Annotated in this window: 37 protein-coding genes, 3 pseudogenes and 1 riboswitch; of the genes and pseudogenes, 10 read left to right on the forward strand and 30 right to left on the reverse strand. The window is 30.2% G+C overall.

All coding sequences use genetic code 11. From position 1 onward, the window contains the following. Positions 1-7: 7 nt before the first annotated feature. A riboswitch (glycine riboswitch) is annotated at positions 8-100 on the reverse strand. Positions 101-308: 208 nt separating this feature from the next. The 6 genes from lon to Q0649_RS17945 form a co-directional block, all read right to left on the reverse strand. Continuing rightward, positions 309-2,696 (reverse strand): endopeptidase La, encoded by a 2,388-nt coding sequence (gene lon, locus Q0649_RS17920; protein ID WP_298845243.1) that lies wholly within the window; start codon positions 2,694-2,696, stop codon positions 309-311. Positions 2,697-2,784: 88 nt separating this feature from the next. After that, a complete protein-coding gene (locus tag Q0649_RS17925; RefSeq protein WP_298845246.1) occupies positions 2,785-3,348 on the reverse strand; it encodes a TetR/AcrR family transcriptional regulator in 564 nt (187 codons plus the stop codon). 92 nt (positions 3,349-3,440) lie between these two features. Next, positions 3,441-4,535: a diguanylate cyclase domain-containing protein gene (locus Q0649_RS17930; protein ID WP_367179410.1), complete on the reverse strand. Its 1,095-nt coding sequence runs from the start codon at positions 4,533-4,535 to the stop codon at positions 3,441-3,443. Further along, a complete protein-coding gene (locus Q0649_RS17935) occupies positions 4,529-5,662 on the reverse strand; it encodes a tetratricopeptide repeat protein (RefSeq protein ID WP_298845249.1) in 1,134 nt (377 codons plus the stop codon). The genes Q0649_RS17930 and Q0649_RS17935 overlap by 7 nt, the downstream gene beginning before the upstream one ends. A gap of 158 nt (positions 5,663-5,820) precedes the next feature. After that, on the reverse strand, positions 5,821-6,639 hold the full coding sequence (locus Q0649_RS17940) for a PPK2 family polyphosphate kinase (RefSeq protein WP_298845252.1): 819 nt from the start codon (positions 6,637-6,639) through the stop codon (positions 5,821-5,823). 61 nt (positions 6,640-6,700) lie between these two features. Next, entirely contained in the window at positions 6,701-8,056 is a 1,356-nt protein-coding gene (locus Q0649_RS17945; RefSeq protein ID WP_298845255.1) for an MATE family efflux transporter, read from the reverse strand. 212 nt (positions 8,057-8,268) lie between these two features. Here Q0649_RS17945 and Q0649_RS17950 point away from each other — a divergent pair, with 212 nt between their 5' ends. Further along, a complete protein-coding gene (locus Q0649_RS17950; protein ID WP_298845258.1) occupies positions 8,269-9,393 on the forward strand; it encodes an NADH-dependent flavin oxidoreductase in 1,125 nt (374 codons plus the stop codon). A gap of 268 nt (positions 9,394-9,661) precedes the next feature. Here Q0649_RS17950 and Q0649_RS17955 read toward each other — a convergent pair. Together Q0649_RS17955 and Q0649_RS17960 are read right to left on the reverse strand one after the other, a co-directional pair. Continuing rightward, a pseudogene (locus Q0649_RS17955) lies at positions 9,662-10,204 on the reverse strand (glutathione peroxidase); the annotation flags it as partial. 101 nt (positions 10,205-10,305) lie between these two features. After that, positions 10,306-10,578 (reverse strand): DUF5661 family protein, encoded by a 273-nt coding sequence (locus Q0649_RS17960; RefSeq protein WP_298845262.1) that lies wholly within the window; start codon positions 10,576-10,578, stop codon positions 10,306-10,308. Positions 10,579-11,019: 441 nt separating this feature from the next. Between Q0649_RS17960 and greA the strand changes: the two genes are divergently transcribed. Next, positions 11,020-11,487: a transcription elongation factor GreA gene (gene greA, locus Q0649_RS17965; protein ID WP_298845265.1), complete on the forward strand. Its 468-nt coding sequence runs from the start codon at positions 11,020-11,022 to the stop codon at positions 11,485-11,487. Positions 11,488-11,586: 99 nt separating this feature from the next. Here greA and Q0649_RS17970 read toward each other — a convergent pair whose 3' ends face one another. Beyond that, complete coding sequence (locus Q0649_RS17970) at positions 11,587-12,282, reverse strand: hypothetical protein (protein ID WP_298845268.1); 696 nt, start codon at positions 12,280-12,282, stop codon at positions 11,587-11,589. Between the two features lie 205 nt (positions 12,283-12,487). After that, positions 12,488-12,958 (reverse strand): methylated-DNA--[protein]-cysteine S-methyltransferase, encoded by a 471-nt coding sequence (locus tag Q0649_RS17975; RefSeq protein ID WP_298845340.1) that lies wholly within the window; start codon positions 12,956-12,958, stop codon positions 12,488-12,490. A gap of 459 nt (positions 12,959-13,417) precedes the next feature. Between Q0649_RS17975 and Q0649_RS17980 the strand changes: the two are divergent. After that, positions 13,418-15,755 (forward strand): annotated as a pseudogene (locus Q0649_RS17980) (GxGYxYP domain-containing protein); the annotation flags it as partial. Between the two features lie 128 nt (positions 15,756-15,883). Further along, on the forward strand, positions 15,884-16,984 hold the full coding sequence (locus Q0649_RS17985) for a DNA alkylation repair protein (protein ID WP_298845270.1): 1,101 nt from the start codon (positions 15,884-15,886) through the stop codon (positions 16,982-16,984). Between the two features lie 100 nt (positions 16,985-17,084). Here Q0649_RS17985 and Q0649_RS17990 read toward each other — a convergent pair whose 3' ends face one another. Beyond that, complete coding sequence (locus Q0649_RS17990; protein WP_298845273.1) at positions 17,085-17,471, reverse strand: thioesterase family protein; 387 nt, start codon at positions 17,469-17,471, stop codon at positions 17,085-17,087. 134 nt (positions 17,472-17,605) lie between these two features. Then, on the reverse strand, positions 17,606-18,070 hold the full coding sequence (locus Q0649_RS17995; protein WP_298845275.1) for an Lrp/AsnC ligand binding domain-containing protein: 465 nt from the start codon (positions 18,068-18,070) through the stop codon (positions 17,606-17,608). A gap of 264 nt (positions 18,071-18,334) precedes the next feature. On the opposite strand from Q0649_RS17995, the gene Q0649_RS18000 reads away from it, so the two are divergent. Continuing rightward, positions 18,335-19,291, forward strand: coding sequence for an asparagine synthetase A (locus Q0649_RS18000; RefSeq protein ID WP_298845278.1), 957 nt, complete (start codon positions 18,335-18,337; stop codon positions 19,289-19,291). 46 nt (positions 19,292-19,337) lie between these two features. Here the strand turns inward: Q0649_RS18000 and Q0649_RS18005 are convergent, their stop codons facing one another. The 16 genes from Q0649_RS18005 to Q0649_RS18080 all read right to left on the reverse strand — a co-directional run bounded on the left by Q0649_RS18005 (position 19,338) and on the right by Q0649_RS18080 (position 35,395). After that, positions 19,338-19,562 carry an alpha/beta-type small acid-soluble spore protein gene (locus tag Q0649_RS18005; RefSeq protein ID WP_298845280.1) on the reverse strand — a complete coding sequence of 75 codons (225 nt, stop codon included), beginning with the start codon at positions 19,560-19,562 and terminating at the stop codon, positions 19,338-19,340. 133 nt (positions 19,563-19,695) lie between these two features. Continuing rightward, positions 19,696-21,315: an FMN-binding protein gene (locus tag Q0649_RS18010; protein WP_298845285.1), complete on the reverse strand. Its 1,620-nt coding sequence runs from the start codon at positions 21,313-21,315 to the stop codon at positions 19,696-19,698. A 13-nt stretch (positions 21,316-21,328) separates the two neighbouring features. Further along, the gene (locus tag Q0649_RS18015; RefSeq protein WP_298845287.1) at positions 21,329-22,378 is read right to left on the reverse strand and encodes an FAD:protein FMN transferase; all 1,050 of its coding nucleotides are present in this window, start codon (positions 22,376-22,378) and stop codon (positions 21,329-21,331) included. A gap of 321 nt (positions 22,379-22,699) precedes the next feature. Then, on the reverse strand, positions 22,700-23,251 hold the full coding sequence (locus tag Q0649_RS18020) for a carbohydrate ABC transporter permease (protein WP_298845343.1): 552 nt from the start codon (positions 23,249-23,251) through the stop codon (positions 22,700-22,702). Between the two features lie 38 nt (positions 23,252-23,289). Then, positions 23,290-24,327, reverse strand: coding sequence for a LacI family DNA-binding transcriptional regulator (locus tag Q0649_RS18025; protein ID WP_298845289.1), 1,038 nt, complete (start codon positions 24,325-24,327; stop codon positions 23,290-23,292). A 377-nt stretch (positions 24,328-24,704) separates the two neighbouring features. Further along, entirely contained in the window at positions 24,705-25,478 is a 774-nt protein-coding gene (locus tag Q0649_RS18030; RefSeq protein WP_298845292.1) for a methyl-accepting chemotaxis protein, read from the reverse strand. A gap of 63 nt (positions 25,479-25,541) precedes the next feature. Next, positions 25,542-26,090, reverse strand: a complete 549-nt coding sequence (locus Q0649_RS18035; RefSeq protein ID WP_298845295.1) for a hypothetical protein — start codon at positions 26,088-26,090, stop codon at positions 25,542-25,544. Further along, the gene (locus Q0649_RS18040) at positions 26,068-26,679 is read right to left on the reverse strand and encodes a hypothetical protein (RefSeq protein WP_298845298.1); all 612 of its coding nucleotides are present in this window, start codon (positions 26,677-26,679) and stop codon (positions 26,068-26,070) included. Before Q0649_RS18040 ends, Q0649_RS18035 begins: the two co-directional genes overlap by 23 nt. Positions 26,680-26,819: 140 nt before the next feature. Beyond that, a complete protein-coding gene (locus Q0649_RS18045; RefSeq protein ID WP_298845301.1) occupies positions 26,820-29,258 on the reverse strand; it encodes a GH36-type glycosyl hydrolase domain-containing protein in 2,439 nt (812 codons plus the stop codon). Between the two features lie 229 nt (positions 29,259-29,487). Continuing rightward, positions 29,488-29,811, reverse strand: coding sequence for a hypothetical protein (locus Q0649_RS18050; protein WP_298845304.1), 324 nt, complete (start codon positions 29,809-29,811; stop codon positions 29,488-29,490). 3 nt (positions 29,812-29,814) lie between these two features. Beyond that, positions 29,815-30,003, reverse strand: a complete 189-nt coding sequence (locus tag Q0649_RS18055; RefSeq protein ID WP_298845307.1) for a hypothetical protein — start codon at positions 30,001-30,003, stop codon at positions 29,815-29,817. A 266-nt stretch (positions 30,004-30,269) separates the two neighbouring features. Further along, positions 30,270-31,190 carry a ribokinase gene (gene rbsK / locus Q0649_RS18060; protein ID WP_298845310.1) on the reverse strand — a complete coding sequence of 307 codons (921 nt, stop codon included), beginning with the start codon at positions 31,188-31,190 and terminating at the stop codon, positions 30,270-30,272. Positions 31,191-31,246: 56 nt separating this feature from the next. After that, positions 31,247-32,260, reverse strand: coding sequence for an aldose 1-epimerase family protein (locus tag Q0649_RS18065; protein WP_298845314.1), 1,014 nt, complete (start codon positions 32,258-32,260; stop codon positions 31,247-31,249). A gap of 17 nt (positions 32,261-32,277) precedes the next feature. Beyond that, positions 32,278-33,600 carry an L-fucose:H+ symporter permease gene (gene fucP / locus Q0649_RS18070; RefSeq protein ID WP_298845317.1) on the reverse strand — a complete coding sequence of 441 codons (1,323 nt, stop codon included), beginning with the start codon at positions 33,598-33,600 and terminating at the stop codon, positions 32,278-32,280. Further along, complete coding sequence (gene deoC / locus Q0649_RS18075; RefSeq protein ID WP_298845320.1) at positions 33,581-34,261, reverse strand: deoxyribose-phosphate aldolase; 681 nt, start codon at positions 34,259-34,261, stop codon at positions 33,581-33,583. The genes fucP and deoC (Q0649_RS18075) overlap by 20 nt, the downstream gene beginning before the upstream one ends. A gap of 192 nt (positions 34,262-34,453) precedes the next feature. Continuing rightward, on the reverse strand, positions 34,454-35,395 hold the full coding sequence (locus Q0649_RS18080; RefSeq protein WP_298845322.1) for a sugar-binding transcriptional regulator: 942 nt from the start codon (positions 35,393-35,395) through the stop codon (positions 34,454-34,456). Positions 35,396-35,586: 191 nt separating this feature from the next. Between Q0649_RS18080 and Q0649_RS18085 the strand changes: the two genes are divergently transcribed. The 5 genes and pseudogenes from Q0649_RS18085 to Q0649_RS18105 all read left to right on the forward strand — a co-directional run. Continuing rightward, on the forward strand, positions 35,587-35,985 hold the full coding sequence (locus Q0649_RS18085; protein WP_298845325.1) for a cytidine deaminase: 399 nt from the start codon (positions 35,587-35,589) through the stop codon (positions 35,983-35,985). A gap of 27 nt (positions 35,986-36,012) precedes the next feature. Then, on the forward strand, positions 36,013-36,654 hold the full coding sequence (gene deoC / locus Q0649_RS18090) for a deoxyribose-phosphate aldolase (protein WP_298845327.1): 642 nt from the start codon (positions 36,013-36,015) through the stop codon (positions 36,652-36,654). Between the two features lie 217 nt (positions 36,655-36,871). After that, complete coding sequence (locus Q0649_RS18095; RefSeq protein WP_298845330.1) at positions 36,872-38,053, forward strand: NupC/NupG family nucleoside CNT transporter; 1,182 nt, start codon at positions 36,872-36,874, stop codon at positions 38,051-38,053. Between the two features lie 49 nt (positions 38,054-38,102). Further along, a complete protein-coding gene (locus Q0649_RS18100; RefSeq protein ID WP_298845332.1) occupies positions 38,103-39,404 on the forward strand; it encodes a pyrimidine-nucleoside phosphorylase in 1,302 nt (433 codons plus the stop codon). Between the two features lie 640 nt (positions 39,405-40,044). Next, a pseudogene (locus Q0649_RS18105) lies at positions 40,045-40,615 on the forward strand (cation:dicarboxylase symporter family transporter); the annotation flags it as partial. A gap of 108 nt (positions 40,616-40,723) precedes the next feature. Here Q0649_RS18105 and nifJ read toward each other — a convergent pair. Together nifJ and Q0649_RS18115 are read right to left on the reverse strand one after the other, a co-directional pair. Beyond that, on the reverse strand, positions 40,724-44,248 hold the full coding sequence (nifJ, locus tag Q0649_RS18110) for a pyruvate:ferredoxin (flavodoxin) oxidoreductase (RefSeq protein WP_298845334.1): 3,525 nt from the start codon (positions 44,246-44,248) through the stop codon (positions 40,724-40,726). A 323-nt stretch (positions 44,249-44,571) separates the two neighbouring features. Further along, the gene (locus tag Q0649_RS18115) at positions 44,572-46,287 is read right to left on the reverse strand and encodes a methyl-accepting chemotaxis protein (RefSeq protein WP_298845335.1); all 1,716 of its coding nucleotides are present in this window, start codon (positions 46,285-46,287) and stop codon (positions 44,572-44,574) included. Positions 46,288-46,364: the final 77 nt, after the last annotated feature.

The following is a 46,364-nucleotide window of genomic DNA, read 5'->3' on the forward strand; positions in this document are numbered from 1 at the left end:
GAAATCAATATTATCCCCTGTCCTTTTACCTGAGAGTTTCACTAGTTTTCACAAGTTTTCTCCTTCGGTGCTCAATTTGAGTCTCTCCAAGGGCTCGTCCTATAACAGTCATATCCATGTGGTACCTAAAAATTTACTTTTTTGGTGTATAGATATACTATACACTTCTGCTATAATCATCCGAACTATTTAGTTGTAAGTTATTATTGTTATTCTAACAGTTTTACTAACTAATTTCAACATATTATATTAATTTTTCTAGTTAGTACAATAAAAAAATGCCCCTAAAGGCACTTTTTAAACATATCTTATATTTGATTTTCTTTAATCTTTATTTCTGAAGAAATATTAGGATTAAACACATGTTCTATTCTAGGTAGTGATATTCCTAATGTTTCACGAAGAACATCCTCTACTGTTTCTACAGTTTTAATGGTTAATAAACTCTTAACTTCTTCAGGCACATCCTTTAAGTCAACTAAATTTTCCTTAGGAATTAATATATTCGTTATACCAGCTCTTTGAGCTCCAATTAGTTTTTCCTTAAGTCCACCTATTGGAAGTACTGCCCCTCTTAAGGTAATTTCTCCTGTCATGGCAAGTTTTGAATCCACTTTTATACCCGTAACAAGGGATGCAAGTGCAGTGAACAATGTAATTCCAGCTGAAGGACCATCTTTAGGAACAGATCCTGATGGAACATGAATATGAAGATCTCTTTCTTTAAAGTTTATAGAATTCATTGGTAACCTTGATTTAAGTAAACTTAAAGATATCCTTGCAGATTCCTTCATAACATCTCCTAGTTGTCCTGTTAATATGACTTGTCCACTTCCTAGCATGTCTGTAGCTTCAATGAAGAGTATTTCTCCACCTACTGATGTCCATGCAAGGCCCGTTACTACTCCTGGTGGATTATCCTTTTGTGCTTTATCATGACTGGAAACTTTTCTGCCAAGTAAATCATCTAAATCACTTTCAGTAACAATAAATGGTAATTCACCTTTATGAGATACAATTTTTTCTGAAGTAATTCTTGCAAGCGTAGCAAGTTGTTTTTTAAGGCCACGAACACCAGCTTCCATTGTATATTCGCTGATTATCTTCTGTAAAGCTCCATCTTCAATCACTAACTGTTCATTATTTAATCCATGTTCTTCAAGTATTTCGGGTATTAAATGATTCTTTGCAATATGAAATTTTTCATTCATAGTATAACTAGATATTTGAATTATCTCCATTCTATCAAGTAGAGGCCTTGGAATGTTATCCAAAGAGTTAGCTGTTGCTATAAAGAATACTTCTGACAAATCATAAGGTACATCCAAATAATGATCAGTAAAACTATTGTTTTGCTCTGGATCTAGTACTTCAAGTAAAGCACTAGCTGGATCTCCATTATAGCCAGTCATTAGTTTATCTACTTCATCTAAAACCATAACTGGATTTATTTCTCCAGCTTTTTTTATGCTTTCAATAATTCTTCCTGGCATTGCCCCAATATAAGTTCTTCTATGTCCTCTTATTTCTGACTCATCACGTATACCACCTAAACTTAATCTTATATATTCTCTGCCCATTGCCTGTGCAATACTTTTACCTAAACTTGTCTTACCAGTACCTGGAGGTCCAACTAATAATAAAATAGAACCTTTTTTATCTTTTTTAAGTTGCATAACCGCTAAATGTTGTATTATTCTATCCTTAACTTTATCTAGTCCATAATGCTGCTGGTCAAGTATTCGCCTTGCTTCGCCTAAATTAATAATTTTTTGTTCAGACTTTTTCCAAGGAAGTTTAACTAATAAATCTAAATAATTACGTACAACATTATATTCAGCACTGTTTTCACTTTGTCTTTCTAACTTTTCAAGTTCATCTAAAGCAACAGTTTTTATTTCATCTGGCATTTGAGCTTCTTCAATTTTATCTATATAAGTTTTGTCTTTCTTCGCACCCTCACTTTTACCTTCATCCAATTCTGTTTGAATTGCCTTTAACTGATCTCTTAATACTGCTTCTCTATACCCCTTATTAGCTTTCTGAGTAAATTTTTCTGCCATCTCAAGTTGCAATTTAAGAGCTTCCTTTTGTTTTAGGATGTAATCCATAAACTTAAGACTTCTCTCTTTCAATGATTTAATCTTAATTAAATCATACTTTTCTTCGTTTGTTAGCGGCATAAATTGAGTAAGATGAGCCATTAGTGAATTTAGGTCTTTTTGATCTTCTATCATCTTCATAAACTGATCTGATCCCTTAAATCTTTCACTAACCTCACGAGTAACCTTCTTAATGCACTCAATCATTTCTTCTTGACCTTTTTCATTAAGATCAATTATATCTGGTGTAACCTCAAATTCTACACGTATAAAGCCACTTTCAATAGTAAGTTCATTAATCTCAACCCTATCTAAAGTTTTAATCTTCACTTGATATCCTTTTTCTGTTTTCTCAACATCATTTACATGAAATGTAACTCCTACTCTATGAAAATCTTCTTCTTTTAACTGATTTTGATTAAAGTTTTGTTTTAAAGGTAAAGCGATACTAAATTGCTGCTTATCCTCTAAATTTTGAAGTTCTTCTTCACTAATTTTATTTAGTTTTAAAGTATAAGCCATTCCTGGTAATAAAACTATATCTGCCACAGGAATTACCATTCCCTCTTTATTTTTTTTATCTAAACTCATCATTTAAATCATCCTTTCTTTCGATATCATTCATAAGTGAATGTTCGTTTAATAAATTATCCGCTTCTATTTAATAAAATAATTTGTATAGTTAGGCTAATAAAGCATCCTGTATTATTGTAATCAACTCTTTTAGTAAATCATCTTTTTCAACTTCTCCAATGCATTGGTTACTAGCAATAGATTTTATTGGGAAAAAAAGTATTGCTACCAAGTTATCATTTTGAATATTTTTCAGGACTCTTTTTTCTTTCATTTCCTCAAACAAATCATTCAAATTTTTTATGCCTTTTCTATCTAAACAATGACAAGCTAAGGCTGGACAACTGGAGAATTGATCCACAAAATGAAATATTTCTCCATTCTCTTTAATGTAAGTATAATATCCTCTGACAAGTATTTCAATAAGTTCATGCCCATTCATATTTTTATAAACCCTTCCAAGCAAATAATCAAATATTTTTTCAGAATACTCATAATATATATCTTGAAACATAATTTCTTTATTCTCATAATAAATATAAACAGTTGCTGGGGAAACCCCTGCCTCTTTTGCAATCTTTGAAATAGAAGTACCATGAAAACCTAGTTCAAGTATTAGTTTAACAACTGCTTCCTTTATACTTTTTTCTTTTTCATCATCTTTTCTTCTCATCTAAACACCTCTATTAACTTCTATAATAAACGATCGTTCATTTATTGTCAAGCGATAGTTTACATTTTAAAATTATATTTATTTTTTACTACTTAGTAATTAAAACCAATAATCTGATTTTTACCCATATTTTTTGCATTATATAAAGCATTATCAGCACTCCTTATGAATTCAATAATTGTATTCTCATTATTAGGAATAATCGCTGAAACACCTAATGTTACAGTTACACAATCTTTTACTATTGAAAATTTATGTGGTATTGATAATTTCTCCACAATACGTCTAAAATCTTCCCCGTATATAATTGCCTCCTCTATAGTTGTATCAGGAAGTACAATTACAAACTCATCTCCACCATATCTTGCTGCAAAATATTTCTTCATCAATGTTTGTCTAAGCACATTACTTATTTTTATTATGCAATCATCTCCGTCTGTATGACCATAATTATCATTATATTGTTTAAAACAATCAATATCAAAAATTATTATTGATATAATACTTTTTTTCTCCTTTGCTCTATCCCATTCATTTGAAATAATAGAATCAAATTTTCTTCTGTTAGGAATACCTGTTAATCCGTCATTTTCTGATAAATAAATTAATTTATTATTAGTCTCTTCTAGTTGTAATTGAACTTTTCGCCTTTGCTCCACCTCAATAAGAAGATCCATTGATTTTATTGCATTATTTATTGCTATGGAAGCATATGATGAAAGTGCTTTTATCATTTCCACTGTAAGCATCTTAAAAGAATTTTTCTTGAAAGCTTGTACCGTAATTACTCCAATTAAATTATTATCAATGGTTAGAGGACAGTATATTGCGGACTTAAGTTCATAATTTTCTTTATTAGTTGTACTATAATTTAATGAATCCACATAATTTAAATATTCATTATGCATATCATTAATGACTATGATTTTATTCTCTTTTAAACATTTTACAGCGAGACTTGCTTTGTTATCGAAATTAACCTCATGCATATTATTTTTCACATTGTTCTCTATTAGATATTTATATTCAATTGTTCTATTCTTCTCATTATAAATAGCAATTCCAAATTCATTTGCTTCCATAAAGATTTGCACTGTATCATGTAGCATTTCATAAATTTCATTAAGATCTAAGGTAGTTGTTATTTTGGCTCCTAACTCACTAATTATTGATATATTTTTTATGATTTCATAAGATCCTCTGTTTTTACTCTAAGTGCTTCACTATTTTCTAATATTCTCCTATTTTCTTCTTCTAATTTTTCAATCTGTACCTTCGATTTTAAGCTTCTAACTCTATTATTAAGTTCCAAGCTTTCTAACTTTTCTTCATTTTCAAAATATAATTTATAATACCTATTAGCATTATATGTATCTTTTTCACTTTCATAAAATTTTATAGTTCTTTTACATATTTCCATAGTTTTAGCATGCATTTTATTTTCTATAGAAATTCTGTACGCATCGTCCAGTTTATCAATTGCTTCACTCTTCCTTCCAGCATTTTCAAGAAAATTACTAAAATCTAAAAGAAGGTCAATTTTGAAATAAATGTAATCCGTTTCTATTGAAATTTCGAAGGCCTTTAAAAAATATTTTTCACACTCCACATACTTTAATTTTTTCTCATAAATTAAAGCAAGTATCCCATAAGCTTCTTGTATACCAATTTTATAATTGTAATTCAATAAAATAACAACTGCTTCATTTAAATATCGCAAAGCACTTTCATAATCACCTAATTTATATTGGTTGTTACCTAAATTAGTAAGTACCATACCAAATGTAGCTTGGTAATTTAGTTTACTTTCTATATTTATAGCAAGATTATAATATACAATTGCCTCTTCATAACATTTAAGCATTCTATATATCTCGCCAATATTATTATAAATTGTTGCAATATAACTTTCAACACAACGATTCTTATAGTGATTTTCACCTTTATTAAAGGTTTTCGCTATTTTTTCAGCAAAATTATAGTAATCTAAACTCTTTTCGTATTTTTCAATATCAAAATAAATATTACCTAAATTTATATATGCTAGTATTTGCAAATCACATATATTATTTTTTTGAGATAACTTTATGGAATCAAATAAATACATTGTTGCTTTTTCATATTTACTTATATTTAAAAAAGCTCTCCCTATGCACAAAAGTGTAAATGCCATTCCTTTTTCATTAACCTTATCAACGCAAAACGAATGTACTTTAAGACCATACTCAATAGTCTTCTCTGAATTTATATATGTAATTTGTTCAAGATTCTCTAACATTTCATTAATTTCACTGTTAGTATATTTTTCTTTCATAATCATCCCCTCCCAAAGAAATCCAATACACATAGTGTTTTTATATAATCTCTTTAGATATACATACAAATATTTATTTTGATATGTAAATATTTAAATTATACAATATATTACTTTACTTTGCCATATTTTTAGTTTAAGTTACAATAAATCCTTGATTACTTGCTTTTTTTCACTTCCTGCATCAATTCCTTAATATTTCCTTCGATGCATGGATACTCTAGTTTCAAATTTTCCATAGCTTTTACTATTATCTTTAATATGATATAATCTCTAAACCATCTATGATTTGCAGGAATTACATACCAGGGAGCTTCACTGGTGCTACAATTAGATATCACATCGCTGTAGCATTCTTGGTACTTATCCCAAAATTTTCTCTCCTTTAAATCTGCCTCTGAAAACTTCCAATTCTTTTCTGGCAATTCTAATCTACTTTCTAATTTTTCCAATTGAAAATCCTTTGATATATTTAAAAAGAATTTTAATACAATTGTATTATTATTCACTAGATATTTCTCAAATTCATTTATTTCCTTAAACCTGCTAAAGGCAGTATCTTCATCTATCATATTATGAACACGTGTAACAAGAACATCTTCATAATATGATCTATTAAACACCGCAATATCACCTTTCATCGGTGTTTTCTTATGCACTCTCCAGAGATAACCATGTCCTAATTCTTCTGGGGTTGGAACCTTAAAATTTTCAACATTAAATCCACTTGTGTTCACCCCTGCTAGTACTTTTTTAACAGTGCTATCTTTACCACTACAATCCATACCTTGTAGTATTATTAAAAGCCCATATTTTTTAGAAGCATATAACACATCTTGAAGTTCAATAAACTTCTCCTGTAATTTTACATATTCTTCTTCTATATCTTTTTTAGATAAATCAGCTGTATCAGCCGGTTTAAAATCTTTCATGTCAAATTTTTTATTATTAGAACTAATTGTAATTTTATTTATCATTTTATATTCCTCCTATTTCAAAGTATTTTACTTTACTCTACCTGTTCTGTCAAGAATATTCTTACAATACAGAACTGTACCTTATTTTTTTAATACTCCTTATAAGAAAAAATATTGTAAGCGCTGTTGCAATCAAATCGGCACAAGGCTGTGAAAACCATAATCCATCCAATTTTAAAAACAATGGGAGTATAAGAATAATCGGTATTAACACTATAACTTGTCTTAAAATACTTAAAGTCATCGATGTTTTTGCTTCATTTATAGCTTGAAAATAACTTGCGCCTAAAATTTGAAATCCTAAAATAGGTAAAAACATTAAATCAATCCTGAGTCCACGTGCCCCTAACTTTATTAGTTCAGGATTATTACCTACAAATATTGTGATAAGTTGATTTGCAAATAATTGTACAACAATAAATCCAATTACAGCAATACAAGTTCCAAAGGTTATGGCAAGCTTTAAAACTTTAAAAACTCTATCGTATAATTTAGCCCCATAATTATATCCTATTATAGGCTGTATCCCTTGACTAATACCAACTATGGGCATAAAAATAAGCATTGATATACTATTGAGTACCCCCATTGCAGCAATAGCAATATCCCCGCCATAAGTATAAAGACCTTTATTATATAAAATAGCTACTAGGCTTGAGGCTATTTGCATTGAGAACGGTGCCACCCCAATTTCAAAAATATCCTTTACAATATGTTTATTGAGATTTAAATTAGTTTTGTTTAATTTAAGTATACTTCCACTTTTTTTACATATAAAATATCTAAGTACTACTAAAGTATTAAAAGCTTGAGAAATTACAGTTGCTATTGCAGCACCTTGTATTCCCATTTTAAATACGAATATAAATATTGGATCTAATATAATATTTATAATTGCGCCAAACATCATTGTAAACATTGCCATTTTAGGATTACCCTCGGCTCTAATTATATTATTAATACCAAATCCTATATTTTGAAAAACAGCCCCAATAAGTATAATTTGTATATATGCTTTTGCATAGAATATATTATTTTGACTTGCACCAAATAATATTAAAAGTTTATTCAAAAATAAAACTCCGAAAATTCCAAGTACTACTGATATTATTGTTAAAAGTATTACTGCATTCCCCAAAATATTATCTGCTGCCTCAACATTTTTTTCTCCAAGTCTTATTGATATTACAGAGCAAGCTCCTATACCAATAAGCATCCCAAATGCCATTATAATAACTGATATTGGGAATGTTATAGCAAGACCTGATAATGCATATGATCCTACCCCTTTAATATGCCCTATATATATTCGATCAACAATGTTATATAAAGCATTAACTACCATTCCTGTTATTGCTGGCACAGAAAACTTAAATAATAATTTCACTATACTTTCTGTTCCTAATTTTTCATTCATAAAGTCTTCCTCCGTTTCGATATTAAATATCTAATAATAATTATTATCATTTACATTGTCGTGAAACTATACTAATATAATATACAAGAAACAAATATAAAATTTAAAGTTTAAACATAGTATTAAAAATAACTAACTTTTAAAAACGTAATATAACTAATATATCGTTTGTCTAAATCATAATTATAATATATTGAAAAGGAGAGATCAAATTGAAATTAGAAATTGAAAGATTACTTAAATCAAAAACATTAGATTCATCTATAACTGTAAAAAACTCTTTAGTTATGGCACCAATGACTACATTTTCTGGAAACCCTGATGGAACAATATCTGAGGAAGAATTAAGTTACTATAAATTAAGGTCAAAGGGTGTAGGAATAGTAATTACTGCAACAACATATGTAAGAGAATCGGGCAAAGGATTTCCTGGACAATTCGCTGCCTACAACAATAGCTTTTTACCTGGGTTAAAAAAATTAGCCCAAACCATAAAAGGAGAAGGAGCCTTAGCAATTCTTCAAATATTTCATGGCGGTAGAATGGCAATTCCAGGCGAAATACCTGGTGGACAAACTATTAGCGCAAGCGCCGTAGCACCCGTTAGATCTGGTTCAATAACCCCTCGTGCTATGACAGAAGCAGAAATTCAAGATATTATTAAAGCTTTTGGTGAAACAACTAAACTTGCAATACTCGCTGGCTTTGATGGTGTTGAAATTCATGGGGCAAACACATATTTATTACAACAATTTTTTTCTCCTCACTCGAACCGCAGAGAAGATGAATGGGGTGGAACTATAGAAAAAAGGATGAATTTTCCACTAGCAGTTATTGGCGAAGTTAAAAAAATTATTAAAGAAGATGGCATAAGTAATTTTATAGTAGGCTATCGCTTTTCACCAGAAGAAATAGAAAATCCTGGAATAACGTTGGAAGATACCCTTTTATTTATAGATGTACTTGCAAATCAAGGACTAAGTTACTTGCATAGTTCCATATCTGATTTTTGGCAAAGTTCAATACGTGATACATCTGATACTACGCCTATTATTTGCAAGATACTAGACAAAATACATGGCAGAGTACCCTTTATTGGGGTTGGTTCTATTCATACACCTGAAGATGCTCTAAGGGCACTAAATAGCGGCACAACATTTATATCTCTTGGCAGAGAGCTAATTATGGAGCCCGACTGGGTAAGCAAAGTCCAAAGTGATAATTTTTCAGAAATAAGGACTACCTTATGCAAAACTCAAGATAGATCTTTAAATATTCCACAACCACTTTGGAATATAATTATAAATACACCCGGTTGGTTTCCAATATCAAAATAATTATCTTGTAACTAAAAATTATTTATCACCTCTTATATAAAAAACAAAAAATCAAAGAAATGTTTAGAGATGTAATTTACACTTTACTTCTCCATTCATTTCTTTAAAATTATTTTTATATTTATTATACTTTGCCTATTATATATTATTTTTTATTTTTATCATCATATACGAAGTTACAAGGTCCACCTTCACAATTTGGAACTTCCTCATCATCTTCACCAGTATACATTTTTTTACTGCTTATATCGTTTCCCGTTGATGTTCCAAGCAATTTTACAATGTCAGTTGCCATATCTTCTGGTGTAGTTGTTGGTTCATATCTATTTTTCACACTACCATCTCTACCAATAAGAAATTTTGTAAAATTCCATTTTATTGAATCTCCCACTAATAATTCAGGGAATTTTTCCTTGAGCATATCATTAAATTTTTTTTCATTATCTTTATTGATATCAAATCCTTTGAATTTTGCTTGCTCTGTAAGATATTTAAAAATTGGATGAATATCTTTCCCTCTTACATCAGTTTTTTCAAACAATGGGAAACTGACTCCATAATTAATTTCACAGAAATTTTTTATTTCACTACTTTCACCAGGTTCCTGAGCTGCAAATTGATTACTTGGGAAGCCCAATATTTCAAAGTCCTTATCTTTGTACTGCTCATAAAGCTTCTCTAAGCCTTTGTACTGTGGTGTAAAGCCACACTTGCTTGCCGTATTAACTATAATAAGCACCTTTCCCTTGTACTGTTTTAAAGAAACCTCTTCCCCATCTATTGTAATTGCATTAAAATCATAAATTGACATTTATTATCCCTCCATTTTTATATGTTTTCTAAAATAATGTAAAATCTTTTTCTTCAACCAAAATAGTCTTCTTATATAAGTTAATTGTCATTGTAATTATATTATTTATTTTTCCAATATTTTTCTGCTGTATTCTCCATTTCTTCAAGTCTTGTATAATAATCTGGATATTCTTTCAAATGTGCAAGTGCAATTTTACCTGTAATTAATGAATCATCATCCGTAACATTTGTACTTAGATCTATTCCACCATGTTCTAGTTCAACAACCATTCCTTTTCTAAACTGTTCTACATTAAATTTAATCCATTTTATGCCAAGTTCATTACCTATTTCCTTAGCTTGTTCATTTGTAAATACTTTTTTATGTAACATAAAATCCCACCTTTTTTTATAAAATGTTTTCATATATAAATAAAAAAGACTTATTTATATTTTGATTAAATATTTAGAATATTCTACTATTATAATACCATTCACGTAGATACATTTCAACACCTTAGACAAATAAGATTCCTTTTTTATTAGGAAGTATTCTTTTTCGTTCGACAACTAATGTTTAATAATAAATATTATTATTTTCAGATAAATATAACAAAAAATATAAATTACAAGATTTTACTTTTTATTTATGGTATCGTATATATATAAATATTTAAATAATTATTAACTTAGATGTAGATTTTATTATATTAGCTAAAAATGTGCTATAATAATTCTTTAATGTCTTTACATACATAAATAATTTATATATCTAATTTCTTTATGTATATCGAATACCATTATAAATGGAAAATTTGTTAGGAGTGAAAAAACATGAAAAGTACAATATTAACACCTAGTGGGGTAATAAAATTAGAAGAGGAATTAACCCTACGAACTGGAGAAAAAAGAAGAGAAATTACGGCAGCAATTAAAGAAGCAAAAGGACATGGTGATTTAAGTGAAAATGCAGAATATGATGCAGCTAAAGATGAGGAAGCAACTAATAATGATAGAATAATTACTGTGCAAGAGTTACTTCGTAACTCTACAGTAGTAGATGACGATAGCAGCGATGAACAATTAGGACTTGGTGGTCAAGCTGATATTAAATTTCTTGATACTGACGATATTGTAAAAGTACGCTTGGTATCCACAGTAGAGACCAATCCAGAGCTTATGAATATAAGTATTGAATCACCACTTGGGATAGCAATCTATAAAAAGGCACTTGGAGAAAAGTGCACAGTTTTAGCACCTGAAGGTAATTATGAAGTACTTATAGAGAAAATTTACGAATAGTAAAATATTGGTACTAATTGTGTTTTTTTTATAAATTATTTTTATAAAAGTAAGAATTTAAGCAGAAAATGATTACTGCTTAAATTCTTACTTTTATTATTAATGAGCTTTGTCAGTGGCTGAAGCAATAAAACTTTTTTTAATTGTTTCTACAACTCTACTATATTTATTCTTTTGATTAGTTGGAAATTTAAAAATAAAGGTATCAATTGAACCTTTTCCAACTACTTTCTTTTGATATACTATTTTGTCGCCTTCAGTATAAGATATTACAAACCAATTACCATCTTTAACTTTATAATTCATATTATTATTTTTTATAGCTTTGTTATATATCAAATCTATTGTATCTTGTAATGCATTATTAGTTCCATAAATCTGAAGTGATACACTTTCATCATCTGATTTAAACATATTTCCATTAGCAGTTTCTTCAACTACTTTAAGATTACTAGGATACTTAATAGAACATAAAAATTTTGCATTAATGTAACTTTTATATTCAACGTCTTTAGGTAAATCCTTTTGAGACGTTTCATTCAATGTTTTTTTAATTTCAATCGCCTTTGCATCTGACAATTTTTTATCTGCTAATATCTTTGCATCCACTATTTTCTTGTCTGCTACTATTTTAGCATCTACAATTCTCTTGTCAGCTACCTGTTCTGGTGTCCCCGTTGTAGCTTTTGCACTTTCTGCTGACATGGATGGTAACATCCTTTTATATAAAATAACTGTTACAACAACCATAACTATAACTGATAAACTTATAATTACTTTTATTGACCTTTTCATTAGTTTTTCCTCCTAATATATTCTTTAGTTAGAATCCTATGCATAGATTTTTTTACTTTATAAATGCATATCCAAGTTAAGTATACATTATTATGTGATCTTTCCAAAGTCAATAAGTTACATATCATTAAAATGCTATCTTTGTCTTAATTAGTAAGGTTTACAAATATTAATTTTTCTCTTGTAAATCCAATAGGTCACAAAATTAATTATTTTCATTTTGCTTCTCTAGTTTTAAGAGTTTTGCTTTAACATCCAAACCACCTGCATAACCAACTAATTTACCATTTGCACCAATGACGCGATGACAAGGAATTAATATAAGAATTGGGTTTTTATTATTTGCCATGCCTACAGCACGGGTTGCTTTTATATTACCAATACTTTCTGCAATCTCTTTGTAACTGTTAGTTTTTCCATAGGGAATTTCTCTTAGTGCCCTCCACACCTTCTGCTGAAAATCTGTACCAATAGGAGCTAATGGTAAATCAAATATTTCCCTAATCCCTGAAAAATATTCTTGGAGTTGCTTATTTGCTTGCTTTAGCAAAACGGTTTCACTAATATTTATACCTTTAGGCATTTTTTCAGCAAAGTTCATTTGAGTAATAGCCATACCATTTTCAATAATTCCTATCTTTCCAATTATAGTCTCATAATAAAACATGTTATTAATATTACCACCACCAATTTTAGTGTCTCTATAATATATATTACTCTATTCTTTTATTTTTGTCTTTATGTATGTTCCTTGAGCACTCATGCTGATACTCCAACTACTGTAGCTAAAACAGCTAATATGTTTATATCATTTTTGTTTGATTTTTTACTCATAGAACATTCCTCCATTTTTATTTTATTAATCTTAAATCTCTTATTTACTATAAGAGTTCAATTATAACAAATTGTATTTATACACTTTTAAGTATTGGTAAGAAAATACTTTTAGTAGCAAAGTACTTCAACTTACATAATATATGGTGAAAACTATTTTTTATGGAGGATATATATGTCCCAATGCCCTTATTATTATAATATGATGTTATTAAACAAATATATACAAATAAATAACAATATGATATTTACAAACATGATGTTATCTTACAATAAAAAATTATGCCGAGATGAAATAAAGCAAACCACTGAAACATCCTTAGAAAACAATAGCGTAAATCTTGTTTTAGATTCTCAGAATAATGATAATATCCCAAAAAATTTCCGTAAGTCGTCTACTATATTAAATACGCAAAATAATAAAGATTTAAACCTTATTGGACTCATCACATTAAACATTTCCGGTAGCCAACAATTTTCAGGAAATAATCTACCTATTTTAATAAAAAGTATAAACACTTCATCGCCAATTACTATCATTGACTTAAGACAAGAATCACACGGATTTATTAATGAATTACCTGTTAGTTGGGCTAATGCGAAAAATGATGCCAACATAGGACTAACTAAAAATCAAGTAATGCTTGATGAATACACTAAACTAAGCAATATAAAATTAAATGTACCTCTTACATTTTATAATCATAAAAATATAACTATTATTCCAACAAAAGTTGAAGATGAAGATCATCTTGTTAATTCTAAATCATTATCGTATAACCGTATAACCGTTACTGATGGCAAAATACCTAAAGATGATATGGTTGATTACTTTGTAAATCTTGTAATATCACAGCCTAAAAATAGTTGGTTTCATTTTCACTGTAAACAAGGTATTGGAAGAACCACTACCTTCATGATTATGTATGATATGATTAAAAATTCAGACAAAGTTACAGCTGGTGATATTATAGAGAGACAATTATTATTAGCAAATTTTGATGAGAGTCATATTAAATCTTTTAATAATAATGAAAGAATTAACTTTTTAAATGAGTTTTATAAATACTGCAAGGAAAATAGCAATGAGTTTTATTAAATGGAGTGAATTTAGAAGTTCTATAACTACTAATAATTATATGAAAAGTCCCATAACCGCAACTTACTTGTATGTTATATCTCAAAATACAATGACGACAGCTGAGAGAGCAATGATAGCTACCCTTCAAGGCCTTGTTAATAAACAATCTTCTATTCAAATATATACACTTAATTCCTCTCAACCGGATTACAAAATATGGCTCGATAATTTAAAAGAAAATTATATGGTTTCCTACGAAAATGTGTCAAATCCATGGCACTTATTAGATGTATTTAAAGATTATATTGAAGGGTATGTACTCTACAATAATAAATTGCTAAACGACCCTTCAATAAATAATGCTTGCACGCTTGCCTCATTAAATAATTGTATTGCAGTTGATGAAACTATTCAAGAAAAAGCTAGGATTTATGGTATAACAAAGATTATAGGAGACTGCAGAAATACTGATGAAAACTGGGCCTTTGATAATTTATGGAATTCTGGACTCAATCATTCTATAGTAATTCAATTATCACCTGGTAACTCTACAGCTTTAAGAGACTATGCAATAATGACCAAGTCTCTAATATTTTATGAAGATAAAATTAATGTTACAGTTCTTCGCGATAAAGTATTTTCAGCCATGGATAAAGACTCCCTATGCCTCGGTTGGGGACCAGATGAATTTATTAATGTAAGTACGGCTTCAAAATATGGTATTAGTATAATAGCCGCAGATTGGTCTTATAATTTAACTGTGTTAAGTTCATTTCCTTCATCACCCATAAAACAAAAGAATTTAGTACCCATGTTAATTAAAGACAATGTTCATACTGTAACCTTTATTATGTCTGATGGAGATAATCAGCAGTGGGACCTTGGAACTAATTATGGTTCTCACAAATGGTTTGGTTCTCCTTATAAAGGTAATTTCAATTTGGGTTGGTCATTAAGCCCTTCCTTATATTATCTTGCACCTACCGTATTTAAACTATATTATGAAAGTGCAGCTCATGGATCTACAAACGACTATTTTTTAGTACCTCCCTCTGGAAATGGCTACATGTACCCAAGTAAATTTGATAAAAAATCATTTGACATAAATATTAATAGATTAAATGATTATATGGAAAATGTAGATGAGAACTATGTATCAATTATTGATGACTCTTCTTTTTATAATAAAGATCTTTGGGATAAGTTTACTATAAAACCAAATATACATGGATTATTTTATCTTGATTATCATAAACACGACAACTACCACGGAGAGATTATTTGGTCAAATAATAAACCCATAGTTTCATGTAGAGATTTACTTTGGGATGATATTGAAAGTGAAGATGAACTCATAAAAAATATAAACCTTCGAATTGATTCTAATCAAGTAGATATTAAAGATCATAATAGTTACACTTTTGTTTATGTTCATGCTTGGAGCAAAAACCTTAACAACATTGAATATGTTGTTAATAAATTAAAAGAAAATCCTAAAGTGGCAATAGTAACCCCTGATACATTTATGAAATTAATAGAGAAAAATGTAAAACATTAATTTATAAAATATTTTACCTAATATCTTAAAATTTAATCCATTAATATTAAAAAATATTAATATAACTCACAGTTGTAAAGTTATTATTGCTATAATAATGATATATGCTTACAAAGGAGGGTTAAGTTATGGCAGAAGCTTTAAAAAACATGTATAACAAGGAATTTTTACAGCAATTTGGTGAGAAAGTATATAATGTCTATCATTCTTTTGATATTGATGGATTTATAGCTACCATAATAGATGATACCTGGGTTGAACTAAAGTTAATGGAGAGGATGAATCGAATTACTAAAACACTTGGAGCATTTCTACCCGAAAAATACGATGAAGCTCTAGAAATACTATTTGAAATAGATGAATATTGTGATGGTTTTCCATATTTATTTTTTCCGAATTTTGTTTCAATATATGGTAAGTCAGATTATAATTGGGAACTTTCAATGGTAGCTCTTAAGCGTTTTACTACTAGATCCTCCTCTGAATTTGCAGTAAGACCATTTATTATGCATGATCCTGAGCGAATGATAAATAAGATGCTCGAATGGTCAAAAGATAGCAATGAACATATAAGACGACTTGCAAGTGAAGGTTGTCGTCCACGTCTACCCTGGGGAATCTCCCTTACTATGTTTAAGTGTGATCCAACAATGGTGCTATCTGTACTTGAGCAACTAAAAGAAGACCCTTCTATTTATGTACGTAAGAGCGTCGCTAACAATTTAAATGACATTTCAAAAGATAATCCTTCGGTCATTGTGGAAACAGTGAGACGTTTAAAGGGAATAAATAAGTATACTGACTGGATACTAAGACATGGCTCACGAACATTAATTCGCAAAGCAAATCCAGAAATAATGAAATTATTTGGATATGGAGAATCTATAGACAGGCCTATTACTAACTGTGCTTCTTTATCTATAGATCCACCTTTTCTAAAAATTGGCGAGAGTTGTAAACTTAACTATGAGCTTTATATTCGTGAAGGCAACCCTATACATATACGAATAGAATATGGTATTTACTTTGCACACGCAAGAGGAAAGACCTCTCGTAAATTATTTTTACTCTTTGATAAAATAGTAGATGGGGGGCAATGTCTTGCTGGAACTAAAATTCATAAATGGGCTGATCTTACTACAAGAAAACATTACCCAGGAGAACATAGGATAGTTATACTTATTAACGGCTCGGAAGTAGCTACTTCAATTATGAATTTATTTTTATAATTATATAATCAAAAAAATTATATAAGCACTCTTCTAAATCTTAAGTTAGAAGAATGCTTATATAAATTGACCTATTTAGTCGTTACACAATAATAAAATATTAACGAACTATTTTTTTAATAAAATCTTCTGATTTTACTATATATCTTATATGTGTTCCTTCCCCTATTTTACCCATGTCATCAAATGCTTCTACCTTAAAAGTTAATTTTTTACCTTCGGCCTTTTCAAGTATTGCCTCAGCTCTAACCTTAACTCCAACAGGTGTTGGCTTTATATGCTTAACACTAATCTCTATACCAACTGTGGTATATCCAGTAGGTAATTCTTTCTTAACGCCATTTTTTGCTGCATTCTCCATAAGTGCTGTCATCGCTGGAGTAGCATAAACATCTAAATCTCCAGATCCATAAGAATTTGCTGTATCATTTTTCCCTACTAACTGCTCCATAACAGATTTAAGTCCTTCATTAAAATTAAATTCCATTTTCATCACTCCTTTAAATATATCATGTAAGATATGCTACATGGTTTTATATTAGTACAAGTACCTTATTGTACTAATATAACATCATTATGGAAGTGTATCAAGTGATTTTCATACTTATTGTTAAAAATTTATCAAAAAGATATGTTTCTATCTATAGGTTGGGATAAGGTTATAAATGTATCTGTACTTCGAACTCCTGAAATTACTTGAAGTCTATTCATAAGTAAATCCTGGAGATTTGAAATGCTCTTGCACATTACTTTAATAAAAATAGAATAGGCACCTGTTGTGTAATGTAGCTCTACTATTTCTTTTATTTCTTTCAATTGCTCTAATACATCAGGATATGAAGATGCTTTATTAAGATAAATTCCAATAAAGCAACATACATCATACCCGAGTTTACTTGTATCTAATATAAGTCTAGCCCCTTTAATCAATCCCATTTCTTGCATTTTATTCATTCTAACATGAATTGTGCCTCCACTTACATGACAATGCCTTGCAATTTCAAGATAAGGTATTCTAGAGTCTTTAATTAAGATTTCTAATATTTGATAGTCTAATTCATCTAAACCGGGAACATTTAAATCCATACCATCAGCTCCTAATAAATTTATATTTAACTAAAATTAATAATATTGTACGCTTTATATCATTATAGCAAATCAATTAGCAGATTAGCAAAAAAACAGCAAATTAATTTATTTTTTTAATAATTTAATAACAAAATAGCTTTTAAATTACCATGATTATAAATTTAATAAATATTCATTGGATATATTGCAATAAGTAGATATATGTATTATTATATTATCAATGGATCAAACAAAAATAAAAATATATCAGGGGGAATTACAATGACAGAATTAAAGGCAGAAGAAAAGAAATTATTAGAAATAGCTGTGGCTAAGATTAAAAACAATAAAATTAAGGATATATTATTTGTTCAACAGTCAGTTTTAAAAGCTGTAGATGAATTTATGTACAATAGAAGAATAACTAGAATATTACCACTTATGATGTCACCAATTACAGATACTTTAAACCATAGTGTTGAAGAATGTGAGATAAACTATAACAAACAAACCTTCAATGTTATGAAATCAATGATATTTCACAAACAAATGACCATGTTAAACAAAGATATTGATAGCCTTTATATAGTCTCTCCTAACATAAGACTTGAAATGGCAACTAGGGGTGATTCAAGACATTTATTCGAATTTACTCAAGTAGATTTTGAATTTAAAGAAAAAACTATGGAATATGTGCTTAAATTCATAGAAGAAATCATAACTGCTATATTTAAATTTGTAAAAGAAAACTGTATTCCAGAGTTAACAAGACTTGGAGTAGGTACTGATCATTTAAACATAACTGGACCATTTAAAAAATATACAACTGATGAGATGCAAGCAAAATATGGTGATGATTTTGAATCAGAAGCATCAAAAGCTGCAACGCAGCCTTTCTTTTTAACAAACCATAAGAGAGAATTCTATGATGCTGAAGATCTAGATAACTTAGGAACTTATAGAAACTATGATCTTATTTGGCCATTAGGATTTGGAGAAGGATTAAGTGGAGGCGAAAGAGAATTCACACTAGACAGAATACTTTTAAGAATGAGAGAACTCGGAACTGATGAAAATGCATTTAGATATTATATTGAACTTGCAAAACAAGGAGAAATATTTAAGACTGCTGGAGCTGGTTTCGGTGTTGAAAGAATAACCAGATTTATTACTAAGCAACCTGAGATTAGTGATGTTACATTATTCTGTAGAAAACCTGGTCAGCAATATATATTCTAATTTAATATAAAAAGATGGTGACTATTTTAAAATAGTCACCATCTTTTTATATTTTGTCTACCATATTTTTTTCTGCTGCTTCTACCATTCGCCTTACCATTTCTCCACCAACATTACCTGAATTTTTTATTCTATTTACTTCATTACTAGGAACATCACCCATATAAGCATTTCTGCTATGAACATTATCCATAGCCATGTCATTTGCTACTTCCATCTTAAACTTTTGGAGTTTTCCCATTGCCTCTGGTACTAACGTTCTTCTACTCATTTTACTACCTCCTATGATTTTATAAAATAAACATTCAAAAAATATCATAAAAATTTTGTTATCTACCTTATATCGTTACAGTTAGTATTTTAAAAAATAAGTTTTTTATTCATTTTAATAATTGATTTTTTTTCTATGCTTTAGCCTTACTTAGAGCCTCCTGTGTTGCGCTAATAATACCATCGCTACTATAAGTAGCACCAGAAACTGTGTCAACTGTTGTTAATTGAGTCGATATTATTTCAGAAATTACCGTGCTTTCTGCTCTGGCATAAAAATCTGGAGTATCTTCATTTGATACTGTTTCAACTTTATTTATTTTATTGCCTTTTATTGTAACTGACATCTGTGTTGTACCGCCATGGAACCCAATACCCGTTCCAGTATAAGTACCATCTTTATAGGTACTTGCAGCAGTTGCTGTATTTGCTGTTGTTGTACTTGTATCAGCAGTGCTACTATCAGTTGTAGTTGTATCCTCAGCACTAGTTGTTGTATCATCAGTACTATTAGTTGTTGTTGAACTTGAATCAGTAGTTGGTGTCGTTGTTGTAGTTGCAGTCGAACTTACTTCTGCTTTCTTTAATGAATCCTCAGTGGCACTAATAATACCATTACTACTATATGTAGCACCAGAAACTGTGTCAACCGATGTTGATTGATTTGACACTATTTCAGAGGTTATAGTACTTTCTGCTCTTGCATAAAAATCAGGGGTATCTCCATTTGATACCGTTTCAACTTTAGTTATTTTATTGTCTTTAATTGTAACTGACATTTCAGTAGTACCACCTTGGAATCCAGTACCTGTTCCTGTATATGTTCCATCTTTATATTTTTGAGAAGTACTACTCGCACTTGTACTTATACTTGTACTAGTGGTACTTGCTATAGCCAATCCACTATTGGTTAATGCCTGCGCTCCTAAATTATTAACAGCATAAAGTCCTACCATTGCAGCTATTGCTACACTGCTTGCAAGTTCTGGTTTTACATTTTCACCAAGAACATTTATCTTAGTATTGCCTCTAGGACACGCTTCGATGCATTTGAAACAATTAATGCAATCCCCACCACATACACTCTCTACTTTATAAAGTTGTAATCCCATTGAACAATTATTGCTGCATATTCTGCATTTTCCACATTTATCAGTAGGTTTTTTAATTTTGAGTATTCCTATTCTTGAGAAAATGTTAAAAATAGCTCCTAAAGGACATAAATATCTACAGAAAAATCTTTCTACAAAAAGAGCACCTATTGTTATTAAAAGTAGTAGTATAACTCCAATAGTGTAATCAGATAATACCTGAGGAAAACTCGTTATTTGCGCAAAAGCATCCCAAGGGCTTGTCGTATCAAGAACTTTACTTCCCATGGTCCAAACAACAACTACAAGTAATAATAGAACCACATATTTTACGTATTTTAAAACTTTATCTACTTGCTGGTTTACTTTAAAATTAATCTTAAATACTTTTTTTGATAATAAATAAACGAAATCATTGTAAGTTCCAAATGCACAAACCCATCCACAAAAGAATCTCCCAAGTAAAATTGTTATTATTATAGCTGTTGTGAACTCAATTAAACTAGGAAAAGCTGTTATAAAATTCAAATTGCCTTTAATTATCATACTATAAATACTTTTTAGTTCTAAAAAAGCTAATATAAATAAACCAGGTGACAAAATAAACATAATCAGTTGTACTATATGTCTAAATATTTGTATTTTCTTTATCTTTTTTACCATTTTATATCCCCTTTTAAATCATATTTTTATATACAAACTCATGACTTGTAATTTCAAATTTACCTTTCATTCCTGATGTTACATAGATCTCCTTACTTTTAGTTATTAATATGGCATCTATGCCCTCTATTTCTTCTATTAATTTAATAGCCTTTTGCACACCCATAATATACACTCCTGTAGATAGTCCATCTCCATCAATTGAGTTATCAGAGATTATTGTAGCACCTACAATATCACTTTCTGATGGATAACCCGTACTTGGGTTTATTATGTGGTGAAATCTTTTGCCTTCTACTTCAAAATATCTTTCATAATTTCCTGAAGTAACTACAGATTTATTAATAACACTAATTGTTAAAACGAATTCGCCACGAGTTTTAAATGGATCTTGAATACCAACACTCCATGGTGTTCCATCGATTTTTGTACCAAGAGCTAGTATGTTTCCTCCAAGATTTATAAGCGCACTCTTAATACCATTTTTAACCATTACATTTTTAACTTCATCTGCGGCATATCCTTTCGCAATACCTCCAACATCAATTTCTTGCTCTTTATTCTTTAAAAAAATAGATTTATCATTTTTATCTATTACTACATCCTTATAGTTTATGATCTTAAGTTTTTCCTTAATTTCATTACTGCTCGGAATCTGTTGCCCTTCTTTTCCAATACCCCATAATGTTACTATAGGTTTTATTGTAATATCGAAAGCCCCTTTAGATAACTTACAATACTTTATTGCCTTTTGAATAACATAATAAGTATCGTTACTAACTATTTGAGGTTTATTTCCAGCATTTATACTTATTTTTAATATTTCGCTATCCTCTTTAAAAACCGACATCTTGTTATCTATCTCATAAACCTTTATAATAGACTCTTCAATAGCTTTTATTGCTTTTTTTCCATATACTTTTAACTGATTAGAGGTACCAAGCGAATAAAATTCTCTAAGTATATATGATTTTTTATTATTGCCAGTTATAAATATTAAAATTAAAATAATGAATATTAGCGCTATCATTATAATCAATGAGTTGTCTATAATCATAAGCATTCCTAGTAGACCTCCTTATAATATCTTAATTTTAAATTTAATTAGCTTTGCAATGTCTATAATATAATATCAATATTAAAATAGAATTAAAATTTCCTGTGAATCTTCTAAGAGAAATGTGTACAATTGCTTAACATGTTTCTCCTCGGTTATTTAATTACTATGTATTTATACTAACAAATAATTATCTAATAATTATCAAATGATTATGTTATTTTTATGTTATTATTGAATTTGCATAAAACTTTTTACGAAAAAAAACTACTGAAATATAAATATATTTCAGTAGTCCACTTTTAAATTTGTATTTCAATAAAAACATTATCCTTTAACTCCACCTACTGTTAATCCTCCAACTATCTTCTTAGATAAGAAGATAAATGCTATCATTATAGGTACTATTGAAATGGCGACACCTGTGAAAACTGCGCCATACTCTGTCTTATATGTTCCTCTAGCAAGCATTACCATTATAGGTAGTGTAAACTTATTAGGATCAAATAACAATATAAGAGGTATTAAAAAGTTATTCCAAGTTTGAATGAATGTGAATATAGACATTGTAGCAACACTTGGAAATATAAGAGGTAATACTATTCTGTTAAATATTTTAAGTTCGCTGCATCTATCAATTCTAGCAGCTTCTATTAGCGACCTACTTATTGCACCATCTGTATATCCTTTAATAAAAAATACCGATGCAGGCGTTGCTATAGCTGGTATTATTAAAGGCCAATATGAATCAAGTAATCCAAGCTTTTTTACCAATTGAAACAATCCTATCATACCTAATTGTGTAGGTATCATCATGGTAGCAAGTAGTACCCAAAAGAGAATCTTATTCGCCTTAAATCCGAATTTTGAAAAACCAATTGGTTAATCATCACCTGAGTCGCTACATGTAATGTGATTTATTTTAGAGGCTTACACGAATTTCTTTTAATTAAATCAATAGGTATTGTATAATTCGCTGAAAAATTTGAATTACTCTCGATTGATGTTATCAAAGTATTCGTTGCAATCGATGCCATTTCAAGTAGTTTCATTCTTACAGTTGTTAACGCTGGATTTATATATCTTGCAACCTCTATATCATCAAACCCTACTATAGAAATATCTTCTGGTACATTTAAATTAGCTTCTTCGATAGCCTGTATAGCTCCTATTGCCATCATATCATTTCCACAAAATATTGCAGTAGGTATTTCCTTTTGGAGAAGTTTTTTGGTTGCATTATACCCTCCACTGATTGTAAAATCTCCTTTAACAATCAAATTACTTTTTACAGTAATTCCTGCATCTGTTAATGCATTTTTATAAGCATTAAACCTTTCTATCCCGGATAAATTTTCTGATATTCCTACTATATGTGCAATACTCGAATGTCCAAGTCCAATTAAATAATTAGTAGCTTTGTATGCTCCATAATAATTGTCCGCATTTACTATTATACATTTATTATAAACTTCTTCATCTGATTTCACTGCTTGATCTAATAGTGCGACTCTGCAACCAGAATTTATAATTTCTTTTATTTCTGGTTCTCCATTTTTTTCTCCTATAAAAATACCACCAGATACAGTCTTATTATAAAAAATTTCTTTTACTTTTTTATAATCCTTTTGTTTACTTACTATGGAAACAAGTACGTTATACCCCATTTTACTTGCATTTTCTATAACTGATCCTGTAAATGGAGTAAAGTAAGAACTACTAGTAACCTGTTTACCATTAGGATCTTTCTTCATATCAATTATAAAAAGTCCAATTATCCTGTTTTTAACTCCGGCAAGCATTCTAGCAGATGCATGTGGTACATAATTATTTTCCTTTATAATCTGCTGAATTTTTTTTCTAGTTTCATCTGGAACATTATCATAATTATTAATTACTCTTGAAACAGTGCTTCTTGAAACTCCGGCTATCTTTGCAATGTCTATACTGTTCATTCCACACCTCTTTTTTAAATTTTAAACGCGTGTTTATAATGTAATAGTACTATAATCTTTCATTCTTTTCAACTTATAATATGCTGAGATTTGCTCACATAACCATGTTTTAACATAATTTACTCCATTTATATCCCAATTGCTCCTTTTCTTGCAGAACCGTTTACACTTTTTTTATTTGGGCTATATTTAATCATAATGTTGAAAACACGACGATTTTTAAGGGAAGACTAATGTCTTCACCTAATTAAATTATCTCCTTGATCGTGCAATATTACCGACTTCAGAAGTAGCTATATACTTCCACTGAAGTTTATATTTTTTAGGATATGTACCTCCATCTTATAAAAATGGAAGAATTACCTTCTGAAATGTCATTAAAATTTAAAACTATCTAATATGTCTTTGAGGCTTGTCGCCTTATCATTTAAGCCCATAGCTAAGCTATGCATGTTTTCATTTGAATTATTTTGATCTTCAACTGAAGCAGATACCTCCTGCGTTGCAGCCGCACTCCTCTCTGCTACCATAGAAATATTAATAATATTATCTGACAAACTAATCTTCCCTTTTTCAATTAAATTTATGCTATTAACAGAATTATGCATAGCACTAACCACAGTTTCTATGGCTAATTTTATTGAATCAAAAGACTTACTAGTTTTTGTTACTTGTATTATTTCATCTGAAAAAGCTAGTTTAGCACTATTTGATATATTCATTGCGCTACCAATTGATTCATTTACCTGCTTTATTATTTTACTTATTTGGATTGAAGCACTTTGAGATTGTCCAGACAATTTTCTAACTTCTTCTGCTACTACAGTGAAACCCTTCCCAGCTTCTCCTGCTCTTGCCGCTTCAATTGATGCATTTAATGATAATAAATTAGTTTGATCAGTTATTTCATTAATTTTATTTAATATTAATAAAATGTCTTTTGTATTATCCTTTAACTTTGAAACAGTAGCAGAAACTTTGGCAATAGCCTTAGAATTACTATCAGATGATTGATTTAAATCATGGATAATAATTCTACTATCTTCTAGTACCAAGAAACAATCTTTTGCTGCGCCTGAAACTTTATCTAGTCCCTCGACTGCTTTATTAATATCTAAATCTAAGTCACTCGAGGTTTCAACGCATTGCATTGTATTTTCAACCTGTTCACCAGATCCCGCTGTAATTTCTTGAATTGCAGCAGTAACTTGTTTTTAAGTCAAAGCGTTCCCCAGCGTAAGATTAAGTAGCCTGTTTGAAATTTCATCAGTCTCACTAGCAAGCTTGCTTGTTGTCTTTAGCATATGCCGTAATTTTTTAGTCATATTATTAAAGTTTTCACTCAGTTTATTCAGCTCCATTATTTTACTAGTTTTACTTTCTACCATTAAATTACCTTCAGCTAACTCTTTTGTTAATCCAATAATTTCATTAATAGGCTTCGATATCTGCATAGACATCAATAGAGAAATAATAACACAAGCAATTAAACATAAGATTATAATTACTGAAATATATTTTTGTATATTTGTGGCCGTTGCTGACAATTCAGCTTCAGGTACTACAGCAACATATTTCCAACCATTTAAGGTTGATTTAGAATACACACCAAACATCTTAGTATTCCCATCTTTAAATGTAAAATCTCCATCTTTACTATTTTTTATAGAACTATAAACATTATCCTTTAATTGTGTTCCCGCTAATTTAGAGTCCTTATGTGCTACTATTTTACCATTTTCATCTATAATATATATATCCATTTTTACCTATTTTGGAATCAGTTAAAGCACTATTTAAAACATCTACACTTATATCTATTTCTAAAATTCCTAAAACTTTTGTTCCAGTAATATTTTTAATTACACTAATACTACTTAGATAACTAGCGTTTCTACCTTCTACAATCTTTGAATCATGTGGTGGTAACCAATATGGCTTTCCATTATTCTTAACTACCACATTATACCAGGACTCTTTTTTAGCGCCTTCCATAACACTATTAGACTCCTCCAAGGTTCTTACATTTGTTGGAAAACTAGATGTCAAACCATTTTCACTATAAAAAGTCATTCCACTAATAACATTTAAACTATTTGTTAATGTTGCATTTGTCAGTTCATTTGAAATTAATACTCTATTATTATCCTTAATATCATTATTTACTTTATCATTATTAATTAGGGATATAAATTTTTTATTAGAATATAGCTGTGCTGGCATATTATCTACTGAGCTATTTATCATCTCTACATAATTTTTGTTCTGTCTTAAGGTCTCGGTTGAAGAATTTTTAAAATCTTTAGTAACATTTGCCTTTGTTATTAAATATGTAGATACCCCTGTTACCATTAATTAAATCATTACTAATAAAGAAAAAGTTATAGTCAATTTACCTAGAATACTTTTAGAATTTATTCTCCGGATTTTTTTTCCCATTTTATAGCCCCCCAAATATAATTGCTTTGTTTAATCTTTTACAAATTATTCTTTTAATTTCCCATTTCTACTTCTATTTTATGTCCGCATCCATCAGCAAATACAGGTAATATATTTCCTTGTATAACTTTTCCATCCACAGTTATTACTTTAACACCTTTACAAATGTGCAAAGGATTAGTTACTTTAATATTATATATGTCTCCCCTAAATGATCTCTTAATCTCAAAACTATTCCATTCTTTTGGAATGCAAGGATTTACACTAAGCCCATCATACTCAGGTTTTACACCTAAAATAAATTGAGTAATTGCAAAATAGTTCCATGCAGCAGTTCCTGTAAGCCAAGAATTCTTAGCTTCACCTTGCCTTGCTGCATCTTTTCCTGCTACCATTTGTGAATAAACATAAGGCTCAGTTCTATGAATCTCACTTATGTCTTCAATAAAGGCAGGAGCTATTTTTTTGTATACATCATATGCCCTATCCCCTCTGCCTAAAACTGTCTCAGCAATCATTATCCATGGATTGTTGTGACAGAATATTCCAGCATTTTCTTTGTAACCTGGTGGATAAGATGTAATTTCACCAATGTTTAAATCATACTTTGTATAAGCTGGTGTCAAAATCATTGTTCCATATTTGGTATCTAATTTTTCCTTTACAGAATCTAGTGCTTTTAACGCTAAACCTTCTTCTACCCCAATGCCTGCCATTACGCAGAACCCTTGTGATTCTATATATATCTGTCCCTCATCATTATCTTTGCTACCAACCTTATTGCCAAAAGCATCATATGCTCTTAAAAACCAATCTCCGTCAAATCCCTTTTCTATAACGGTCTTTCTCATATTATCAATATGAGTTTGTGCTATTTTAGCATCTTTATTCAATCCAAATCTTTTACATAATTCTACATACTCTGGTCCTATAAACACGAACATGCCAGCAATAAGAACAGATTCCGCAACTCTTCCATCTGGATCTCCAAATGTTTGAAAAGACTCATCTGGTTCTGTAGAAAAACAGTTTAAATTCAAACAATCATTCCAATCAGCTCTTCCAATTAAAGGAAGTCCATTAGGTCCAAGATTATTTACAACATGATAGAAAGAACGTTTTAAATGTTCCATAAGTGTATCTTTTATACTATCATCACAATTGAAAGCTACAAGTTCCTTTAATATACTAAAATCTCCTGTTTCTTTTATGTAGGCCGCAGTGCCTAATATTAACCATAATGGATCATCATTAAATCCACCTCCAACTTCAAAGTTACCCTTTTTAGTTAACGGTTGATATTGATGATAAGCTCCACCATCCTCAAATTGTGTTGCTGCTATATCTAGTATTCTTTCTCTCGCTCTACCCGGAATCTGATGTACAAACCCAAGTAAATCTTGATTAGAGTCTCTAAAACCCATTCCTCTTCCAATCCCAGATTCAAAATATGATGCACTTCTAGACATATTAAACGTTACCATGCATTGATAAGGATTCCATATATTAACCATACGGTTTAGCTTATCATCATCACTTTTTATACTATATTTTGATAATAGATTAAGCCAATATTTACTTAAATCTTCTAATCCCTCTTCTACTTGAATATCTGTACTAAACCTTGCTATCATATCTTTAGCAATAGTTTTATTAATAACTCCAGGACTTTCCCACTTATCATCTTCCTTATTTTCTACGTATCCAATTATGAAGATTAAACTTGCTTCTTCACCAGGTTTAAGTGTTAATGTTTTACTATGTGATCCTACAGGAGACCATCCACTAGCTACAGAATCATTTGATTTACCACTCATAACTGTTTGTGGCGAATCAAACCCATTGTATAATCCTAGAAATGACTCTCTGTCACTATCGAATCCATCTATATCCGTATTAACTGAGTAAAATGAATAATGATTACGTCTTTCTCTATACTCCGTTTTATGATAAATCACAGAATTATCTATTTCCACTTCACCAGTACTAAAATTTCTTTGAAAATTAGTCATATCATCATAAGCATTCCATAAACAAAATTCAATGAATGAAAATATTTTAATTTCCTTAGTATGATTTGATGTGTTTTTTATTTTAAGTTGATTGATTTCTCCGTGATACTTTAAAGGGACAAACATTAATTGTTCTACTTGAATACCATTTCTTGCGCTTTTAATTTTAGTATATCCAAGTCCATGTCTACATTCATAGGAATCCAATTCAGTTTTAACTGGCATATATCCTGGTGTCCACACGTCACCACCATCGTTTATATAATAATATCTTCCCCCACTATCTACAGGTGCACTATTATATCTATATCTAGTTAACCTTCGAAGCCGTGCATCCTTGTAAAAACAATAACCACCGCTAGTATTTGAAATTAGCGAGAAAAAATCATCTGTTCCAAGATAATTAATCCATGGATACGGAGTCTTAGGTGTAGTAATAACATACTCTTTGTTTATATCATCAAAATAACCAAATTTCATTGTTCATCCCCCCTATATTTGTACAATTCTATTTTATATAAAAAGTTTAAATATATCAATTATCATATAAGCGTCTATTCGCTCTAATTATTACATTATATTCTATTAACGCGTGTTTATGAGTTTTTTTGCACTTTTTTAAATTTATATAAAAAATATGCAATACACATTAATTTATTACCCTCAAATCACCTTTTTATTTGAGTAATTTTCATATAAGGACTATATATTACTTTAATTTAATATTATGTTGAATATCATTTAATAAAATTATAATTTCACCAAACCCAATAATCAAAAATCCACTTATAAAAGAAGATCCCATAATTGCAATTGCGTATACCCATCTTAATGGATTTGGATTTGATGTTACACCACTCGCTGGAGTAGTTAATAATAATCCAAGAATTAGACCACAGAAAATTCCGAGTCCCATTGCAATTTTACCTATTAATTTTATCATAACACCAATTTTATTTTTTTTGCTTATTATTAATGTATTACTATCTATTGTTTTTTTTCGAATTTCTAAAATTTCATTTAAACTCGCCATATCTTATTTCTCCTTTTGATTGGAATATAATCTTATAAAAAATATAAATAAAGATATCATCCCGAATAAATAAAAAAGCCCAAATACTTTGCCTACTGCATTTCCTGCATCTATAAAAGTATAATAAATCTCAGATAATATCATTAAAAATGTTCCAATCACTGCAATTAGTGTTGCTGTTTTTAATTTCAAATTCAGCCATCTCCCATAATTTGTATAAGTATATATATATATGTATAATTCTATATATATACTTATAATCCTCTAATTTATTTTTTGAATTTTATATTGTATCATATATATCTTTTTTTATCATTTTTAAAACAAATTTAAAATAATTATAAGTTTTAAATATTTACGCAAAAAAATATTCCATTAATTTTAATTTAGGAATACCCTTTTGCGTAAAATTTTATAAATGTCAATTCTTTAATAATCCATAGATGCAATTGATAGATTTATTTGTTTTGTTTAATAAATTTATCAAATTCAGCCACGGTTGGATAAGAAGACTGTGTACCATATTTTGTAACACTTAGTGCTGCAAACGCTGTTGCTTTTTTTAAAGATAACAAAATATCTTTTGTTGTTACATAAAAATGTGCAAAACATCCAATAAATGAATCACCGGCACCCGTTGTATCAATTGCATTAACTTTATATGCTTTCACATAATGCTCCTCATTATTGTTTACCCAAAGAACTCCTCTACTTCCCATTGTAACAATAACATTTTTAACACCTTTATTTGCAATGTAATGTGCCGCCTCTTTTATCTCATCTATTGTATTTACATTTCTATTTGTTACGATACCCAATTCACTTTCATTTGGTGCAAAAAAATCACATTTACAAACATAACTTAAATCTATATCCGGTATACAAGGAGCAGGATTTAGTAAAACTGGAATATGATTTTCATTTGCAAAATCTATTGCATAATAAACAGTCTCTAAACTGATTTCTAACTGCAAAACAATCAAAGAACATTCTTTCAATTGTTTACTTGCATCATCTATATCCTTTGTTGATAAATCTTTATTTGCGCCTTTAATAATCAAAATACTATTTTTAGAGTTTTTCTCAACAAAAATAGGTGCAACACCACTTGCCTTATTTTTTTGAATTGTAACAAAGTCAGTGTTAATACCATTTTCTTTTAAGTTTTTAATAGTATTTTCACCAAAAAGATCATCTCCAACTTTACTTACCATCATAACATCAGATTCAAATTTTGAGGCTGCAATAGCTTGATTTGCTCCTTTACCACCGAACCCCATTTTAAAATCCGGTGCTTCTAAAGTTTCACCCTCTTTTGGCATACGATCAATATAAGTTATTAAATCTATCATATTTGAACCAATAACTGCTATCTTCATTTATAAACCCTCCCTATATACTGTAATACAACTTTTATCTTTGATTTAATTATATCTTATCTTTTTCCAGTTATAACTTTAAATGTTCTTTTTTCTTGTGGTTTCAAATAAATTAAGCTACCGTTTTCTTTTGCTGCATTAAACCCTTCTGGCCTGCACGTTCCTGGTAATACAAAGGCTGCAACTTTTTGATCTTCATTATATAATAGCCATCTTGTAGCATAATTAAAATCTTTTGTTGAAAATTTAGTGAAAAATATAAATTCTTCCGGGGAAGCCATTTCAAATGTTAATTCTTCTCCATACTTTTCTAAATTATCTGCGAAAAAAACAATTTCAGGATCATACATCTCTGATCCATTTAATACATTTAATGAACCTGGGTGCTCTTTAAGCTCTTTGTTATAAGCAAGCCACCCCTTCGTAGGATGAACATGAGCTGGAATTGATTCTCTAAGCATAAACGCCTCATTTGGTAACGATTGAGTTAATTTAGCATTATTAACATATGCATAATTCATATGACACATATATTGTAGGGGCATATCTTGACACTCTGACAAATTTGTCACAGACATCTCAATACAAATATTTGATTCTCCTTTACTTAATGTAACACTTGGACTTGCTAAATAATGATCTCCAAAACCTTTAGCATATTCTGTATCTCCTGCAATTTTCACAAAATCATTATCAATCTCAAGCCATGAGTTATCCATTTTTGAACAAGCCATTTCACCATGTAAAAGATGAGTATCTGTAGGAGATGGGCAACCATTAGCTAGAAGTCCTGAATGAAAAGCAAAGCAACCATAGGTCTCTACAATTTCATTAGCCTCCCTAGGAATTTTAAACATATTCTTCATTCTAAGATCATGTCCATCAAATTCTAATCCCCATATGATTTGTCCCATAAATGGAAGAATAGTTACCTTTCCTTTACTATTAGTTAATTCTATTGCCTCAATATCTGATGGATACTTAAATAATGTTACTTCAAATTCCTCTGATTTATAAATAACATAGCGTTTTTGACTAAACATATCCCTTTGTAAAAATATTTTATTCACTGCAATCCACTCCTCTATTAATTTTTTTGTGAAATGTTTTTAAACCTTTTCATTTCCGAGTAAAAATATATACCTACTAAAGCAAAACAAATGGTTGGCACTATGAATGATAGCTGCATTGAACCAATAGCATCCGATACAAGGCCTTGTATTGCCGGAATAAATGCCCCTCCAACTATTGCCATAACAATAATTGCACCAGCTGTTTCTGTATATTTCTTATCTTTTACGGAATCCAAAGTTTCAGCATAAATTGTAGCCCAACATGGTCCAAACAAGAAACTTGCTACAATTGCTGCATATACAGAAGTAAAGTTTGGAGATAATGTTACATATAGTAGTGATAAACATCCAACTATTGAATATATAAATAATACTTTTGATGCATTAAACTTATTCATCAAGAAATTAGCTACAAATTTACCAAGGAAAAAGGCTATAAATGTATATATCATATACGTTGAAGCACTTCTTTCACTTATATTTTTATCTAATGTTAATGCTAATCTTATAGTAAATGACCAAACCGTTGTTTGCATACCTACATATATGAATTGAGCAATAATACCTTTTTTAAAATTATTATTTTTAGATAAATATTTTAGTGTTTCTAAGATACTTACTTTAGTTTCTTCTTTACCTTTAATATTTTGAGATTTACATTTAGGAAACTTAGTGATTACAAACAAAATAAATACTACAATTAAAATTAAAATAAGATATTTATAAGGTTGTAATGTATGCTGCAGAGCAGATGCTCCAAAATCTTTAGCCGCTTGTGGTGTCATTTTTGACATCTGTGACTTTAAAGATGCACCATTTTGGAAAATAAGATATTTTCCGAGTAAAACTCCTATAATGGATCCTATTGGATAAACTGTTTGACTAATATTTAAACGAAGAGTTGCTTTATCTCTCGGTCCCATAAGCGAACTATACGTATTAGCTGATGTTTCTAAAAAACTAAGTCCTATAGCAAGAACAAAAATTGCTACTAAAAACATTGAATACGTTGCCATATTTGATGCAGGATAAAATAAAGTACAACCAATAATATAAAAACCAAGTCCTGATAATATAGCTATTTTATAACTTGTTTTTTTAATTAATAATGCTGCTGGAATAGCAATTAAAAAATATCCTCCATAAAATGCACTTTGTACTAACGCACTAGCAAAATCACTTAAATAAAATACACTTTTAAACTGTGTAATCAATATGTCATTTAAACTAGCAGCCGCTGCCCATAAAGGAAATAATAATGATAGCAAACTAAATTGAAAACCTGGCATTTCACTTAAATAACCATCTGGATATTGCTTAATATCTTTCATACGCATATAAATTTCTCCTTTGTTTATATGATTTTTTAAGTTCTATTCCACAACTTGCACCAATTCTAGAAGCACCATTGTTTATCATCTCTAACATTTCTTCTTTTGTATGTATACCACCTGAAGCCTTAACTCCCATATCATCACCAACAGTTTCACGCATTAACTTAACATCATGTGCATTAGCACCACCTTTTGAAAATCCAGTTGATGTTTTAACAAAATCTGCTCCAGCTTCTTTTGCTAAAATGCATGCTCTGACTTTCTCTTTATCTGTTAATAAGCATGTCTCTATAATTACTTTAACTAGTTTATCGCCTGAAGCTTCCACAATCTTCTTAATTTCTTCTCTTACATAATCCTCATTACCTGATTTGAGTTGCCCTATGGCAATAACCATATCCACTTCATCGGCACCATCTTCAACTGCAATTTTAGTTTCATATACTTTAGACTCCGCAGATGCTGCTCCAAGTGGAAACCCAACCACCACGCAAACGTTAACATTCGAATCCTTCAATTGATTATTGGCAAGCTTAGCCCAACTCGTATTTATGCAAACTGATGCAAAATCATAAGTCTTCGCTTCCTCAATAAGCTTCAATATTTCTTTCTCCGTTGCATCTGGTTTTAACAATGTATGATCAATATATTTAGATATTTTCATATGTTTACAACTCCTTAAATTTTATCTATATATGCATAATAACATCCTTTTGCACAAATGTAAACTATTAATTTTACATTTGTGCAAAATAGTATTTTTTTGTGTCCAATGATTGAAAAATGCAATAATTTTATTTTACAACAAGTTTCAAAAAATAAAAAAGCTACTGTATAATATCCAGTAGTATCTCCCTTATTTTTTTAAAAGTAATAATTTAGCAGTGAATTGATCTATCACTAACGTATTAGCTATTTTAGATGTTAGTGCAACATTCAAAGCATCAATTTTTCTTTCTCCACCTGCAACCAAAATAGTTTGTTCCTTTTTTTTCAATTCATCTAACTCTATTCCAACTATTCGACTATTAATTTTTTCGTCACATATTTCACCTTTATTATTAAAAAAACGTGAACATACATCACCAACTGCATGATCCTGAATAGATTTTATCTCTTCTTTATTAAAATAACCTAACCTAAATAATAAAGCGTCATCTTTAACTGTACCTACAGAAAATATAGCAATATTCGCTTGTTTACCCATTTGTATTATTTGATTAATATGACTATCTTTTTCTGTAATTTTTTTAAGTTCAGGCGTATCAAATATAAGTGGTAATGGTAAAGATCTTCCATTTGCATGAAATGCATTTGTAAACAATTTATTTACCTCAGATGCATATGTACTAATATGTGTATGACTTAACCCACCTTTAAGCTGAACAACCTGAACACCCTTTAATTTCTTATCAACCAACTGCGAAGCTATAGAATACATAGTTGTACCCCAACTTATTCCAATAATATCGTCATCTTTAACAATATTATTAAGATACTCAGCTGCCGCGCGACCTATATGTTTTTTTATCTCTTCATTATTATTTAATGGCGCATAAGCAATAATAACAGTACCTAAATTATATTTTTCTTTTAATGCTATTGATAAATCATCCGATATATTGGCCGGATCATTTATTTGAATAGTAACATAGCCGTGTTCCCTTGCGTAATTTAAAAGTTTAGATACTGTCGGCCTAGAAATCTTTAGTGATTCTGCAATTTGATTTTGACTATATTGAGATTCATAATACAATCTTGCAACATTTATACTCTGCCTATCCTTATTTTTCTCCATAATTTTAGTCTCCTGTTATAATTTATGATATAGTGAAATTTAGGATAACATATTAAAATCCCATGATAATAGTATATTGTTCTTAAATTTAAATGTCAATATATCATACATAATTTCACCTGCAACTTTACAATTGTGCCAATAAGCTTTATTATAAAATCATACTCATGTCTAAAAGGGGGTTTATTATTGTGGAATACCAGGATTTAGTTTCTAAAGCAATTGACGCAAGAAAAAATTCTTACTCTCCATATTCTAATTTCAAAGTTGGAGCCGCTGTATTAACTTACGACGGGAAGATATATACAGGATGTAACATAGAAAACGCATCCTATGGTGCAACAAATTGTGCGGAAAGAACTGCGATATTTAAGGCAGTATCTGAAGGGTATACAACTATTAAGGCAATTGCAATAGTCGGAGTAGAAAATGATTATACTTATCCTTGTGGTATTTGTAGACAAGTGATAGCAGAATTTGCATCAGTTGATACTAAGATAATTCTTGGAAAAGGTAAAACTGAGTATTTAGTTAAAACATTAGATGAGATATTACCAGGCGCTTTCACTAAAAAAGATCTAATAAAATAATAATAAAGATAAAAAGGGAGATTTACAATGAATATTGCTAAACTTATTGATCATACTGAATTAAAACCAGATGCAACAAAAACACAAATTCTACAATTAATACAGGAGGCTAAGAAAAATAATTTTGCTTCAGTTTGTGTAAATCCAATATGGACTAAAGTTGCTAGCCTAGGATTAAAAGATAGCGAAGTCAATGTTTGTGTTGTTATAGGATTTCCACTAGGTGCAAACACAACTGAAACAAAAGCCTTTGAAGCAAAAGATGCCATTAAAAATGGTGCAACTGAAGTGGATATGGTTATTAGCATTGGTGAACTAAAGAATAAAAATTATGCTTATGTAGAGCAAGATATTAAAGCAGTAGTTGAAGTTGCAAAAGGAAAATCATTAGTAAAAGTTATTATTGAAACTTGCTTATTATCACAAGATGAAAAAATAAAAGCTTGCCAAATTGCTAAAAAAGCAGGTGCCGATTTTGTAAAAACCTCGACTGGCTTTTCAAAAGGTGGAGCAACTGCTCCAGATGTTAAACTAATGCGTGAAACTGTAGGTAAAGAGATGGGTGTCAAAGCTTCCGGTGGTATCCATACCAAAGAAGAAGCTATGCAAATGGTTGAAGCTGGTGCAACTCGTATTGGGACAAGCTCAGGTATTTCAATTATTTCTTAGATATAAAATTGTATTTTAAAAAAATACATATTATCAATATATATTTAAATAAACATGTAGTTTTGTATTTATGATTTTAATAACTGTAAATATAAGGCTACATATACAAATCTTTTTTAAGATCATAAAAATATTTTATATTTAGATAGTATATAATGTAATCGTTATATGGTTTTACTATATTAAACTAATGATAATCAAGGGGTGTAGCATCAAAATGAAATATATTATTGGGATTTTCGGGTTACTTGTTGTGTTAGGACTTGCATGGAGTACTAGTACTGGTAAAAAAAAGATAAAATACCGTCCTATTGTTATAATGATTATTCTTCAATTCATACTCGGTTTTATCTTACTAAATACTGAAGTTGGTAATTTTCTAGTCGGTGGAATAGCAAATGGTTTCCAATTATTACTTAAATGTGCTGGTGAAGGCGTAAATTTTGTATTTGGTGGATTAGTTAATGCAAATCAATTTACATTTTTTATAGGTGTGCTTTTACCAATAGTATTTATTTCTGCTTTGATTGGAATTCTTCAACACTTTAAAATACTTCCTTTCATAATAAAATATATTGGCCTTGGCTTAAGTAAAATTAACGGTATGGGTAAACTAGAATCTTACAATGGTGTAGCCGCTGCTATCCTTGGTCAATCAGAAGTATTTATTTCAGTAAAAAAAGAACTTGGTCTATTACCAGAACATAGGCTTTATACCCTTTGTGCATCAGCTATGTCAACGGTGTCTATGTCTATAGTTGGTTCATATATGGTTCTTATAAAACCTAGATATGTTGTAACTGCACTTGTTTTAAATTTATTTGGTGGATTTATTATAACTTCTATTATAAATCCATATACAGTAACACCAGAGGAAGATATATTAGTAGTTAAAGAAGAAAAAAAGCAATCATTCTTCGAAATGCTTGGTGAATATATTATGGATGGATTCAAAGTAGCTATCATAGTTGGAGCAATGCTTATTGGATTTGTAGCCATAATCGCTATGATTAATATGATTTTCAAAGGTATTTTTGGTATTTCTTTTCAAAATTTACTTGGATACGTATTCTCACCATTTGCGGTTTTAATGGGTGTACCTTTTAGTGAATCTATACCTGCAGCAAGTATAATGGCAACCAAATTAGTATCTAATGAATTTGTTGCCATGACAACTTTGGCAAGTGGTACTGTACACTTAACTGTTCGAACAACAGCTATTGTTTCTGTATTTTTAGTTTCTTTCGCTAATTTTTCATCAATTGGAATTATTTCTGGAGCGGTAAAAGGGCTCAATGAAAAACAAGGAAATGTTGTAGCTAGGTTTGGTCTAAAACTGCTATTTGGAGCAACACTCGTAAGCATATTAACATCAACTGTTGTTGGTCTAATAGTGTAATATAAAAATTTCATAAAATTAAAATCAAAATAAAAAGGATGGAAATAAAATGAGAATGGTAGATATAATTTCAAAAAAGCGTGATGGTAAAGAATTAACAACTGAAGAAATTAATTTTTTCATAGAAGGTTATACTAAAGGAACTATTCCTGATTATCAAGCAAGTTCCCTTGCAATGGCTATTTATTTTCAAGATATGAATGATCGAGAGAGAGCAGATTTAACAATGGCTATGGTTAATTCCGGTGAAACTATTGATTTATCAAAAATCGAAGGTATAAAAGTAGATAAACATTCAACTGGAGGTGTAGGTGATACAACAACATTAGTACTCGCACCCCTCGTTGCTGCTTTAGGTATACCTGTTGCTAAAATGTCAGGACGAGGCCTTGGACATACTGGCGGTACAATTGATAAATTAGAATCTATTAGTGGCTTTCATGTAGAAATTACAATAAATCAATTTATTGATTTAGTTAATAAAGATAAAGTTGCAGTTGTTGGACAAAGTGGAAACTTAACGCCTGCAGACAAAAAATTATATGCACTTCGTGATGTTACTGGAACTGTAAACTCAATCCCACTCATAGCTAGTTCTATCATGAGTAAAAAGATTGCAGCCGGTGCTAATGCGATAGTACTTGATGTTAAAACAGGTGCAGGAGCTTTTATGAAAACAGATAAAGATGCAGAAAATTTAGCACATGCTATGGTTCAAATTGGAAATAACGTAGGAAGAAAAACAATGGCAATAATTTCTGACATGTCACAACCTTTAGGCTTTGCAATTGGTAATGCACTTGAAGTAAAAGAAGCTATTGATACATTAAAAGGCGAAGGTCCTGAGGATTTAACAGAACTCGTTTTAACACTTGGAAGTCAAATGGTAGTACTTGCTAAAAAAGCAAATACATTAGAAGAAGCAAGAAAAATGCTTCTTGAAGTAATAAAAAATGGAAAAGCTTTAGATAAATTCAAAGTATTCATTAAAAACCAAGGTGGAGATTCATCAATTGTAGATAATCCAGAAAAATTACCACAAGCAAAATATAAAATTGATGTCCCTGCACTAACTAGCGGTGTTGTATCAAATATGGTAGCTGATGAAATAGGAATTGCTGCAATGCTTCTAGGTGCAGGCAGAGCAACAAAAGAAGATAAAATTGATTTAGCAGTAGGACTAATGCTTCGTAGAAAAGTCGGAGATAAAATTAACAAGGGTGATACCCTTGTAACTATATATTCAAATCGTGAAAATGTTGAGGATGTAAAATCAAAAATATACGAAAATATTTCTATTAGCAATCATGCAACTAAACCAATATTAATTCATGAAGTTATTACGCAGTAACTCCATAAAGGCAGTTAAGAATATATCTTAACTGCCTTTAATTTATACTATAATTTTCGGATAAATGTCTAAAAACTCTACTCGATTTCATTTCCATTTTTCGTTGTATTAGCACACCCGATATTTTCATTAGGTACCTTGCTTGCCGGAAGTCTTATTGTAAATGTGCTACCTTTCCAAATTTACTCTGTACCTTGCTAGCAATATTTAATTCAGCTAACTGTTTACTTTCCTCTTTATTGTGGATTACAAAATACCATAATTTATGGTTAATGAGGTTTAAGAGATCTTGCGCAAAATATCTTTTCCCTGAGTTTCCAACACATACATTTTCCTAACTTTGGTATCAATTGTTACTGCATATTATAATCAAAAGCATTATAATATATACCATAGTAATTAAATAGAGAAATTGTAAGGGGTGGTATATCATAGACTCTAATATACTTTTTGATAAACACGGACTAAATGAAATAAAAAATATGTTTAAATGGATGAAAAAATCGAAAAAAGTTGTAAACTTACCTAATCAAATTAAAAATGGGCACTGTAATAATTTTGCCTCTCATTGTTGCCTAAATTGTGACAAATGCTGGGGAGCAAAACCTAAAACACCAAAATAAATATTAATTGTATAGACATAGATATGCATTCACTTGTAAAGACAAGTATTTCAAGTTATGTAGATACTGCATCGACTTTTCAACATCATAGTTTCGCTGATACCTTTGTAAATATTGTACCAACAAATATTTTTACGTCCTTAGGTAATGGAGACATGTTATCAATTATTTTCTTTTCAATTATGTTTGGTTTAGGCATAGGCGCAATTGGAGAAAAGGGAAAACCAGTCCTTCGCTTTTTCGAAGGGGTTGCTCAAGCAATGTTCTGGGTAACTAATCAAATAATGAAGACAGCACCATTTGGTGTGTTTGCACTAATTGGGATAACTGTTTCAAAATTTGGTCTTGCTGCTCTAATTCCGCTTGGTAAATTAGCTATAACAACTTATGGTGCAAATGATATTCTTTTTAATTGTTATATTAGGACTCGTAGCTAAAGCAGTTAAAATAAATTTTTTTTCCTTCATTAAGCTTTTAAAAGATGAATTAGTCCTTGCATATAGCACTGCAAGTTCTGAAGCAGTTTTACCAAAGCTTATGGAAAAAATGGAGAAATTCGGTTGCCCTAAAGCAATAGTATCTTGGATATGGCAAGAACTGCAGTAAATGAATAACAAAAATAAACCTTGCTCATAAAAAATGAGTGAGGTTTATTTTCATTATTCATATATTATTCTAACTGAAGATTTTAATACCTTAATTACTGGCAAGTCTTCTATAATTCTGGTATCTTTTATTTGCCGCTTTTTCTGCAGCTTCAAATAACTCCTCAGCATTTTCTGGGAAAGTTCTTAGTAATGATGAATACCTTACTTCACCAAGTAAAAAGTCGCGAAAACTACCTGTCGGCTCCTTTGAATCTAAAATAAATGGATTCTTTCCTTGCTTCTCAAGAGCTGGATTACACCTATAAAGGTGCCAATATCCTACTTCAACAGCGCGTTTGGTATTTGACTGAGTGGTACCCATACCGCCTTTTAAACCATGACTTATACATGGAGCATAAGCAATAATAAGTGATGAGCCAGGATAGCTTTCAGCCTCAACAACTGCTTTAAGGAATTGACTTTGACTTCCTCCCATAGCTACTTGTGCTACATAAACATTACCATAACTCATTGCCATTATACCTAAATCTTTCTTATTAAACTTTTTACCAGATGCTGCAAATTGAGCAACTGCGCCTATTGGTGTTGCTTTCGATGATTGACCACCAGTATTTGAATAAACTTCTGTATCAAATACAATTATATTTACGTCCTCACCCCTTGATAAAACATGATCTAGACCACCAAATCCAATATCATATGCCCAACCGTCTCCTCCATACATCCACATTGACTTTTTAGCAAGTTGTTCTTTACTTTCAAGTATTTCATTTGCAAGTTTACTAAGTTCTTTACTTAATTTTGCTGTTTTTAATACTTCAACTACCTTTTTACTTACATCTTTAGAAGTTTTTCCATTTCTATAATTGTCGATCCAATTTTGAAGTGATGACTTCATATTTGAATCAGTTGTTAAATTGATAACTTTTTCAACTTTCGACTTTAATAGTTCCCTTTGTTGGTTCACAGCTAAGCACATTCCAAGACTAAATTCTGCATTATTTTCAAATAATGAGTTAGACCAAGCCGGTCCATGGCCTTCTGAATTAGTTGTATATGGCACGCATGGTGATGCTGCCCCCCAAGCCTGACAACACCCTGTTGCACTGGCAAGATACATCCTATCTCCATACAATTGTGTTATTACCTTAGCATAAGGGGTTTCTCCGCATCCTGCACAAGCCCCCGAAAACTCAAGTAGTGGCTGCATAAACTGACTTCCTTTTACTGTAGCAATGTCACCACAGTTTTCTTTCTTAGATAATGATAATGCATAATACCAATTATCCATCTCCTTTTTCTGAGTCTCGATAGGTTCCATTGTAAGAGCTTTTTCTTTAGCAGGACAAACATTTGAACAAATTCCACAACCTGTGCAATCTAATATGTCAACTTGTATTCTATATTTATAATCTTCAAGGCCTTTTCCTGTGGCTTTCTTTAATTTAAATCCATTTGGTGCATTTTCTACTTCATGAGCACTTAGCAAAAATGGTCTTATTGCAGCATGTGGACACACAAATGAACATTGATTACACTGAATACAATTATCTACATTCCATGATGGAACCTCAGTCGCTATACCTCTTTTCTCATAGGCTGATGTACCAAGTGGCGCCGTACCATCCTCCATACCTATAAAAGCACTTACTGGAATGCTATCACCCTTTTGAGCGTTAACAGGTATAAGAATATTTTTAATGAAATCAGGAACATTTGCGACTTCTGCTATCTTATCCTCAACCACATTAACCCAAGATATAGGGACTTCTACTTTTACTAACCCTTCAATGCCTTTGTCTACTGCCCTATAATTCATATTAAGAATAATATCACCTTTTTTACTATAACTTTCGTATATAGATTTCTTCATATACTCTACTGCCTCATCTATTGGTATAATATTTGCTAATTTAAAAAAAGCAGCTTGTAGTACAGTATTAGCACGTCCACCTAACCCAATTTCTTTAGCAATACGTGAAGCATCAATTGTATAAAACTTTATGTTATTTTTAGCAATATATTGTTTTACTTTACTTGGAAGATGTTTTTCTAATTCTTCACCCTTCCAGCAACAATTCAATAAAAATGTTTTTCCATATTTCAAATCAGAAATTATATCATACTTCTCTAAATATGAAAAATTATGACATGCAATAAAATCTGCTTTTTTTACAAGATAACTTGATCGTATAGGCTCTTTTCCAAAGCGTAAGTGCGATTGTGTTACCCCACCAGATTTTTTTGTATCAAAAACGAAATAAGCTTGAACAAACATATCTGTATGATCACCAATAATCTTTATTGAATTTTTGTTTGCTCCCACTGTACCGTCTGAACCAAGTCCCCAAAACTTACAACTAATTGTTCCTTTTGATTGCACATCAAGTTCTTCGCCTACGTTGATTGAATGGTGTGTTACATCATCATTAATCCCAACAGTAAAATGATCTTTAGGGTTACTTTGTTTAAGATTTTCATATACCGCAACTATTTGGGCTGGTGTTGTATCTTTAGATGATAATCCATAACGGCCTCCATAAAGTTTTGGACGAACTTCTTTGTTTACGAAAGCAGTACACACATCTTCAAATAGTGGTTCACCTGCTGATCCCGGTTCTTTAGTTCTATCTAAAACAGCAATGTTTTTAACTGTTTTGGGAATTACATTTAACAAATGTTTCACTGAAAATGGCCTAAATAAATGTACTTTAACAAGACCAACTTTTTCGCCATTTGCATTTAAATAATCTATTGTTTCCTCTATTGCTCCGCATACAGAACCCATAGCGATAATTACACGGTCAGCATCAGTTGCACCATAGTAATTAAATAATTTATAATTTCTTTTTGTAATTTTATTAATATCATTCATGTAACCTTCTACAATACCAGGAATAGCATCATAAAACCTATTACTTGCCTCACGTGCCTGAAAAAAAATATCGGGATTTTGTACTGTGCTACGTTGAACAGGTCTTTCAGGATTCAAAGAATTTTTTCTAAATGCCTTAAGGGAGTCTTGATCTATAAGTTTAGCTAAATCATCATATTCAAGGCATTCAATTTTTTGAATTTCATGAGAAGTTCTAAAACCATCAAAAAAGTGTAAAAATGGTACACGTCCTTTAATTGCACTTAAATGTGCAACACCAGATAAATCCATAACTTCTTGTACACTTGCAGTAGACATCATTGCAAAACCTGTTTGGCGGCAAGACATTACATCTGAATGATCCCCAAAAATTGAAAGTGCATGAGTGCCTACTGTACGAGCACTTACATGTAATACTCCTGGCTTTAATTGTCCTGCAATTCTATACATTGTAGGTACCATTAAAAGCAATCCTTGTGACGCCGTATAAGATGTAGTTAAAGCTCCTGCTTCAAGAGAACCATGAACTGCCCCTATAGCCCCTGCTTCTGATTCCATCTCTACCAATTTTACTGTTTGTCCAAAAAGGTTTTTCTTTCCATAAGCCGACCATTCATCTACATGCTCAGCCATTGGTGAAGATGGTGTTATTGGGTAAATTGTTGCTACCTCAGTAAAAGCATATGATACATAAGCACACGCTTCATTTCCATCCATAGTTTTCATAACTTTGGTCATAAATAATCCCCCCCTGGTGTATTTATATATGGTTATTTTATATAACCTTTAAGAAACTACAATATTTTATTGTACCGTTTACTTATGATACCAAAACTCTTGTAAACGTTACCCTAATTATTACACCTTGACTTAATTAAGTCAATAAACGATTTACAGAAAATTTTATTCTAAAGAAGATCACAATAAAAACTTATAATGTATTTATAAATTCATTATTTTCATTCTCAATTTTTAAACTAAAAAATTGCCAGGTATGAAATTAGATCATACCTGACACTTTTGTTATTATAGATACTTCAAAATATATAATAAATCGTACTCTAAATTTTAAACTTCTGTACCATTCCATTAAGCTTTTGTGCAAGCTCTGCTTGCATTTGTGATGTTTGCGATACCTGTACCATAGCTTTTGAAGTTTCCTCAATGCTAACTTGAATGTCTCCTGTATGTTCTGCAGAAAGCTGTGAACTCTGTGCCAAAGTTTGTGCTGCCATACTAACTTCATTTATTGATGCTTCCACTTCTTCTGACATAGCTGCTATTTCCTCTGACATGGCACTTATAAATTCTCCATCTTCACCATATTGCATTCCAGCCTCTGCGTATTGTTCTAATACTGGTGTAATATCTTCTATAATAAATTTAAGTATATCATTACTATTTTCAGACAAATGTTTAAAAGCATCTTGAACTTTTACTATAGTACCTTGAATTGTATTTACAGTTTCTGATGATTGTTCTGCAAGTTTCCTTACTTCATCTGCAACTACTGCAAATCCTTTTCCTTGTTCTCCTGCTCTTGCTGCTTCAATAGCAGCGTTTAATGCTAATAAATTAGTTTGTGATGCGATGGCCGCAATTCCATCTGCCATAACCTTTATTTCATCTACAACTCTTCCATCTTCTATAGCTTTTAGTATTCCTTTTTCTTTTGCTTCATAAATACTCTTACTATTTTCAAGAGCTTTATTAGCCTCTATTCTAACTGTTTTTGCTTTTTCTTTAATTTGAGATGCATTACTGCTACCTTCCATTGCTTTTGAAGATAGTTCTTCCATACTTGAATTAACTTCTTCGACAGATGCAGTTATTTCCTCTGATGTAGCACTAGATTCTTGAACCGCCTTGTTTATTTCCACTGTTGAACTATCTACAATTTCTATTTTAGAGCTTATTTCCTCGACCGTCGCTGAGAGTTCTTCAGATGAGGCACTCATATTTGAAGAATTATCCATTATTTCTTTTACTAGTTCTTTTATATTTTCCTGAGCAATGTTTAATGCAGTTCCAGTTTGTCCAAATTCATCTTTCCTTGTAATAATAATTGTTTCAGAAAAATCATAACGAGATAATCTCCCTGCCAAATCTTTTATTTTGTTTAATGGATTTATTATATTTTTACTTAATAAATAAGCCATAAAAATTATAACAAGAAATGCTATACTTGTATAAATTATAATTGTGTTTCTAGCTTTGCTAAACTGAGCTGTATTATCTAAGTTTGCTTTCTCAGCAGATTTAACATTTATTTCAATACATTTTGCTAAATTATTAGACATTGAAATTCTTATTACATCAAGCTTTGAATTAAGTTTCATAGCCTCCATAGGGTTCTTAGCTTTTACGAAATCAATTATTTCATTCCTTCCTTCTCTGTATTTTACTAAGTCACTTTTATAAGCAGCATAAGTTTTTTCCTCTTCTGTCGATGTAAACGTTGAACTTAGATAATCCTTTTCAAGGATTATATCTTCACTTGTTAAATCATCTATATTCTTTATTTCTTCATCTAGTTTTAATTTGTCTCTCTCAAAAACAATTCTGAGCATCTCAGCTCTAATACTATTTATATTTCCTTTAGTTTCTTCTAAATCTTTTATGGATTGTAGATTGTTACTGTATATAGACATAGAACCATCATTTATCTTATCTGAACTGATTATGCCCTCTACTCCTATTAAAATCATAAAAATACAAACAACTGAGAATACCGATACAATCTTTTTCTTTACACTTAGATTAACAAAAAAATTCATTTTTACACTTCCCTTTTCTTATGGATAGTGTTAACACTATCTTTGTTTTATTTATTTAAAACCCTGCTATTGCAAGG

This window comes from uncultured Clostridium sp., from assembly GCF_937920395.1.
Taxonomy (GTDB): Bacteria; Bacillota; Clostridia; order Clostridiales; family Clostridiaceae; genus Clostridium_AD.

Bases quoted from the DNA above. Each gene is read 5' to 3' on its own strand.
- lon (WP_298845243.1), bottom strand. From the start codon at position 2,696: ATGATGAGTTTAGATAAAAAAAATAAAGAGGGAATGGTAATTCCTGTG.
- Q0649_RS17925 (WP_298845246.1), bottom strand. From the start codon at position 3,348: ATGAGAAGAAAAGATGATGAAAAAGAAAAAAGTATAAAGGAAGCAGTT.
- Q0649_RS17935 (WP_298845249.1), bottom strand. From the start codon at position 5,662: ATGAAAGAAAAATATACTAACAGTGAAATTAATGAAATGTTAGAGAAT.
- Q0649_RS17940 (WP_298845252.1), bottom strand. From the start codon at position 6,639: ATGATAAATAAAATTACAATTAGTTCTAATAATAAAAAATTTGACATG.
- Q0649_RS17945 (WP_298845255.1), bottom strand. From the start codon at position 8,056: ATGAATGAAAAATTAGGAACAGAAAGTATAGTGAAATTATTATTTAAG.
- Q0649_RS17960 (WP_298845262.1), bottom strand. From the start codon at position 10,578: ATGTTACATAAAAAAGTATTTACAAATGAACAAGCTAAGGAAATAGGT.
- greA (WP_298845265.1), top strand. From the start codon at position 11,020: ATGAAAAGTACAATATTAACACCTAGTGGGGTAATAAAATTAGAAGAG.
- Q0649_RS17970 (WP_298845268.1), bottom strand. From the start codon at position 12,282: ATGAAAAGGTCAATAAAAGTAATTATAAGTTTATCAGTTATAGTTATG.
- Q0649_RS17985 (WP_298845270.1), top strand. From the start codon at position 15,884: ATGGCAGAAGCTTTAAAAAACATGTATAACAAGGAATTTTTACAGCAA.
- Q0649_RS17990 (WP_298845273.1), bottom strand. From the start codon at position 17,471: ATGGAATTTAATTTTAATGAAGGACTTAAATCTGTTATGGAGCAGTTA.
- Q0649_RS17995 (WP_298845275.1), bottom strand. From the start codon at position 18,070: ATGGATTTAAATGTTCCCGGTTTAGATGAATTAGACTATCAAATATTA.
- Q0649_RS18000 (WP_298845278.1), top strand. From the start codon at position 18,335: ATGACAGAATTAAAGGCAGAAGAAAAGAAATTATTAGAAATAGCTGTG.
- Q0649_RS18005 (WP_298845280.1), bottom strand. From the start codon at position 19,562: ATGAGTAGAAGAACGTTAGTACCAGAGGCAATGGGAAAACTCCAAAAG.
- Q0649_RS18010 (WP_298845285.1), bottom strand. From the start codon at position 21,315: ATGGTAAAAAAGATAAAGAAAATACAAATATTTAGACATATAGTACAA.
- Q0649_RS18015 (WP_298845287.1), bottom strand. From the start codon at position 22,378: ATGCTTATGATTATAGACAACTCATTGATTATAATGATAGCGCTAATA.
- Q0649_RS18025 (WP_298845289.1), bottom strand. From the start codon at position 24,327: ATGAACAGTATAGACATTGCAAAGATAGCCGGAGTTTCAAGAAGCACT.
- Q0649_RS18030 (WP_298845292.1), bottom strand. From the start codon at position 25,478: ATGCAATGCGTTGAAACCTCGAGTGACTTAGATTTAGATATTAATAAA.
- Q0649_RS18035 (WP_298845295.1), bottom strand. From the start codon at position 26,090: ATGGATATATATATTATAGATGAAAATGGTAAAATAGTAGCACATAAG.
- Q0649_RS18040 (WP_298845298.1), bottom strand. From the start codon at position 26,679: ATGGTAACAGGGGTATCTACATATTTAATAACAAAGGCAAATGTTACT.
- Q0649_RS18045 (WP_298845301.1), bottom strand. From the start codon at position 29,258: ATGAAATTTGGTTATTTTGATGATATAAACAAAGAGTATGTTATTACT.
- Q0649_RS18050 (WP_298845304.1), bottom strand. From the start codon at position 29,811: ATGGCGAGTTTAAATGAAATTTTAGAAATTCGAAAAAAAACAATAGAT.
- rbsK (WP_298845310.1), bottom strand. From the start codon at position 31,190: ATGAAGATAGCAGTTATTGGTTCAAATATGATAGATTTAATAACTTAT.
- fucP (WP_298845317.1), bottom strand. From the start codon at position 33,600: ATGCGTATGAAAGATATTAAGCAATATCCAGATGGTTATTTAAGTGAA.
- deoC (WP_298845320.1), bottom strand. From the start codon at position 34,261: ATGAAAATATCTAAATATATTGATCATACATTGTTAAAACCAGATGCA.
- Q0649_RS18080 (WP_298845322.1), bottom strand. From the start codon at position 35,395: ATGGAGAAAAATAAGGATAGGCAGAGTATAAATGTTGCAAGATTGTAT.
- deoC (WP_298845327.1), top strand. From the start codon at position 36,013: ATGAATATTGCTAAACTTATTGATCATACTGAATTAAAACCAGATGCA.
- Q0649_RS18095 (WP_298845330.1), top strand. From the start codon at position 36,872: ATGAAATATATTATTGGGATTTTCGGGTTACTTGTTGTGTTAGGACTT.
- Q0649_RS18100 (WP_298845332.1), top strand. From the start codon at position 38,103: ATGAGAATGGTAGATATAATTTCAAAAAAGCGTGATGGTAAAGAATTA.
- nifJ (WP_298845334.1), bottom strand. From the start codon at position 44,248: ATGACCAAAGTTATGAAAACTATGGATGGAAATGAAGCGTGTGCTTAT.
- Q0649_RS18115 (WP_298845335.1), bottom strand. From the start codon at position 46,287: ATGAATTTTTTTGTTAATCTAAGTGTAAAGAAAAAGATTGTATCGGTA.